The 57,671-nt window shown below is 47.4% G+C and carries 53 protein-coding genes, 2 pseudogenes and 1 other annotated feature (1 of these 56 running past the window's edge); of the genes and pseudogenes, 47 read left to right on the forward strand and 8 right to left on the reverse strand.

Annotated features, from left to right (window positions below):
* Nucleotides 1-488: 488 nt before the first annotated feature.
* The 23 genes from H583_RS0121705 to H583_RS0121820 all read left to right on the forward strand — a co-directional run bounded on the left by H583_RS0121705 (nt 489) and on the right by H583_RS0121820 (nt 22,559).
* The gene (locus tag H583_RS0121705) at nt 489-887 is read left to right on the forward strand and encodes a hypothetical protein (protein ID WP_028562307.1); all 399 of its coding nucleotides are present in this window, start codon (nt 489-491) and stop codon (nt 885-887) included.
* Between the two features lie 89 nt (nt 888-976).
* Nucleotides 977-1,186, forward strand: coding sequence for a hypothetical protein (locus H583_RS0121710; protein WP_028562308.1), 210 nt, complete (start codon nt 977-979; stop codon nt 1,184-1,186).
* Nucleotides 1,187-1,455: 269 nt separating this feature from the next.
* Entirely contained in the window at nt 1,456-1,971 is a 516-nt protein-coding gene (locus H583_RS0121720) for a hypothetical protein (protein ID WP_028562309.1), read from the forward strand.
* Nucleotides 1,972-2,081: 110 nt separating this feature from the next.
* On the forward strand, nt 2,082-2,687 hold the full coding sequence (locus H583_RS33860; RefSeq protein ID WP_051236817.1) for a sigma-70 family RNA polymerase sigma factor: 606 nt from the start codon (nt 2,082-2,084) through the stop codon (nt 2,685-2,687).
* Nucleotides 2,684-2,947, forward strand: a complete 264-nt coding sequence (locus tag H583_RS0121730) for a hypothetical protein (protein WP_028562310.1) — start codon at nt 2,684-2,686, stop codon at nt 2,945-2,947. Before H583_RS33860 ends, H583_RS0121730 begins: the two co-directional genes overlap by 4 nt.
* 565 nt (nt 2,948-3,512) lie before the next feature.
* Nucleotides 3,513-4,550 carry an ABC transporter substrate-binding protein gene (locus H583_RS0121735; RefSeq protein WP_028562311.1) on the forward strand — a complete coding sequence of 346 codons (1,038 nt, stop codon included), beginning with the start codon at nt 3,513-3,515 and terminating at the stop codon, nt 4,548-4,550.
* 45 nt (nt 4,551-4,595) lie between these two features.
* Complete coding sequence (locus tag H583_RS0121740; RefSeq protein WP_028562312.1) at nt 4,596-5,702, forward strand: ABC transporter ATP-binding protein; 1,107 nt, start codon at nt 4,596-4,598, stop codon at nt 5,700-5,702.
* Nucleotides 5,699-7,354, forward strand: coding sequence for an ABC transporter permease (locus H583_RS0121745; protein WP_028562313.1), 1,656 nt, complete (start codon nt 5,699-5,701; stop codon nt 7,352-7,354). Before H583_RS0121740 ends, H583_RS0121745 begins: the two co-directional genes overlap by 4 nt.
* Before the next feature lie 115 nt (nt 7,355-7,469).
* A complete protein-coding gene (locus H583_RS0121750; protein WP_028562314.1) occupies nt 7,470-9,164 on the forward strand; it encodes a sensor histidine kinase in 1,695 nt (564 codons plus the stop codon).
* Nucleotides 9,157-9,951, forward strand: coding sequence for a response regulator transcription factor (locus tag H583_RS0121755; RefSeq protein WP_028562315.1), 795 nt, complete (start codon nt 9,157-9,159; stop codon nt 9,949-9,951). The genes H583_RS0121750 and H583_RS0121755 overlap by 8 nt, the downstream gene beginning before the upstream one ends.
* Nucleotides 9,952-10,162: 211 nt before the next feature.
* The gene (locus tag H583_RS0121760) at nt 10,163-10,597 is read left to right on the forward strand and encodes a hypothetical protein (RefSeq protein ID WP_028562316.1); all 435 of its coding nucleotides are present in this window, start codon (nt 10,163-10,165) and stop codon (nt 10,595-10,597) included.
* Nucleotides 10,598-10,897: 300 nt separating this feature from the next.
* Nucleotides 10,898-12,841, forward strand: coding sequence for a 3'-5' exonuclease (locus H583_RS33865; RefSeq protein ID WP_051236819.1), 1,944 nt, complete (start codon nt 10,898-10,900; stop codon nt 12,839-12,841).
* Between the two features lie 137 nt (nt 12,842-12,978).
* Entirely contained in the window at nt 12,979-14,010 is a 1,032-nt protein-coding gene (locus H583_RS0121770) for an ATP-binding cassette domain-containing protein (protein ID WP_028562317.1), read from the forward strand.
* A complete protein-coding gene (locus tag H583_RS0121775; RefSeq protein WP_028562318.1) occupies nt 14,007-14,816 on the forward strand; it encodes an ABC transporter permease in 810 nt (269 codons plus the stop codon). The genes H583_RS0121770 and H583_RS0121775 overlap by 4 nt, the downstream gene beginning before the upstream one ends.
* 157 nt (nt 14,817-14,973) lie before the next feature.
* Nucleotides 14,974-15,648, forward strand: a complete 675-nt coding sequence (locus H583_RS0121780; RefSeq protein WP_028562319.1) for a response regulator transcription factor — start codon at nt 14,974-14,976, stop codon at nt 15,646-15,648.
* Nucleotides 15,645-16,718: a sensor histidine kinase gene (locus tag H583_RS0121785; protein ID WP_051236821.1), complete on the forward strand. Its 1,074-nt coding sequence runs from the start codon at nt 15,645-15,647 to the stop codon at nt 16,716-16,718. Before H583_RS0121780 ends, H583_RS0121785 begins: the two co-directional genes overlap by 4 nt.
* A 48-nt stretch (nt 16,719-16,766) precedes the next feature.
* Nucleotides 16,767-17,894, forward strand: a complete 1,128-nt coding sequence (locus tag H583_RS0121790) for an NAD(P)/FAD-dependent oxidoreductase (RefSeq protein WP_028562321.1) — start codon at nt 16,767-16,769, stop codon at nt 17,892-17,894.
* A gap of 210 nt (nt 17,895-18,104) precedes the next feature.
* Nucleotides 18,105-18,476: a hypothetical protein gene (locus H583_RS0121795; RefSeq protein ID WP_028562322.1), complete on the forward strand. Its 372-nt coding sequence runs from the start codon at nt 18,105-18,107 to the stop codon at nt 18,474-18,476.
* Nucleotides 18,473-19,801, forward strand: a complete 1,329-nt coding sequence (locus H583_RS0121800; RefSeq protein ID WP_081667429.1) for a right-handed parallel beta-helix repeat-containing protein — start codon at nt 18,473-18,475, stop codon at nt 19,799-19,801. The genes H583_RS0121795 and H583_RS0121800 overlap by 4 nt, the downstream gene beginning before the upstream one ends.
* Nucleotides 19,798-20,415 carry a nitrous oxide reductase accessory protein NosL gene (locus tag H583_RS33870; RefSeq protein ID WP_051236823.1) on the forward strand — a complete coding sequence of 206 codons (618 nt, stop codon included), beginning with the start codon at nt 19,798-19,800 and terminating at the stop codon, nt 20,413-20,415. Before H583_RS0121800 ends, H583_RS33870 begins: the two co-directional genes overlap by 4 nt.
* 29 nt (nt 20,416-20,444) lie before the next feature.
* Complete coding sequence (locus H583_RS0121810; protein ID WP_036710739.1) at nt 20,445-21,233, forward strand: ABC transporter permease; 789 nt, start codon at nt 20,445-20,447, stop codon at nt 21,231-21,233.
* A complete protein-coding gene (locus H583_RS0121815; protein ID WP_028562325.1) occupies nt 21,226-21,966 on the forward strand; it encodes an ABC transporter ATP-binding protein in 741 nt (246 codons plus the stop codon). Before H583_RS0121810 ends, H583_RS0121815 begins: the two co-directional genes overlap by 8 nt.
* 68 nt (nt 21,967-22,034) lie before the next feature.
* The gene (locus tag H583_RS0121820) at nt 22,035-22,559 is read left to right on the forward strand and encodes a redoxin domain-containing protein (protein WP_028562326.1); all 525 of its coding nucleotides are present in this window, start codon (nt 22,035-22,037) and stop codon (nt 22,557-22,559) included.
* Between the two features lie 33 nt (nt 22,560-22,592).
* Here H583_RS0121820 and H583_RS0121825 read toward each other — a convergent pair whose 3' ends face one another.
* Nucleotides 22,593-23,555, reverse strand: a complete 963-nt coding sequence (locus H583_RS0121825) for an SDR family NAD(P)-dependent oxidoreductase (RefSeq protein ID WP_028562327.1) — start codon at nt 23,553-23,555, stop codon at nt 22,593-22,595.
* Between the two features lie 263 nt (nt 23,556-23,818).
* On the opposite strand from H583_RS0121825, the gene H583_RS33875 reads away from it, so the two are divergent.
* From H583_RS33875 to H583_RS0121850, 4 genes are all read left to right on the forward strand, one after another.
* Nucleotides 23,819-24,637: an RNA polymerase sigma factor gene (locus H583_RS33875; protein ID WP_051236825.1), complete on the forward strand. Its 819-nt coding sequence runs from the start codon at nt 23,819-23,821 to the stop codon at nt 24,635-24,637.
* Between the two features lie 70 nt (nt 24,638-24,707).
* Entirely contained in the window at nt 24,708-25,709 is a 1,002-nt protein-coding gene (locus H583_RS0121835) for a hypothetical protein (RefSeq protein WP_028562328.1), read from the forward strand.
* A 266-nt stretch (nt 25,710-25,975) separates the two neighbouring features.
* Nucleotides 25,976-27,616, forward strand: coding sequence for a helix-turn-helix domain-containing protein (locus tag H583_RS0121845; RefSeq protein WP_028562329.1), 1,641 nt, complete (start codon nt 25,976-25,978; stop codon nt 27,614-27,616).
* 161 nt (nt 27,617-27,777) lie between these two features.
* Nucleotides 27,778-28,782 carry an ABC transporter substrate-binding protein gene (locus tag H583_RS0121850; protein WP_028562330.1) on the forward strand — a complete coding sequence of 335 codons (1,005 nt, stop codon included), beginning with the start codon at nt 27,778-27,780 and terminating at the stop codon, nt 28,780-28,782.
* Nucleotides 28,783-28,859: 77 nt separating this feature from the next.
* On the opposite strand, the gene H583_RS0121855 is transcribed toward H583_RS0121850, so the two are convergent.
* Nucleotides 28,860-29,747, reverse strand: a complete 888-nt coding sequence (locus H583_RS0121855; RefSeq protein WP_028562331.1) for a fructose bisphosphate aldolase — start codon at nt 29,745-29,747, stop codon at nt 28,860-28,862.
* Between the two features lie 303 nt (nt 29,748-30,050).
* On the opposite strand from H583_RS0121855, the gene H583_RS0121860 reads away from it, so the two are divergent.
* From H583_RS0121860 to H583_RS0121905, 9 genes are all read left to right on the forward strand, one after another.
* Complete coding sequence (locus H583_RS0121860; protein WP_028562332.1) at nt 30,051-30,608, forward strand: DEAD/DEAH box helicase family protein; 558 nt, start codon at nt 30,051-30,053, stop codon at nt 30,606-30,608.
* A 60-nt stretch (nt 30,609-30,668) separates the two neighbouring features.
* Nucleotides 30,669-30,899, forward strand: a binding site (T-box leader).
* Nucleotides 30,900-30,985: 86 nt separating this feature from the next.
* Nucleotides 30,986-32,245 carry a tyrosine--tRNA ligase gene (tyrS, locus tag H583_RS0121865; RefSeq protein ID WP_028562333.1) on the forward strand — a complete coding sequence of 420 codons (1,260 nt, stop codon included), beginning with the start codon at nt 30,986-30,988 and terminating at the stop codon, nt 32,243-32,245.
* Between the two features lie 117 nt (nt 32,246-32,362).
* A complete protein-coding gene (locus tag H583_RS0121870) occupies nt 32,363-32,701 on the forward strand; it encodes a winged helix-turn-helix transcriptional regulator (RefSeq protein WP_245585964.1) in 339 nt (112 codons plus the stop codon).
* A 200-nt stretch (nt 32,702-32,901) separates the two neighbouring features.
* Nucleotides 32,902-33,861: a M15 family metallopeptidase gene (locus tag H583_RS33880; protein WP_081667430.1), complete on the forward strand. Its 960-nt coding sequence runs from the start codon at nt 32,902-32,904 to the stop codon at nt 33,859-33,861.
* A complete protein-coding gene (locus tag H583_RS0121880; RefSeq protein ID WP_028562335.1) occupies nt 33,858-34,373 on the forward strand; it encodes a VanZ family protein in 516 nt (171 codons plus the stop codon). The genes H583_RS33880 and H583_RS0121880 overlap by 4 nt, the downstream gene beginning before the upstream one ends.
* Before the next feature lie 105 nt (nt 34,374-34,478).
* Nucleotides 34,479-35,174, forward strand: coding sequence for a response regulator transcription factor (locus H583_RS0121885; protein ID WP_028562336.1), 696 nt, complete (start codon nt 34,479-34,481; stop codon nt 35,172-35,174).
* Nucleotides 35,167-36,276, forward strand: coding sequence for a sensor histidine kinase (locus tag H583_RS0121890; protein WP_028562337.1), 1,110 nt, complete (start codon nt 35,167-35,169; stop codon nt 36,274-36,276). Before H583_RS0121885 ends, H583_RS0121890 begins: the two co-directional genes overlap by 8 nt.
* A 255-nt stretch (nt 36,277-36,531) precedes the next feature.
* Nucleotides 36,532-37,875, forward strand: a complete 1,344-nt coding sequence (locus tag H583_RS0121900; RefSeq protein WP_028562338.1) for an ABC transporter substrate-binding protein — start codon at nt 36,532-36,534, stop codon at nt 37,873-37,875.
* A gap of 88 nt (nt 37,876-37,963) precedes the next feature.
* On the forward strand, nt 37,964-38,683 hold the full coding sequence (locus tag H583_RS0121905) for an SDR family NAD(P)-dependent oxidoreductase (RefSeq protein ID WP_028562339.1): 720 nt from the start codon (nt 37,964-37,966) through the stop codon (nt 38,681-38,683).
* 258 nt (nt 38,684-38,941) lie between these two features.
* On the opposite strand, the gene H583_RS36225 is transcribed toward H583_RS0121905, so the two are convergent.
* A complete protein-coding gene (locus H583_RS36225; protein ID WP_081667480.1) occupies nt 38,942-39,070 on the reverse strand; it encodes an IS3 family transposase in 129 nt (42 codons plus the stop codon).
* A 236-nt stretch (nt 39,071-39,306) separates the two neighbouring features.
* Between H583_RS36225 and H583_RS0121910 the strand changes: the two genes are divergently transcribed.
* Nucleotides 39,307-40,389, forward strand: a complete 1,083-nt coding sequence (locus H583_RS0121910) for a hypothetical protein (RefSeq protein WP_154665958.1) — start codon at nt 39,307-39,309, stop codon at nt 40,387-40,389.
* A 24-nt stretch (nt 40,390-40,413) separates the two neighbouring features.
* Entirely contained in the window at nt 40,414-40,854 is a 441-nt protein-coding gene (locus H583_RS35555; RefSeq protein ID WP_051236826.1) for a hypothetical protein, read from the forward strand.
* Nucleotides 40,855-40,869: 15 nt separating this feature from the next.
* Here the strand turns inward: H583_RS35555 and H583_RS36230 are convergent.
* Both H583_RS36230 and H583_RS0121930 read right to left on the reverse strand, forming a co-directional pair.
* A pseudogene (locus H583_RS36230) lies at nt 40,870-41,411 on the reverse strand (transposase); the annotation flags it as partial.
* Nucleotides 41,412-41,625: 214 nt separating this feature from the next.
* Nucleotides 41,626-42,054, reverse strand: a complete 429-nt coding sequence (locus tag H583_RS0121930) for an SRPBCC family protein (RefSeq protein ID WP_028562342.1) — start codon at nt 42,052-42,054, stop codon at nt 41,626-41,628.
* Nucleotides 42,055-42,332: 278 nt separating this feature from the next.
* Here H583_RS0121930 and H583_RS38175 point away from each other — a divergent pair.
* The 7 genes and pseudogenes from H583_RS38175 to H583_RS0121960 all read left to right on the forward strand — a co-directional run.
* A pseudogene (locus H583_RS38175) lies at nt 42,333-42,443 on the forward strand (S-layer homology domain-containing protein); the annotation flags it as partial.
* Between the two features lie 15 nt (nt 42,444-42,458).
* Entirely contained in the window at nt 42,459-42,674 is a 216-nt protein-coding gene (locus H583_RS0121935; protein WP_028562343.1) for an S-layer homology domain-containing protein, read from the forward strand.
* 603 nt (nt 42,675-43,277) lie between these two features.
* The gene (locus H583_RS35570) at nt 43,278-51,584 is read left to right on the forward strand and encodes an immunoglobulin-like domain-containing protein (protein WP_051236830.1); all 8,307 of its coding nucleotides are present in this window, start codon (nt 43,278-43,280) and stop codon (nt 51,582-51,584) included.
* Nucleotides 51,585-52,317: 733 nt separating this feature from the next.
* Nucleotides 52,318-52,755 (forward strand): helix-turn-helix domain-containing protein, encoded by a 438-nt coding sequence (locus H583_RS0121945; RefSeq protein ID WP_036710466.1) that lies wholly within the window; start codon nt 52,318-52,320, stop codon nt 52,753-52,755.
* Nucleotides 52,752-53,483 carry an ABC transporter ATP-binding protein gene (locus H583_RS0121950; RefSeq protein WP_028562345.1) on the forward strand — a complete coding sequence of 244 codons (732 nt, stop codon included), beginning with the start codon at nt 52,752-52,754 and terminating at the stop codon, nt 53,481-53,483. Before H583_RS0121945 ends, H583_RS0121950 begins: the two co-directional genes overlap by 4 nt.
* Nucleotides 53,483-54,220, forward strand: a complete 738-nt coding sequence (locus H583_RS0121955; protein ID WP_028562346.1) for an ABC transporter permease — start codon at nt 53,483-53,485, stop codon at nt 54,218-54,220. The genes H583_RS0121950 and H583_RS0121955 overlap by 1 nt, the downstream gene beginning before the upstream one ends.
* Before the next feature lie 24 nt (nt 54,221-54,244).
* Nucleotides 54,245-54,463 carry an ATP/GTP-binding protein gene (locus H583_RS0121960; protein ID WP_028562347.1) on the forward strand — a complete coding sequence of 73 codons (219 nt, stop codon included), beginning with the start codon at nt 54,245-54,247 and terminating at the stop codon, nt 54,461-54,463.
* Between the two features lie 193 nt (nt 54,464-54,656).
* Here the strand turns inward: H583_RS0121960 and H583_RS0121965 are convergent, their stop codons facing one another.
* Both H583_RS0121965 and H583_RS0121970 read right to left on the reverse strand, forming a co-directional pair.
* Nucleotides 54,657-55,109, reverse strand: a complete 453-nt coding sequence (locus H583_RS0121965) for a VOC family protein (protein ID WP_028562348.1) — start codon at nt 55,107-55,109, stop codon at nt 54,657-54,659.
* A 221-nt stretch (nt 55,110-55,330) separates the two neighbouring features.
* Nucleotides 55,331-55,744 (reverse strand): MerR family transcriptional regulator, encoded by a 414-nt coding sequence (locus H583_RS0121970; protein WP_028562349.1) that lies wholly within the window; start codon nt 55,742-55,744, stop codon nt 55,331-55,333.
* 150 nt (nt 55,745-55,894) lie between these two features.
* Here H583_RS0121970 and H583_RS0121975 point away from each other — a divergent pair, with 150 nt between their 5' ends.
* The gene (locus tag H583_RS0121975; protein WP_028562350.1) at nt 55,895-56,728 is read left to right on the forward strand and encodes an oxidoreductase; all 834 of its coding nucleotides are present in this window, start codon (nt 55,895-55,897) and stop codon (nt 56,726-56,728) included.
* Between the two features lie 278 nt (nt 56,729-57,006).
* Here the strand turns inward: H583_RS0121975 and H583_RS0121980 are convergent, their stop codons facing one another.
* Nucleotides 57,007-57,474: a winged helix-turn-helix transcriptional regulator gene (locus tag H583_RS0121980; RefSeq protein ID WP_028562351.1), complete on the reverse strand. Its 468-nt coding sequence runs from the start codon at nt 57,472-57,474 to the stop codon at nt 57,007-57,009.
* Nucleotides 57,475-57,558: 84 nt separating this feature from the next.
* Here H583_RS0121980 and H583_RS33900 point away from each other — a divergent pair, with 84 nt between their 5' ends.
* Nucleotides 57,559-57,671, forward strand: the 5' end (the start) of a protein-coding gene (locus H583_RS33900) for a YciI family protein (protein ID WP_036710469.1). It continues 187 nt past the right edge of the window; 113 of the gene's 300 nt are visible here — the first part of the coding sequence; the start codon lies at nt 57,559-57,561; its stop codon lies beyond the right edge, outside the window.

A 57,671-nucleotide genomic window follows, 5' to 3' on the forward strand; every position in this document is an offset into this window, starting at 1 on the left:
CAAAAATCGAATGGTAAAAAGCGAGGTCATGACCCCAGATCCAGACTTCATCCTATGCGGGGGTAGCGGAGAGTTCGGTATTCGGGAGACTTATGATTGCTATTGCATAGAGGAGGTAACCAATGAATAACAAACCAGATGAGACTGCCGAGAGTGACTTCGAGCGAGTCTTCCGGCAAATCATTGAAACGCAGGACCCTTCGTGGGATGGAAACTGCGAATGCAAGGAGTGCTACTGGAACATGTGGCATCCGACCAGGCGCAGCGACAGCAAGCAATGTACATCAGAAACTCTTGGCGAGGTTAGGATGACGCCGAACACTGCGGCATGCCCCTCATACTGGTCATATGCTGTCGCATGTGGGGTTGAGAAGGGTTCCACCGAAGCGACCGAATAGGCTTAGCGCATAGAAAAAAATATCTTCCAAGTGTGCGAAGTGGAAATTTCCAACGGTTAAATAAATGAACACATTACAAGGAGGGGCACTATGGGAAAATTCAAACCTGTAAGTAAGCGTAATGGAAGAGATAAGGGCATCAGCGTAACCATAGGCGTAGATGGAAGGATGTACTTATCCAGCGGGTTCAAAAAGATTCTCAACCACGATGGAAAGAAGAATTACTATTTGTTCTACGATGATTCCGAACGCCGGATAGGGATATCAAAAGAAACGCCTGATTCTAACGTCGAGGCCTTCTCGTTCAGCGCAACAGGAGAATGTAAGGTAGTCAGCTTCATAGAGGATTGCGAGATTCACATGCCGGGAAAACCTGTTTTATGGCTCTATGAAGGGAATGAAAAAGGTATCTATGCTTTCTACCAGCAGGGCCGCAGCCATATTGCTTTGAGACAAGAGAAGAACGGGAATTTGGAGCGATTAAAGTAGAAATTCTTGACAGAAGAATTCAACAGAATTTTTGCTGTCCGTGTGATTCTATCCAACTTTTAGATAATTATATATAGGGGTGAAAACACATGAAGTTCGTAGTGATAAAAGACATCCCTGACGGGTGGGAGACAGATGCTAAGTCTGGAGACATCCTCCATGTGGCAACTTGGGAAGGTTTCCCCACTCTTATGAAAGGGAAAAAGGCCATTTGTGACAACGGAAGCAAGTACCATCTCGAGCATTGCAAGCCATTAGATTTGGTTTCGGCTGATCGAAAAGTGAAGGAGGTCAAATAGATGACTTTATTTCTATCAATAATCGCGGCAATATCCTTGATCGGTCTAATTGCCGAAAGCGATAAGAATCCAACACTAACTAAGAATCTAACAGCAGTATGTTGTATCTCAATCATTGCTATCGTAATCCTAAATGTCCTGTAAGTAGCCGCTTCAAATAATCCAAAAAAACAGACGTCGCTGGCGATCTGGCGGACAGCTGCACCCATTTGACCAAACGAGTGTTCTTATACTATAAAAATTATCCAATTCGAGAGGGGCAATATTCAATGTCTATTACTATCAAAGCTCATTTTAATAAACAGGTTCGCGACTCCAAGAAGGAACTTGTTCAGTTCTATGTAAAGGGCGAGGATGAGAATTCACAAGCGCTTAATAACCTAGTCCGGGAGATTGTAGAGGTAAGTGTAAACGGTCTTGATTCACTCACAGCTCACTTTATAAAGAAGTCCCAAGATGCCAAGAAAACAGTTCTGGATTTTGTCATAAATGGTGGTGCATCGAACAAACATTCATATGAGTTTTACAAGCTGGCGGGCACTGACATTGAATTGTCAATTGAACTGTCAGATGTAGAACCAGAAGAATTCGAGGAACGCCAAGAAAAGTACCGAGAAGGCCTGAAAGGGAAAATAAATCAGGACGGTACCGTGGATGTCGACGAAAACCAAATGACCTTAGACGAGGTTGACGGCGATCCAATGGCTGGAGTGGAGGAAGAGTTGCCGTTCGAAGATGACGGTAGCGAAGGAGAGGGCATACATGAAGACGAACTTCCGTTTTAATTGGCCGCGGATACTGGTCGTGGGATTCTGCATTACATTCTGGTCTGGACTGATCTGGTTGTTAAGATAATCGACTCCCTTCGGGGAGTCTCCCGGAAGGGGGATATAGAGTGGAATATACAGTGGACGAGAAAGGATTCTTAACGGACCTGCGACAGCTTAAAAAGGCGTACCGAGAGACGTTAAAGGGGCTCCAGGCATATAGGAAGCAACTGGAGCAGAAGGTCGAAGCGGCGGCGGCAATGTCCATGGAGGAATTAAAGGAAAAACCGAACAGGCCCAGATATAAGGATTTACAGGTGGAACACGCTGAGATATTTGACGAGATCGACGTCATCAAAGGAATGATATCGGACGTCAACTATGCAATCGAATGGCTCCATACAGGCCGTCAGCCGGGAACGCGGCGAGGGATTGATCGGCGGGCCGTTTATCAAAACACAATTCTAATGGACCCAAGCATAATGGCTAACTTCAGCAATCAGTACAATTCCCGGAGCAGCACGACATTGACCGAACATGAGCGGGACCGGCTAAGGGACGTTCTCCAGATTCTGAGCGAACAAGAACGGAAATGTTATGTGCTCTCATACGGACATGGATATAGTCATTCAGAAATAGCTCGGATGTTGGTGTTGCAAAAAGGGACGGTTGACAAGTACGTGCAGCGGGCTCATGAAAAGGTTAGTAAGGGATGGCAGGGGACTATGTTTTGATTATAGCGAATAATGGGGTGCAAGAGGTGGGCGCTAAAGAGAATGTAACAAACACAAACACAATCGAAATAGAAATCAACGGGAGACTTTATAGCTGCACGGTTGATGAATCAGGAGAAGTAACATCAATGAGGAGATTTAATGATAAGCACAAAACTTGGGTGACGCTGAATTTCGGACTTGATAAAGATAAAGGAAACATTATTGACAAAAAGATTATTCAAACTCTTACAGCAGAGTATTTAGACTCATTTAAATAAGAAAAGCCCATCAGTTGATGGGCTTTGTTTCTTTTATAGGAAACTTTTTGTTGAGGCTCACAACCAACACTTTATATGGTAGTGTTTTTGACTTATCCCGACTCCCAGCTGAGCTATGGCCCCGAGTATTAAATTCAACGGTAAAGGAATCCACTCACCAAGGAGTATCTCGTTTCCTCACAAGAAAGATCATATCATAAATAAGAAAATAGTGTCAACAATTTTATCGAATTTTTTTAAAAAATACGAAATGTGTACATAACCGCTCTGTAATACCATCCATTCAGGGATTTTAAAGGATGAAGCAGGTTATCCTGTGAAGGCACGCAAATCTATAATTCACACGAATCAATTACCGTGGATCAGGCAGTCATCATTAAATCAATGCGAAAAATGCTCGACACATTAAAAGAGGAAGAACAGAAAACGCTTTCCAAATGTTATATATAATAACATTTCAAAGATTTTTGTTTTGAATTTTAGATGATTCTGTCGAATAATAGGATTTTAAAGCGGATACATTCTAGCTAAAATGAAATTACATTCAATCAAGGGGTGAAGAGAAATGAAGAAGTGGTCGGTTGTGTTAATTATTCTAACAATAATGACAGCAATCCTTGGAGCGTGTGGGGGAGGCAATTCGAAAGGCAGCGAAGCAGGCGGTGAATCCAAAAAGCTGGTGGTATACACGCCTAACAGTGAAGAGATGCTGAATGCGCTTGTCCCGGCATTTGAGAAACAGACAGGCATCTCCGTTGAGCTGGTATCCGCAGGAAGCGGCGAATTGATCAAGCGTATCCAGTCCGAAAAAGCGAATCCATATGCAGATGTGATGTTCGGGGGCGCATTCGCGCTGTTCCATGACAATGCGGATCTGTTCGAGAAATATGTATCCTCCAACGACAAAGACATGCTTGAAGGGCACCGCAATACAACAGGCATCATGACACCTTACGTATCGGACGGCAGCGTGCTGCTCGTCAATACAAATCTGGCTGGCAATATCGAGATCAACGGTTATGAGGACCTGCTTAAGCCGGAACTGAAAGGCAAAATCGCGATGGCTGACCCGGCCAACTCCAGCTCTGCCTTTGCCCAATTGACCAATATGCTTAAAGCGATGGGCGGAGACTATTCTTCCGAGAAGGGCTGGGACTATGTAGGGAAGCTGCTTGAGAATCTGGATGGTAAAATTGCCGGCGGCTCCAGCAAAGCGCATAAAAGTGTAGCGGATGGCGAATATGTGGTGGCCTTGACTTATGAAGATCCGGCTGTCAGCTATGTGAAGGACGGCGCGCCGGTTAAGGTTGTGTATCCGAAGGAGGGTGCTGTATTCCTCGATGCGGTTGCCGGAGTCGTTAAAGGCTCCAAAAACCAGGAAAACGCGAAAAAGTTCATCGATTTCCTCACTTCCAAAGAGGGACAAGACGCACTTGGACGTGAAACGACGAACCGTCCGCTGCGCGCAGATGCTGTAATCGGGGACAACATGACACCAATCGATAAGATTAAAGTCATTGATGAGGACGTTGTATACGTAGCCCAGAACAAGGCAGCCATTGTTACGAAATACACAGATTTGTTTACGAAAATTGCAAAGTAACTTAAAAAGCATGACGAGAAATTAATCGAAAGCGGGTTCAATAACATGAGCGTAGCGATATCCTTCAAGGACATTGTGAAAAAATATGGCGATACGACGGTTATTCCCGAGCTGTCTCTGGACATCAAGAAGGGTGAGTTTTTCACCCTTCTTGGCCCTTCGGGCTGCGGGAAAACGACGCTGCTGCGGATGGTTGCAGGCTTTAACAGCATTGAGGGCGGGGCTCTCACGTTTAATGAGAAAGTAATGAATAATGTCCCTCCGGGGAAACGGAATATCGGGATGGTGTTTCAAAACTATGCGATATTCCCGCATATGAACGTAAGCGAAAACGTTGCGTTCGGATTGCAAAACCGCCAGGTAAGCAAGGCGGAACAGCAGCGCAGAGTCAGTGAAATGCTCGATACGGTACAGATCAGCGTATATAAAGACAGAATGCCCAAGAACCTGTCAGGCGGACAGCAGCAGCGTGTAGCCTTGGCAAGAGCGATCGTTATCAATCCGGACGTGTTGCTGATGGATGAGCCGCTCTCCAACCTGGACGCGAAGCTGCGCGTGGATATGCGCAATGCGATCAAGTCCATTCAGCGCGAAGTTGGCATTACGACAGTTTATGTCACGCATGACCAGGAAGAGGCCATGGCTGTATCCGACCGGATTGCGGTTATGAAATCCGGGGTGATTCAGCAGATTGGAACGCCAAGAGATATTTATCAGCGCCCTGCCAATCTGTTTGTTGCGACCTTCATCGGGCGGACAAACGTGATAGAAGCAGAACTTGCAGCAGGAGCAAACGGAGAGGCCGAGATTTGCCTCACCAAAGACTATTCACTTCCAATCCCGAAGCTGCAGCCGCTCATGGGTTCCAAGCAACCGATGAAGGTCAAGCTGTCCATCCGTCCGGAAGAATTTGTGCTGTCGGAGGATGGCAAGGGAATTGCAGGCAAGGTGATGAATTACGTCTTCCTTGGCTTGAATACCCATGTGATCATCAAGCTGGAAAATGGAGAAGAGGTTGAAATGATCCAGCAGTCGGCTTCAAATGGAGTTGTAGAAATCGGACAGAACGTTCGTCTGGCTGTAGTCAGAGAAACGATTAATGTATATGACGCATCCGGGGAGCGCAACTTGAACCGGGGGAGTGGCTTATGATTGGCGGCAAGAGACGGTGGGACATTTGGTCGCTGATTACGTTTTTAATTTTTGCCGGGTATTTGATTTTCCTTGCACTGCCTTTGTTCATGCTGCTTATCAAAAGCTTTTTTGATGGGACGACCGGGGATTTTTCACTGGCCTACTTTTATAAATTTTTCAGCAAAGCCTATTATATGAACGCAGTCTGGAACAGTATAAAGGTAACCGTATCCGTCACCCTGTTGTCCATTGTAGTAGCGGGGCCGCTGGCTTATATTATGACGATAGCCAAAATAAAAGGCAGCGCGACGGTGCGCATTCTGATTTTGATCTCGTCGATGTCCGCCCCGTTTATCGGAGCGTATGCGTGGATACTACTGCTGGGCAGAAGCGGTGTCATTACCAAATTCGTCTCGAACGTGTTCGGCGTACAAATGCCGGATATTTACGGGTTCACCGGCATTTTGCTTGTGCTGACATTGCAATTGTCGCCGCTGATCTTCATGTATGTATCGGGAGCACTGAAAAATGTCGACAACTCCTTAATGGAAGCTGCGGAGAGCATGAACTGCACGGGACTGAAGAAAATGTGGAAAATACTCGTCCCGCTTATTATGCCGACGATTCTGGCAGGAGGCTTGCTGGTTTTTATGCGGGCATTCGCGGACTTCGGTACACCGATGCTGATTGGCGAGGGCTTCCGTACCGTTCCTGTTCTGATCTTTAACGAGTTTATTAGTGAAGTTGGCGGAGATAACGGCTTTGCTGCCGCGATAAGCGTTATTGTCGTTCTGTTCGCCACCGCCGTATTCCTGCTGCAAAAATTCGTTGCGAACCGCAAGTCATACAGCATGAGCGCGCTCAATCCGATTGAGCCGAAGAAGCTGAAAGGTATCGCCAATGTTGCAGCCCACGCCTATGTCTATCTGTTCACCATTTTAGCGATGATGCCGCAAGTCTATGTGGCATATACGTCCTTCCAGAAGACATCAGGCAAGATCTTCGTTGACGGCTATTCTTTGGACAGCTACCGGGCCGCCTTCTCCAAGGTAGGCGATGCGATCTTCAATACGTTTATGATGGCTGGCATTACTATTATCATCATTACGCTGGCAGCCGTGCTGATTGCTTATGTGACGGTAAAGCGCAAGGGAGCAGTGGCCAATCTGCTGGATACCTTCACGATGCTGCCTTATATCGTGCCAGGCTCCATTCTGGGTATCGCCCTGCTGGTGACGTTTAATAAGCCGCCACTGGTGATGAGCGGGACGGCCGTCATTCTGATTGCGGCATTTGTAATCCGGCGCCTGCCGTATACGATCCGCTCCAGTGCCGCCGTGCTCCATCAGGTGAACGACAGCATTGAGGAAGCGGCGATCAGTCTGGGAACCTCCACTATGCGGACGTTCTTCAAGATTACGGTTCCGATGATGATATCCGGCGTATTTGCCGGTGCAATTATTAGCTGGATCAGCATCATAACGGAATTGAGCACCTCGATTATTCTGTATACCGGCAATACCCGTACGATGACCGTTGCCGTATATACAGAGGTCGTGCGCGGCAATTACGGCGTAGCAGCAGCGTTGTCCACACTGTTGACGGTCATTACTGTCATCTCGCTATTGCTGTTCTTCAAGCTTTCAGGTAAAAAAGAAGTAACGATGTAAGTCCGGACCGGACCCGCTTTTGGCGGGCTCCGGCCTTTTGTCCATTTGGAGCAGGAAAGGGCTATCGCAATTGCGATTTACAGGGCATAATAGGACGGATGGGAGGGAGGGCGGAATGGCGAAAAGGAGTTTCAAAGATTCGTTGCGGCGGTTGTTCTTGCTTCACACCCTGGTGCCCATATCGATTTTGTTTGTTTTATTTCTGGTCTTTATGATGGTCAATTCGCGGCTGATCCTGGTCAGCCAGACAGCAGATGCGGGCAGCAAGATCAAAATGGCCATGGAGGAGGTATATACCTCTTATCTCAGGGAGGTACGCGAAGCAGCGTCGTCGGATGCCGTTATTTCGTATGCGGGATCAAGGCAGGGCGGTCCCGAAATGTTTGAACGGTTTTATGATTTTAACAACCGTCAGCGGGTGAAGAGCATTATGCACATCCTGGGCACGGACGGAACGATGCTGGCTTCTTCCGCCAACTACAGCTCGGATGAATCAGACCTGGCGATGCAGGCTATTGTCCGGAGAATGACCAGACAAGGCTTGCCTGAGCTTGCGGAAACGAATCATATCCGTTTTTCCCACGACCGTTATACGGCCTATACATTTGCTGCAGAAATCCGCAGCGGGAGCGGAGTCATCGGCTATCTAACCTATCAGCTGTATGAGGAGGATCTCCAGAAGCTGATTTTTGTGCAAAATAACGAAATTGCTGTCGTCACGGACCCTTATCATACGATTATCGCCACGACGAGCAATCTGGCGCGGGGGCTGATGAACAAATACAGCCTGGCTGCCGATTCGAAGGGCTATGTCACCATTGATAAAGGAAAGTATTACAGCAAGGAAACGTTTGCCCCAACATCGAAATGGTACATCTATACGTTAAGCGCTGCGCAGTGGAATTATGATGCTTATGCGTCGCTGGCTGTATTTTTCCTCCTTGCAAGTGTGCTGCTGTGGCTTCTCATTCAATACTCTGCCCGTATTATCTCTACCAGGCAGTCTCGGGCTATTGACAAGCTGACCTATGCAGTGAGGGAACTGCAGTCCGGAAATATGGATTCTTACGTCTTTATTGGCACCGGGGATGAATTTGAGACGCTTGCCAATCAGTACAATTTGATGCTGCGGCGGCTCAATGAGCTGGTAGCAAAAAACGAGGAGCTTTCCGACCTGCGGCGGGTTATCGAGGTGAAGCATTTGCAGTCCCAGTTTCACCCGCATTTTATTTTTAACGTGCTGGAAACGCTTAGATATGCGATCGTTGTAGACGACAAGCTCGCCCAGGATATTGTGCTGACCTTATCCAGACATTTGCGCTACAGCATAAGCAACGACAGGGACCAGGTTCTGCTTGGCACCGATCTGGAATATATCGCAGGCTATATGAAGCTGCAGCAGGTGAGATTCAAGGACAGGCTTCATTATCTGGAAAATGTCGGAGAAACGGCCAAGGCTGCGCTTGTTCCAAGGCTGATGCTGCAGCCGGTCATTGAAAATGCCATTAAGTACGGATACCGTCAGCGCCAATCCGTTGCCATTACGGTGGTGGGCTACGTGAAAGATGAGGATCTGATTATTGAGGTCCAGGATGACGGCGGCGGAATGAGTAAGGAGCGGCTGGAGGAAGTAAGGGCCATCATGCAATCACAGGATAATCGTGCCCCGCATATTGGCCTGCATAACCTGCATCGAAGGCTCGTGCTGATGTACGGAGAGCGTTACGGAATCGGAATTGACAGCATTGAGGGAGAGGGCACGACAGTAACCTTTGTGCTGCCTTACCGGAAGGAGGAAGCGGATGTTTAAGGTGCTGCTGGTGGAAGATGAAGAAATGATACGCAGAGGGCTTCGCTTTACCTTTGACTGGGTGGGGGCCGGCTGTGTCGTTGTGGGAGAGGCCGAGAATGGAGAGGAGGGGCTGAAGCAGATTCATGCTCTCGCTCCGGATATCGTCATTGTGGACGTCAATATGCCGCTAATGGACGGGATCACCATGATTGAGCGCAGCGTGGGTGAGGCGGCTTGCAGCTATATTATCTTATCGGGCTACGATGAATTCAGGCTTGCGAAGGATGCGATCCGGCTTGGAGTTACCGAATATTTGCTGAAGCCGCTGGAGCAGGATCAGCTACTTGCCGCCTTGAATCGTGCCAAAAGCCAGGTGGAGATGAAGCGCCACTATGCGGCGATGCTGACGACAGGAGCCGGGAGCGGAGAATCGCTGAAAGTGTCAGTTGTAAGGCTGCCCGGCAAGTCATCCCGCTATGTGGCGAAGATGATTCAATATGTGCAAGAGCATTACCCGGAGAAAATCAGCATCAAGGATCTGGTGGACAAGCTTGGGGTCAGCGCCACTTATTTGAATCAGAAGTTTAAAAGTGAAACGACGTACACGTTTAATGACTTTTTGAACCGTTACCGCATTCAGAAGGCGATGGAGCTGTTGCAGCATGGCGAGGAGAAGGTGTATGCCATTGCCGCCGATGTGGGGTTTAAGGACTATAAATATTTTATTTCCATCTTTAAAAAATACGCAGGTTGCACGCCCAGCTATTATCAGGAGACGTTCGGGCGGGGTGCGGACGGGACATAAGCGGACGAGATATGCAATTGGGATAGGCGCCCGCTTGAATCAGGAGAGGACGGAAGGGATGAGAGGCCTTTTGTTTCTGCTGATTCGGGCGGGCTGATTGTGTTAACCGCATATTTTAATTATTTTTACAGGCAAGGGCTGATAAGAACGGAAAATGGATGGTAGAATAGAGAGATAGCGTGGAGAGTTTACATAGAGAGGAAGTATACAGATGACCATACAAGAAAAAGTCCGCTTGTCCCAATGGGATGCGCTGCTGATTGAAGGGCTTCGGGCTACAGGCCTTAGTAATGAAGAAATGCTGAACAACATCAAGTCAGGCGAACTCCCGCAGGATGAATCCGAATTTCATTTTGATTATCAGATCCTTGCGCAATTGGCTGCAAATGAACCGGAGCTTGTAGAGCGTGCGATTCTGGAAGGCTACCAGATCAAGTACAATACGGTAGGCGGCATCAATTCATGGATTCGGATAACGCTGGGCAAGCAAGCCGAATTTTCCCGCGAGGAAGGCGATTCGGGCGTGAAGGCTTCGCTTACTGAAGAAGAGCGCAACCGTCTGGAGTCGGTTCTGTCTTACGGCTGGAAAATCGTTGAGCTGGGCGAGGGAAGTTATCGGGTTGTTCCGGTGTCTCAGGAGAAATAAAACAAAGATGTGCAAACTCTGAAACGGCAGAAATGCCGTTTTTTTATTTGTCATTTTTGAGTTTCAAACATTCCTGAATTCAAAATTTTGTCGATTTTGCTCATATTATGATGAAAAAACGGAAAATTTTCTCAGCTTAATATTCCTATATTTCCCTATAGGTAGTACAATGGTAGAAAGTGAGGAGTAGATCTTAAGACATAGGTCTATATACATTGTTTTCCTCGCATACATTATCCGGATTCCGGAAGCACCGGATCGAAGCAACGGAACCGTAGTTCACGGAGTGATTAAATTTCTATGGCATATATGATCCCTGAAACACTTCCCAAAAAATGTACTGCTGGTGAGCGGCTATTTTTTAATACGCTTAAAGACCATTTGCCTGATGATTATATTGTCTACTATGAGCCGGAAATCGGTGGTCGCAAGCCGGATTATGTCGTGATTGGCCCAGACATGGGGATGCTCGTACTTGAAATAAAGGATTATACCGAAAGCACACTGTATGAGCTGTATCCAAATGAATGGCGCATATATAATACAAAGGGTGAATTAAATACGGTCAAGAACCCGCTGCATCAAGCTCGGGACAACGCTTTTCGTATTTCAGATAAACTGAAAAAAGATAAAAACTTGCTGCAGACAGGTGCCTATCATGGTCATCTCAAATTCCGCTTTGGTTATGGGGTTGTATTTACTCGCTTAAAGGAGATGCATATCGTCAAGCATGAATTGCATCGTGTCATCGAGCCGCAGTTCATGTTAACGCGTGACGACATTGATGCAGACAATGATACTTTTTCTAATAATGTGCTGATTGAACGCCTGCTTGGAATGTTTACAGTGCCTTTCTATAACAATCAGCTTCTCTCGGATTCAGATATTAAGGCGATTCGTTATCATTTATTTCCGGAAGTACGTATAAGCGCAGAATTCAAGGAACCTGTCTATTACAATGATCAATTGCTGTTGTCCTTACATAATTTACAAGCCATGGACCTGCATCAAGAGGCACTTGCCCGCCAGCTTGGCGACAAAAACCGGCTCATCCGTGGTGTAGCAGGAAGTGGAAAAACACTTATTTTATCTGCCCGTGCCCGTATGCTTGCCAAAGATCATCCGGATTGGAAAATCCTTGTTCTCTGTTATGGCATATCTTTATCTTGTGTGCTGCGGAGCATGATTGACAAAATGATGGAGGAGCCCGAGGACCTGTTTGATTTTGTTCAAATCCACGGTGAGCAGGAGGACGCTGATAGGCTTAAAAAGCACAATATCGAAACGGCTACGTTTCATGAGTGGCTTTGGCATACGATGCGAGTTAAAGATGATGCGATTGATGCATTACTGCAGAAGATTGATCAAAAAGAAGCCATCCTGCCGAAGTACGATGCCATTCTGATTGATGAAGGTCAGGATTTTGAGCCGAATTGGTTGGAGTTATTGAGCAAAGTGCTAAATCCGGATACCCAGTCCCTGTTACTGGTTGAGGATAAAGCACAGAACATTTTCAAACGAAAAACGAGCCTGGCAGCTAGCACCGGACTTGATTTTCGCGGGCGCTCCAAAATTTTAAGCATTAACTATCGCAATACTGCACAAATTGTGAACTTTGCCTGGGATTTTTACCGCACCCATTCAAATTTGCGTGACCGGGTCAAAGAAGGAACAACGGTGGAGGGGGTAGAAATCATCCCGCCCCAAAGTACCAAACGCAAAGGGCCAGAGCCTGTCATTCAAGTTTGTAGGGGGTTTGAAGAGGAAGCGGCCTGGGTATCGGAAAATATCCTCAAATTGAATCAAGAGCATAAGGTGGCTTTTTCTGATATCGCGATATTGTATCGGGTTAAAAACCGTTATTCTTATTCCTATATTGATCAGCTAAAAAAAGAGTTGAACAAAAACGGAATTCCATTCAACTGGTTCGCTGAAAGCAATGCTACCAAACGATCCTATGACAGGGATCAGGCAACTGTGAAAATATCCACTGTTGACAGTTCCAAGGGTTTGGATTTTAAGGCTGTATTTATTGTCAATGTTGAGAGTATGCCTTTTTCATTGGAAGAAAACGTAGAGCAGGAAGTCTCCCGCTTTTATATCGCAATGACCCGTGCCATGTACTGGCTATTCTTAAGCTACAGCAAACCGCAAGGATTTGCAGTATGGTTGCAGGAAAAGTCAGATACAGTAATTGAAGCAGAACAGGGGCATGACAAAAGAGAAGCAAGCCGAGGTTCATAAGTTACTCACCATCCATCGCCATCCCCCAAGGGAAGGCGATTTTTTTATTCCCGACCCTCCACTACAAAATCGCAATTCATATTCAGTTCACATAACGGCCTTAACATTCCCTTATCAACGTTATGGGAGGCACGACAATGACGAACATTAGCAAAAGCGGAACCTCAAAAGGAAGTGGCGAATGGGCGGTAGAAGCTCATGGACTAGTCAAAATATTCGGCAGTCACAGGGCTGTGGATGGCGTAGATTTACAGGTCAAAGCAGGTACGATCTATGGGGTGCTCGGACCGAATGGCGCCGGGAAAACGACAACGATCCGGATGCTGGCGACGCTGCTTGGGGCAGATGCGGGATCAGCAAAAATCTTCGGTCACGACGTTAACAAGGAAGCGCATGTGGTACGCCAGTTAATTGGGGTGACTGGTCAGTATGCTTCAGTAGACGAATCGCTTAGCGCAACAGAGAATCTGGTTATCTTCTCCCGGCTGCTCGGCCTTGGACGCGTCGAGGCCAAACGCAAGGCGGCAGAGCTGCTGGAGGAATTCGGCCTGACAGAGGCGGCGAAGCGTCCGCTGAAAAACTTCTCCGGCGGAATGCGCCGCCGTCTGGACCTGGCTGCAAGCTTAATCGCACAGCCGCCGCTCATTTTCCTGGATGAGCCGACTACCGGGCTGGACCCGCGGACGCGTGCACAAATGTGGGACACAATCCGAAGACTCGTCAAAACGGGATCGACGGTGTTGTTAACAACGCAGTATCTGGATGAAGCCGACCAGCTTGCAGACCGGATCGCCGTTATTGATCACGGCAGAGTTGTAGCTGAAGGTACAGTAGATGAGCTAAAAGCATCTGTCGGCAACACGTCACTGCAATTAAAGATTCAGCACCCGAAAGCGATGGAGGATGCCCGAAAAATTGTGGAGCAGGTGTTGAAGACAAAATCAGCAGTGTCGGCAGAGTCGGCGAAAATTACCGTGCCGCTGGCAAGTGCTGATCGTGTAACGGATCTGCTGACAGCTCTCCGTGCGAACGGAATCGGGCTGGCAGAAATCAACATGCAGAAGCCGACGCTTGACGAGGTGTTTTTGAACATTACCGGACATGGTGTGAAAGAAAGCAAGTCAACGGCATTTTCACAATCTGAGCCATCCAAGGGGGCAGCAATATGAACAGCAACACGATAAATCCGGGACATGCCCGCCAGCAAAAAAAATCTTTTGCCCAGGCAATCCGCAACTCATTAACGATGGCTTACCGGGGATTGCTGAAGATCCGGCGCACTCCGGAGCAATTATTTGACGTTACGCTTCAGCCGATTGTCTTTACCTTGATGTTCGCTTATATTTTTGGCGGCGCCATCTCGGGAAATGTAGAAAATTATTTGCCCGTCATCATTCCGGGCATTCTCGTCCAGACCGTCATTACGAGCTCCATTGTCACCGGAGTCCAGCTCCGTGAAGATATGGATAAAGGGGTGTTTGACCGCTTCAAATCACTTCCGATCGCACGGATTGCGCCTCTGGCTGGCGCATTGCTTGCCGATACGATCCGATATACAATTGCAACAGTACTGACGTTTACAATGGGATATATTCTCGGATACCGTCCTGAAGCCGGAATTGGGTATGTCGCTATTGCTGCGGTTCTGGTCATAGCGTGTGCATGGGCCATCAGCTGGATTTTCGCTTTCTTCGGTGTGATCGCAAGGACGGCTTCAAGCGTACAGGGGATTTCGATGATCATCCTTTTCCCGCTGACCTTCGTCTCCAATGCATTTGTTCCGGTGGATACGATGCCAGGCTGGCTGCAATGGTTCTCCGGCATTAACCCGGTTTCGCATCTGGTCACGGCCGTCCGCAATCTGACGAATACCGGAACAGCTGGCACAGACTTGATTATTACGCTGATCGGGGCTGCTGTTATCGTAGCCATATTTGCGCCGCTGACGGTAAGGGCGTATATGCGGCGGACTTAGTTTTAATCTTTAATATTCAGCCATTATGGAAAAAATAAGGCTCATTTTAAGAATCAGCGATTGACCCCTATAAGTAGCTTTCTCGCAGCGTTGCTTCAGCGTTTCATGTCAACTATCGATTTTGAGCCAAAATAAACTTGAAAAGGCGGTGACCAGAATGACTCGAATATTAGTTGTCGATGACGATCCGCATATTCGTGAATTGATCGGCCACTTTATGCGGCAGGAAGGCCTCGATATCGTAGAGGCTGTAGACGGCCTGGATGCGCTGCGGATCATGGCTGATACGAAGGTCGATCTGGTCATCCTCGATATTATGATGCCCGGCATGGACGGCTGGGAGCTGTGTCGTGAGCTGCGCGAGCAGGGCGATCTCCCGCTGCTCATGCTTACGGCCAAAGGCGATTCGTCCCAAATTGTGAAGGGCTTCTCGCTGGGAACGGATGATTACCTTGTAAAGCCGTTTGACCCCCTGGTGCTGGTGGCCCGTGTCAAAGCATTATTGAAGCGGTACCGGATCATGACCTCCCAGACGGTACAGATCGGAGATGTGACGCTGCGCCGGGATACGTTTGAATGTGAGATTGGCCCACAGGAAATTACATTGCCGCTGAAAGAATTCGAACTACTGTTCAAGCTTGCCAGTTATCCCGGCAAAACCTTTACACGCGATCATTTGATTGAGCATATTTGGGGCTTTGATTACGAAGGCGATGAGAGGACCGTAGATGTCCATATCAAGCGGCTGCGGGAGCGGTTCCCTGAAGAAAAGCATGGCTTTCGGATCAGTACGATCAGGGGGCTCGGTTACCGGCTGGAGCTGCGCTCATGAGAGGGAAGCCAAGTTTTAGCCATATTGTCTGGAACCTGATTTTCATATTTGGAGGACTTCTGCTGTGCTGGGTGGCGGCTTATTATTTGATGGGGTCTGTATATGTATGGATAAAATGGGAGCCGCATGAATTGCTCTCTTTTCTCATCTATGCCGTGCTCGGCTTTATTATTTTCGGAATCTGCATTTTCATAGTCGGCCTTTTTATTAAGCGAAAGGAGCATCAGTTTTGGGCTGAACTGATCGAAGCGCTGCGGCGTATTTCGCAAGGGGACTTTCTCATCCGCATTGACCCGGGTTTTGGAGACAGGCGCGGGAGACATCGTGAGAATCCCCTTTTTCAATTGGTCGACAGCATCAATGATATGGCGGCAAATCTGAAGGAGATGGAAGAGCTGCGACAGGAATTTATATCGAATGTATCGCATGAGATTGGCTCGCCGCTGACGTCAATCAGCGGATTTGCCAAGGCGCTTAAGGACGACCATCTCGACCGGGAGCAACGGAACCGGTATTTAACGATTATTGAAACGGAATGTGTCCGTTTGTCCAAGCTCAGCGATAATCTGCTCAAGCTGGCGATCCTGGATTCGGATCGTAATCCGGTCCATCCCGCCTCTTACCGTCTGGATAAGCAGTTGGTATCGCTTATTCTGGCTTGTGAGCCACAGTGGGAGGGAAAGCAAATCGAGATGGAAGCCGACCTGAAAGAAGTGGAGGTTGTTGCGGATGAGGATATGATGAGCCAGGTCTGGATTAATCTCATTCACAACAGCATCAAGTTCACCCCTGAGGGCGGAACTATACGCATTTCACTCGCCCGCACGCACGATCAGGCAATTGTCCGTGTCGCAGATACAGGTCCGGGGATTGCTGAGCAGGATCTCTTGCGGATTTTTGAACGCTTTTACAAAGCGGATAAATCCCGCAACCGTACAGCCTCTGGCAGCGGACTGGGACTATCTATTGCCTGCAAAATTACCGAGATGCATAGCGGTTCAATTACAGTAAGCAGCAAACCCGGGGAAGGAGCAGAGTTTACGGTTTCGCTTCCGCTGCAAAGAAGCTAAAATGGACAGTAGGAAGTTCAAACGCGGTAAACAGGAAGGAAGCAGTAAATGAAGAAAGTCATTGTAATTGGGGCAGGAATTCTAGGTGCCTCGACAGCTTACCAGTTGGCGAAAATGGGGGCACAAGTCACGATTATAGACCGCAGGGATCAAGGGCAGGCTACAGATGCGGCTGCGGGCATACTCTGTCCCTGGCTGTCCCAGCGGCGGAACCAATCGTGGTACCGGCTTGCGAAGGCTGGCGCGCGTTTTTACCCGGAGCTGATTAGCGGGCTTCAGAGCGAGGGAGAGACAAATACCGGCTATGCCAGGGTTGGTGCGCTAAGCATTCATGAGGATGCGGGCAAAATCGAAAATATGGAAAAGAGGGCACAGCTGCGCCATGCGGATGCGCCTGAGATCGGTGAAATTACCCGGCTTGATCAGCAGGAGACACGTCAACGTTTCCCGTTGCTGGCAGAGGGCTACGAAGCTGTTCATATTAGCGGTGCCGCCCGTGTCGACGGCCGTGCGCTGCGGGATGCGTTGATCCGGTCTGCGCAAAGGCACGGTGCTGTTCTTATTCAGGGTGAAGCCAGAATTGAATACGAGGGAAATCAGGTAACGGGGGCGCTGGTTGGAGCAGAATTCATCCCGGCTGATGAGGTCGTTGTTTGTGCTGGCGCGTGGGCCAGGCAGCTGCTGGAGCATTTGGGCATTCATTTTCAGGTATCCTATCAGAAAGCGCAAATTATTCATTTGCAAGTTCCGGGCAGCGGGGATACAGGCAACTGGCCTGTTGTGATGCCGCCTTCGGATCAATATATGATTGCCTTTGACGAGCAGAGGATCGTGATCGGGGCGACGCATGAAAATGATGTTGAAGGCTATGATACGAGAGCGACAGCAGGCGGAATTCAGGAAGTGCTGAATAAAGGGATGCATTTTGCACCTGAGCTGGCAGAGGGTACTTTTCAGGAAGTGAGAGTCGGTTTCCGTCCGTTTACCCCGGGCTTTTTGCCTGTAATTGGCGCGATTCCCGGCTGGAGCGGCCTTCTGGCTGCGAACGGGCTTGGGGCATCAGGCTTGACGACAGGCCCGTTCATCGGGTATCAGCTTGCAAAGCTGGCACTCGGCATGGAGCCGGATATTGAGATTAACGATTATGATATCCGCAATGCATTAGGGGCAGAATAAACGAATACTTGATTATCATTTAGAAAGTGGACATCCGTTCAAAACGGTTCATGTCCGCTTTTTTTTATTTTCTGTTCTCAATTTTATCCCAAGTCTGACACAAATCTGTCGATGTTCAGCGCCATAATGACTCCAAAGAGTTATAGGACGGGCCGGAGCAGATTGCTACAATTTGAGGTGTCTAAAAATAGACGCAGGGTGGTGAGCGATATGAAACGGAAAATGGTAGCGCTAATCGCGTTGTTCGCGCTTGTGACGATGCTGGCAGCATGCACAAGCCAAAAGCCGGTGGACCTGGACGATGTAGAGGTTAATCTGACCACAGAGCCTGGGACTGTAACAGCCGGAAATCCGGTTCACTTAAAAGCTGCATTCACAGGAATGACGGTACCCGATGAGGCAACGGTTACCTTTGATACGCGGATTGATAATAAGCCGGTCTTGTTTGATGCAACCAATGAAGGAAACGGCGTGTTCACAGCTTCGTTTACATTCCCGGAGAAGGGAATTCAAACCGTCTATGTCCACTTCTATGTGGATGACATTCATCTGACGAAACAGAAATGGGTGGAGGTAAAATGATTACCCGCAGGGTCAAGGTTTGCCTTGGCATCATGTTGCTGTGCCTGTTCATCGCGCACACAGGGACAGTCCATGCGGAACATAAGAAAGCCGATTTGCAAAGGTTGCTGGACCAGGCAAGCCCGGGCGAAACCGTTATTCTGAAGTCCGGGACCTACGATGGCCCCCTTCTCATTAACAAGCCGCTTCACCTGAAAGCGGAGGATGGGGCCGAAGTCATTTTGCTGAACAGTACCGCCCAGCCTGCCTTGACGATTGAGGCTGATCAGGTTACGGTAACCGGCTTGCGCATTGTGGATGTATCTGTGAAAGAGGAGCCATCCATTTTGCTAAAGGGAAATCAGGCTATGCTGGATCGCTTGCATATTCAAACCGGCGCAGCCGGCATTATGGTGCGTGACGCCAATGACGGCAAAATAATGCGTACAACAATCGAGTGGGCGGCGGATGGCGTGAGGATGGCGGATAAAGGCAATGGCATCGACCTGTACAATTCACACCGCATGCACTTGCAAGATAATGCGATCTATGATGTTCACGATGGCATTTATATGGAAAACAGCGATGCGGCCCTCGTTACCGGCAATCGATTTGAACGTTCCCGTTACGGCGTGCACTGCATGTACACCAAAGGGACGGTCATTCAGAATAATACCGGCAATTTGAATATTACTGGCGCCATGATCATGAACGTTCAGCAGGTTACGATGGAGGGCAATACCTTTGCGAAGCAAAGTGAAAATGTGAACTCCCAGGGGATTTTTCTGTATAATGCGAGCGGGTCCGTCATCACAGACAATAGGGTCGAAGGCAACCGGGTCGGGCTGTATGTGGAGCAATCCGCGGATAACCGGCTGGACCGGAATGAGGTGAGCTCCAATTTTATCGGGCTTCAACTGATTAATGCGGCAAGCAACACGGTTGAGGGAAATCTGTTCCTCGGCAACGTAGTGGATGCGCAGGCACGAGGCAGCGAGAGCAATGATTTGTCCGGCAACTACTGGGACAGTTTCTCCGGAATCGATACAGACGGGGACGGGAGGAGCGATATTGCCTATACGATCAACCCGTTTTTTCAGGGCTTGACACAAAAGCGTCCGCCGTTCCAATTGTTTTTTCAGTCGCCGGGCATGGTGTTTCTGGAAGGACTCTATCAGACAGAGAGAGATAAATGGGCCACAGACCGATCTCCCTTAATGGCTCCCCCGAAAGACAGCCTGTCTGAGGACAGGAAACAAGCCGGGTCGGGGACCGGAGTGGCAGGAATTATTTTATTGGCAGGTACGGGTTCATTATTTTACGGGATGAGGAGACGAAAGACATGAGGAAATCAATGGGCATATTGCTGGTCTTGGCGGGTATGATGGTCCTTCTGGCAGCTTGTGGCGGAGAAAAGTACGAGCCGCATGCGATTAACGAAGCGACGGATGTATGTGCAATCTGCAAGATGGCGATCAAGGATGACCAGTATGCGACGCAAATTGTGACCAAGGACGGTCAATCACTCAAGTTCGATGATATCGGCTGTCTGAATACGTGGAAAAAGGAGAACGGAACAGATAATATCGGCGCTGCCTTTGTTCGCGACTATAACAGCAAGCAGTGGCTTCGCTACGAAAAAGCCTATTATGCCTATGATGCTTCCTATAAAACACCGATGGCTTATGGAATCGTATCCTTTGAGAAGGAGGCGGATGCGAAAGCCTTCATCGACGGGCAGGGCAAGGGAACGCTCATGACGGCAGACGAGCTGGCCTCCCATTCCTGGGCGGTAAACCGGGACATGATGGATATGGGCGGCATGGACGGCCATGGACACTCTCATTCGGAAGAAGACGGGCATGGAGGTGGCAAGTCCGGCCATTCAGGCCAGGAAGAAGGACATTCTTCAGGGGATGATCATGGGCAAGCAGAAAATGCCGGAGGCCACGCATCGTGAATTCTTTGCTGCATGTAGCGGCAAGAGAGATGAAAATCGGATTTCGAAATCCGTGGGCCTACTCGTTTATGGCTCTGTTCACACTCTTTATGCTAAGCCTGCTGCTCATTAATGCTCAAGGATATGTGAAAGGATATTCCGGTGTTAGTGGTACGATGCTGAATCTCGTGCTCTATTTATTGCCGCTGATGACGCTAATGCTCGGCTCCTTTTCCTTGACCAGTGAAAAGGAGGAGGGCAACTGGGAGCTGTTGTCGACTTATCCGCTGGGCACAGGCGCATTTCTGACCGGCAAATATATCGGACTGGCTGTCGTGCTTCTGGCGATTGTAGCTCTTGGCTTCGGGGTGTCCGGCACAGCCGGCTGGTTGCTCGGAGAAGGCTTTGAATTTTTAACCTATATACGTCTGTTGATCTTCTCCGTCTGTCTGTCGTTGTTATTTCTGGGCATTGCCATGCTGGTCGGAACGGCGGCCCGCAACCGCTGGCAGGCGCTGACGATGGCGGTGTCGCTCTGGTTTTTTGCTATTATTGCCTGGCCTCCAATTCTGATTGCAACGCTTGGCATGCTGCCTTACGGGTGGATTAAGCCTGCTGTTACCGCTTTGACATTTTTGAATCCGGCGGAGCTGACACGGTTGTTCACTGTGGTCAAGCTCGGCGGAGGGTCTACGCTTGGACCGGAATATTACGATTGGATCATCTGGATACGCGGTCCATGGGGAACACCTGTATTTTTGGCTATCGCCCTGGTATGGGTTGGCATTGCTTTGGCAATTGCTTATCTGATGTGGGAACGGGGGAGAGGACGTGACTGACCCGTTGGTTCGTTTTGAAGCTGTCCATAAGGTCTTTAAAGGAAAAACCGTCATTGGCGAGGTGCATTTGCAAGCGGGGCGGGGCGAGGTTGTGGCTTTATGCGGCGGGAATGGCGCGGGCAAAAGCACCCTGATCCGCATGCTTGCGGGCATCTTGCGCCCGACCCGGGGAACGATCACCGTAGACGGATTGCGGTGGGAGGATGACCGGAAGCGCTATGCTCAGCAAATTGGCTATATGCCGGATGATTACCGCTTTAGCGCGGGGCTTACAGCGTTGGAGACGATGCTGTTCTGGGCCAGACTGCGCGGGCTGGGCAAGAAAGAGGCGCGGGAACTGCTGGCCCGTGTCGGGCTTGAAGATACCGGAACGAAGCCTGTAGCTTCCTTCTCCAAAGGCATGCGGCAGCGGGTATTATTTGCCCAGGTGCTGCTGGCAAAGCCGCCGCTGATTGTAATGGATGAGCCGACGAACGGCCTTGATCCGTTTTGGATGGAAAGCTTTGTACAACATGTCAGGCAGGCTGCTGCCAGCGGTCAAACGGTGTTGTTCTCAACCCATCAGCTTGAGATTGCCGAAGCGCTGGCTGACCGTCTGGTGTTTCTGCGCGATGGGCATGTCGTGCTCAACAGCACCCGGGACGAGCTGTGTGATCAGCAGGGCACTGCCAGCCTGCGCGGCCAATTTGGTGACCTGTTCGGGATTCCCGGAATGATGAACAGTAAGGTGTAGCGGTGCGTTTGCATTAGCAGCGCTTAAAAAGGAGCAGGCGAACAAGCTTGTAAAGCGGGAGGGCGATGATGAAAATGTTCGTTCGGATGAGGTGGTTGCAGGTTGTATTACTGCTTGCATTGGCGGCAGGAGTCGTCTACGCAGTGGCACAAACCGGATTTGAGCCGCGCTCCCGTGCGCTGCCTGGAGATGCGGCTCCACCTTTTGAGCTGACGGATTTATCCGGAGACAAGTTGAAGTTATCGGATCTCAAGGGGCAGGGCGTGCTCCTGAACTTTTGGGCATCCTGGTGCAATCCTTGCGTCAATGAATTGCCTTTGCTGAACGAAGCGTATAAGCTGACAGGTGTGCCAGTACTCGCTATTAATGTAGGTGAGAAGGAAGAAGCAGTCCGTAAATTTGCCGAACGGTATGAGCTGGCGTTCCCGGTACTGCTGGATCGGGAGATGAAGATCAAGCAGCAGTACCGGGTTGCCGGAATGCCGCTCACGCTGCTTGTCGATGCGCAGGGCAAGCTGGTCGCGAGGCATGAGGGCGAATTGACGGAAATGTCCGAGATCATCGGGATGATGGAGCAGATTAAACAGAAATAACAGGTATTATACACTTGAGAGGGCAGGCCTCTTCTATATGATGGAACGGTTCTGAATCTCCCGTATTGTAGCCGCAATTCCTTTCTCAAAGGGAGTTGCAACAATAGGGCCGATCTGGCTGGTGTACTTTTCTCGGCTCAGCGTCAGCGGCTCCTCGGTCAGATACAGCATTTCCACGATTTCTTTTATGACAGGCACGGCTATTCCCAGCAGGGACAGCCCTGTTTTTTTCAACGGAATGACAGGTTTGGATTTGCCGCTGGCGGCTTGGGCAATACGTACGATTTCACGGCCGGAAATTTGTCCCGCCCCTGGAATATTCCAGTTTTGGCCGTATGCAAAGTCTGCCTGGGCGAGTTTGACGATCATGGCGGCAGCGTCCGGCAAGTAGACATATTCACGCGGCACTTTCATGTTGCCGACAAAGAAAGTCATTTTCCCGGCTGCAATCGCTTCAAGCGTGGAACCCAGATAGGACGCTTCATTGGCTGTAGGGCCGTAATAGTCCGGAAGACGGACAATCATCACCTCTGTATTGCTCCAGCGGCTGCTGAAGAGCATATGTTCAAAGGCAAGCCGGACTTTGCCTTTTCTCGTATGCGGCTGCTTGGGATGCTCCTCGGTTACCAGATCCGCTTGTCTTCTGCCGTACGGATAGATGCCGTCCACAGCGACTACCTTGACTGCCAGACGATTTGCCGCTTCCATGATAGACTCGCCCAGTGGAATCAGCTTCGCTTCCATCTCATAATAGGGTACATTTGCACAGTGGAAGAGCACATCCGCTCCGCCAGCTTGGGCAATAATTTGCTCCGGCTTCCAGGCATCCCCGACAGCCAGTGTCAAATGATCAGGATTGCCGAGCTTGCGGGCGATCCGCTCCAGCTTCTCACGAGAACGTCCAAATGCAATTACTGGTTTCCCCTGTCTGACCAGTTCTTCGGTGATGGCTGCACCTGTGCCGCCTGTCGCTCCAACAACCATTGCTTTTTTCATGGAAATCATCCCTCGCTTATAATTTGTTATTGATCAATTACTAATATTATTTTTATCTTAGCAATTAGATAGTGATTAGTCAATAACAAGCTTAAAAAAGAAGAGGAGAACGTTACACGGCTCCTCAGCATTTTCTCAGCTCAAGCATAGATGGTATGATTTTACTGTTGAAAATTAAATTAAATTAAATTTGGGACCTCATTTATGATAGATATATATGAAACATGGCATCAAGTTAATTAACGGGGGAAGGAGGGAAAGATTTGAATACGGATTCACAAGTTATAAAGTATGCTCCCTATAACACAAACGAAAGGTTGCCGAACGGCAACAAATCTGCTTCAGTTAAGAGCTTTTCGTTGAACCCGCAAAAAGACGCTGACCGCGAACTGGTGGAGCGGGCACGCCAAGGAGACCGTGAAGCTTTCAATGAGCTTGTCCGTTCGCATCGGGCACAGGCCTATGGCTGGGCAAACCGGATTGCTAGAGATGCCCATTTGGCGGAGGATATTGTTCAGGATGCCTTGATCCGGGCCTTTTTGCACCTGGGGAGTCTGGTCGATACATCCCGTTTTCTGCCTTGGTTGCAGCGCATTATTCGCAATCAGGCGTACATGAAGCTGCGTCGCGGCGGCCAATTTGGCAAAGAGCAGCCGTTCGCAGGTATTGCTGCAAGTGCTGCTGAGAGGGGGCATCTCTGGCATGATAATGCCATGGATTGGGGGGACATCGACCGCGTTTTGTTCCGGTTGTCCCGTTCTGCTGCAGAAGAGGCCAGACAAGGAGCTGATCCTGCAAAAGGGCTTCTAAGGTATGAACTTCTGGACAACTTACGGATGCTCATGAACAGCTTGAGCAAGCGGGAGCGGCAAATTTTCGAAGCCCATTTCTTCGGGGAGTTGTCCCCTGTGGAAATTGCCGAGTTATTCCAGACAACGACTGCCAATGTATACAATCTGATCTCCCGGTCCCGCGCCAAGGTGCAAAAGGAGCGTATACGCGCCGGCATCCGCATCTATGTTCAGCACCGTAAGGAGTCAGGCAGTAAGCGGGTTCATATTTTGCGCGTTCCAGATTTGTAAAATGAGAGTGCAGAATTGAAGCATGCCCCACCCTTCCCTTAATACCATTCTAAATTCGGAGGCCAGGTATATGAGCGAAAGAGAACAGAAAGACTGGACCAAGACATGGACGTCAGCTGCCGCAGCCGTTCATGGTGCAGTCAGCTATACGGACAAGAAGCACCTTTCACTGGTAGATGTCATGGGAATTACGGGACATGCGTTCCGCATTAATATTGATCCCGAACATATTGATATAGCAGGGCCTACAATGTTCCCCGGCGGTTATTTGTTGAGGCGAAATTTCTGTAATCTGGGGTTTATCAGTAATCTGTCGGATACGGAAAAGCCGTTTACGCCAGATAAGGTCCAAAAGGTGATGGCGCTCATTCAGAATTCAATCGATAAAGGAATTCCTGCTCTCACATTTGATTTATTTACCCCTGAATTTGGACTAATATACGGATACGATGATGATCAGCAAATTTTTTATGCCAAGGATGTCTCCCGTGACGGCACAGTTCCGTATACAGAATTCGTGGAGAAACGGGACATGCTCTGGGTAACTACGATTAGCGAGAGTTTGCCGCATTCTAAATATGAAACACTCCGCATGGCGCTCGATATGATTGTTGAACATTCCAGAGGGAGAGAATGGCAACATGTTTTTGAAGGGAAATATAGCATCGGATTGGCGGGCTATGACGCCTGGAGATCCTGCATGGAGAGGAGGGGGGCTGATCCTTTCGGCAATGCGTATAACATCGCTGTTGTCAGTGATGCACGGGAGTATGCGGAGCGGTTTTTGCAAGAGCTTGCGATTCATTGGAATGGAGAAAATATCGTAGAAAGGACCGTGCGCAAGCTGTCTTCGGAGGCTGCTGTACATTATGGAAAAGCGGCAGCCGCATTGGTTGAGATGCGAGAGATGTTTCCGTTTCCCCAGGGCGGACAGCCGGACGACCCGAATATAGCTGATCGTGCCGCAGAGCTATTGCGCAATGCGAAGGATGCTGAAGTGAAGGGCATTGAAGTTTTGGAAAGACTCCTTGATTTTATGAAGGCGTATTGGTCGGAACAATGGATTAACTGAATCAATTGCAAGCAGAGGACGAATCATCTGGGTTGTTTTCCCCGCCCATCAGCTCTTTTGTAATGAAGGAGACGCAGGCCGTCTCCTTATGACCCTTTCATTCAAACCGTTTGCTGCTTATGATACCGGAATCCGCTGGCCGGTTCTTCATAGACCGATTTCTCTTGAATCGTCCGGGAAGGGTGACAGCCATGAAAGTTTGGAAGAGCATTCTCAAACCAGAAGTCCGGCAAAACATGATACAATTCATTAAGAGGTGATGAGCGGTGGAAGACCGGTATCATGAAAAAGAACATGCGCGTGAAGCACCGGGCATCATTGTCTGCAGGAGAGCAGAGTGCTACGACCCGTTCCAGCGGAAGGGCAAGCGGATGCTGTTCACCAGCCATACGATACTGGCTGTTAGCGCAGGGGCAGGGGTTATCCGTGTAGGCATGAACAGACTGGAAGTAACTGTCGGCTGGTTCCTGCTGCTTCCTCCCGGAAGCGGCTTGGAGCTGGAGCAGGTTGGAACGGGGATGAAGCTGGAATGGTATGTGTTTTCCTTTGATCTGCAGGCTGTACAAGGCGAAAATGAAGCTCAGCTATACTGGCCAGCCTGCGCCTTCCGCAGTACGGAGGAATTCCTTCAGCGCCCGGTATCCGAACTGTGCATGCAGTGGCCGCGCCGGCATGAGGGTCTTGCCGGGGAGCTGAGATTTCAGGGAACCTTTAACCTGTGGCTTGCTGATCTATGGACATATATGAACAACGATGAGTTCAAGCAGATAGAATGGATACAGCTTGAATCGGATCTGGATCGCGTAACAGCGTATATCCATAAGCATTATGAGCAAAAAATTACCCGTCAGGATGGCGTACACCTGTCCGGATTGAGTGCACGAACCTTTACAAGCAAATTCAAACAGCGCAATCATGTCACCTTCAATGAATACGTCAACCGTGTGCGGATGAACAAGGCGATTGAAAAGCTGCTGCTAACCTCCTCCCCGTTAAGCGAGATCGCCAGGCAGGTGGGGTATGCAGATGAATTTTATTTAAGCCGGAAGTTTAAGCAGGCGACAGGCTTATCTCCTACTGCCTATGTCAGGAAGCCAAAGCGTTATGCTTCGCTGGATCATGCTTATACGATTGATTTGCTGACACTGGGGGTAATGCCTTGTGCAGCTGTGACAAACGAATGGGTCAGCACCCGTTTTAATCTGCCGCGCCGCGCAGATGTGTGCGAGCAGTTGTCTTGGTCCATCAAGCACGAACATCAGCTTAATGTGCTGCGAACCGTCCAGCCGGATGTCATTATTGCCCCGGCAATGGGAATTATGGAACGGGATGATTTACAGCGCATTGCCCCTGTGATTGAGCTGCCCTGGCAAGGGATCGGGTGGCGGCAGCATTTTGCCATGGTAGCGGAGATCACCGGAAGGACAAAACTGGCAAGAGAGTGGATCGATGCTTTCGATGATAAAGTGGGCAAGGTCCGTTTGGAGCTGGCCAGTCGAATGGGACGACAGGAGACAGTCGCGCTTCTTAATGTGCGTGCGGATTACCTGCTTGTGTATGCATCCGGATATATGGGCTCTGATCTATTGTATGATTCGCTCGGCTTTGCGCCGCCGCCGTTTGTGGCGGATATGCGCCGAAAGCGGGTGGAAAATCTGTTTATTACGGAAGAGCAGCTTTCATTCATTGATGCGGACTACATTTTTATTGTGGTGGAAGAGAATACCCAGGCACGATTAAGGTCTGTTGAGATTGATCAGCTGGTACAAAGAAATGCTGCCCGAAATAAACAAATCTATAAGTTGAATATGGGTAAATGGTATGGTTACGCACCAGCTGCACTGGAAGCTCAGCTGGATGAGGTCATCCTGCATATGCTGGATAGCCGCACGTTAAGAACGGAATGAAGAGGTTGGACCGCCGCCGTGTGACTGGTATCGCGCGCCGGGAGTTGCGTAAGATCTGCCCAAAAATCCAAATCTCCGGTACCATTATGACATGTGCAAGCAGGAGCAACCCTGCTAAAATGACAAATGATAATGATAATCAACTGAGATGAGGTAGAAGGATGAAGGGGAAATGGCAGGGAGCGACTACAGTGTTCCTGGTATTGGCTATTATGCTGATAGTAGGTGCTTGCGCGAATTCGAAACAACAAGAAGGTCAGCAGGGCAACGGAGCTGAGGGTACAGCCGGACAAACAGAGACGACGGCACAGGCTTCAGAAGATGAAACGGCAACGACGAGGGAATATACACATATGGCAGGTACATCGGTTATCCCTGTCAAGCCGCAGCGGGTTGTAACGGACTGGTATTACGGACAGTTGGTTGCACTGGGATTGAAGCCGGTCGGCACGGATGATTACGTATGGAAGAACCATCCTTTCATTGAGCAGGCTGGGACCGAGAGTATCGGAGGTTCTATGGAAAAAATCATCGAGTTGAAGCCGGACCTGATTATTTCATGGGGTGCGGATAAATATGAGCAATATTCAAAGATTGCACCTGCTGTTCCGCTGGAGCTTAGCGAGGGACCTGTTGAGAGTGTGCGCACGTTTGGAGATCTTTTGGGCAGACAGAAGGAAGCAGAGGATTGGATCAAAGCCTTTGAAGCTACCGGAGAAGCAGCGCGCCAACGGCTTGCGGACAAGATCAGCCCGGATGAAACATTTACAATTTTCACTGTATTTAAAAAAGAATTGAAAGTATACGGCTTTGTTAATATGGGCGGGTATCCTTTATATGAAGTACTGAAAGTAAAAGCTGCGCCGAAGGTCGAAGAAATATTCCGAAACTCAAAAGAGTGGAACAAAACGATATCTTTCGAAGCGGTGCCGGAATTTGCCGGAGATCATATTATTCTGACGGTATATGATCCGAATGATGAGGGAGGCGAAACCCTCAAGCAGCTGCAGCAGAGCGAAGTTTGGAAAAGTCTGGATGCTGTTAAAAATGAACGTGTACATGTGGTCAAATTCAACGATTTGTATAATGATGACCCGGTTGCCGTTCAGCATCAGGTCGATCTGCTGGCAGACCTTATTTTAAAGGAAAATAACCAACAAAAATAGTTGTAGTTCAATAATAAGATGCATAGCAAAAACTCCCCGGCAAAGGGGAGTTTTTGCTATGATTCCATGACATTCTTTTATGTGATCGATGCTTTATAAATATCTTCAATTGACTTCGTGAGCATCGCGTTAAAGGCTTCGTCTGTTTGTTCTGCGCTTAAGTTCTCGGCCAAAGCGCGCGAGAAGCTGGCGATCAGGCCGTTATTGCGGGCCAGCCTTTCATTGGCTTCCGTTTGCGAGTATCCGCCCGACAGGGCTACAACCCGCAGCACCTGCGGATGGTCCATCAAGTCCCGGTAGAAATTGTCTTCGGTTGGTATGGCGAGCTTCAGCATAATGCTGATGCCCGGATCCAAGGCGGACAGCTGTTCCAAAATTTCATCCTTCAATAATTTCTCCGACGCCACTTTATCCTTGCTATGGATATCGACTTCCGGTTCAATAATCGGCACAAGTCCTGCCGCTGCAATCTGTTTGCCGATCGCAAACTGCTGCTCGACAACTTTCCTGATGCCTGCCGGAGTCGCTTCTTTAATCACGGAACGCATCTTCGTGCCGAAGATGTTGCGCTCAACCGCCCGCTTCAGCAAGTCATCCAGGTCCGGAATCGGCTTCAAAATCTGCACGCCGCCTTCTTCCTCTGCAAGTCCCTGATCCGCCTTCAGGAAGGTCACAATGCCCTTTTGCTCCCACAAATAATCGGCTGTAAATTGCCCGTCAATGGTCCGGTCCATCGTATTCTCAAACAAAATGGCCCCCAATATGAATTTGGAATCAAACGCAGGACTTTTAATAATCCGGGTTCTCATCTCATGAACAAGCTTGTACATCTCCTCTTCAGTCGAATAGCGGTTTTCAGGAATTCCATATTGCTGCAATGCTTTCGGTGTGCTTCCGCCGCTCTGGTCGAGTGCTGCTATAAAGCCCTTGCCTGTACGGATTCGTTCAAGTTGTGCGGTGTTCATGATGCTCTTCCTCCCTTGGATGGATGTTCATAGCAATCTTGAATGCCTTTAGTATAGCACTTTTCATCTGGTACATGCATATCTGGTGCGGGAGCGCTTAGGTCCGTAATTGCTGTTCAAGCCCCGTTTTGCTCATAAAATCTCTGTCTCCAGAGCACTTTTATATATATTCGTCCGCGAGTCCTTTTCCAAATCCCAAAAATGTATTAATATAGCACAAATACGATTCAGCATTTTGCATCTGATTGCATTTGTGCAAATGCTTATCTAAAAAGGTTATACATACGAAGGGGGATTGGGAGGATGAAATTTGTTCTGGTTTTCGGGCCGCAGGCGGTTGGCAAAATGACGGTAGGACATGAACTGGAAAACATAACGGAACTCAAGCTGTTTCATAATCATGTGACGATAGAAATGCTGCATCCTTATTTCGGCTTCAGTCCTGAAACCTGGCGTTTGTCCGATTTGTTCCGTACGGAAATATTTGAAGCTGCAGCCAAGAGTGACTTGTATGGAATGATTTTCACTTATGTATGGGCATTTAATCTGCAATCTGACTGGGATTTTGTAAATAAAATATGCCATATCTTCGAGTCTAAGGGCGGGGAAGTTTATTTTGTGGAACTGGAAGCCGATCTCGATACAAGGCTCATACGCAACCATACGCCTCACAGACTTGAGCATAAGCCCACCAAACGAAACACCGAACAGTCGGAGCATGATTTGAAGTCGTCCATGGATACGTATAGATTGAATTCACAAGAGAATGAAGTTACGAGGCAAAATTACATCCGAATCAACAACACGAATCTGACGGCAGCGGAAGTTGCCGAGATGATTAAAGAGCAGTTCAACTTGTAGCTGAAACGATAAGTTGACATTCGAATTTTATTTTCCTATACTGTCTATAACTTGATAAGCATTTATACGTTGAAAGAGCCCAGTAGCAAGCCTGGTCCCTGTTCTTAGAAAGCCGGGGGTTGATGAAACCCGGTACACACCATGCATGTGAATTACACTCTCGAGTATCCCGGGTAATGCCGGGCGTCATGGCGAACGATACATCGCCAAGAGTGGCATGACTGTCGTGTGGAGTGATCCTGCGCTGTTATGCAAACTGGGTGGTAACACGGTTATCCAATCGTCCCTGTGTCTGTATAGACAAGGGGCGATTTTTTTTCGCGCATAATGCTTCCCGAAATAACAAGAGATGATAAATATGAAGGAGAGACATGACAGTGAACATTATCGACGAACTTGAATGGCGCGACGCCATTAACCAGCAGACGGATGCCGAAGGACTCCGGGAATTAACGAATGAAAAGTCCGTCTCCCTCTACTGTGGCGTAGACCCGACCGGCGACAGCATGCATATCGGCCACCTGATTCCGTTCATGGTGCTCAAGCGGTTCCAGCTTGCCGGACACCGGCCGGTCATTCTGATCGGTGGCGCAACCGGAACGATCGGTGATCCAAGCGGCCGCCAGTCCGAGCGTTCGCTGCAGACGCTAGAGCAGGTGCAGGCTAACGTTGAGGCGCTGACTGCCCAGATGAAGAAGCTGTTCGTTACCGAAGGCGACAACCAGATCCGCATGGTGAACAACTACGACTGGACGCACAAAATCAACGTCATCGAGTTCTTGCGTGATTTCGGTAAAAACTTCAGTATCAATTCAATGCTGGCGAAAGATGTGGTTGCGAGCAGGCTGGACAGCGGCATCTCCTACACCGAGTTCTCGTACCAGATTTTGCAGTCGCTGGACTTCCACCATCTGTACCAGCATGAGGATGTGCAGCTGCAAATCGGCGGCTCCGACCAATGGGGCAACATTACGAGCGGCCTGGATTTGATCCGCCGCAAAGAAGGTTCCGAGGCCAAGGCATTCGGCTTGACCATTCCGTTGATGCTCAAAGCCGACGGTACTAAATTCGGAAAAACAGCCGGGGGCGCGATCTGGCTTGATCCGGAGAAAACAACGCCATATGAATTTTACCAATTCTGGGCCAATACCGATGACCGCGACGTCATCAAATACTTGAAATACTTTACATTCCTGTCCAAGGAGCAGATCGGCGAGCTGGCACAGAAGGTGGAAACTGAGCCGCACAAACGTGAGGCACAAAAAGCGCTGGCTGAAGAAATGACCCGTTTCGTCCACAGCGAGGAACTGCTGGAACAGGCGAAACGGATTACAGCTGCTCTGTTCAGCGGGGATATCAAATCGCTCACAGCCGATGAGATTGAGCAGGGCTTCAAGGAAATGCCGACATTCGAAGCGTCCTCAGAGCCTAAAAATATCGTCGACTGGCTGGTGGATTTGGGCATTGAGCCATCCAAGCGCCAGGCCCGTGAAGATATTACAAAAGGCGCCATCTCCATGAATGGGGAGAAGGTTACGGAGCTGGACTTCGAAGTATCGGCTGAGCATGCCATCGGCGGACGCTTCATCATTATCCGCAAAGGCAAGAAAAGCTACAGCCTGGTGAAATTCAGCTAAGAAGCAACAAGCCGGACACCATGCTCCAGCCTTACTGAAAGCACTGGTTGTGATATGGAGCTTCTAAAATCGCAAAAACAAGCCTTCCGCAGTGAGATGTGGAAGGCTTGTTTTATTGTGGTTACAGAAAAAGAAATATGCTACGTGACATATCCGCAGTACGTAATTGGCGGCCGGTGGAAGATCGTAATCTTATGGCATTTGAGTTTGGGCACCAAAAGGTTCAATGAGCTGCAACGATTGCTGCCCGGCGTCTCCAAAGGAATGCTGACTAACCAGCTGCGTGAGCTGGAAAAGGACAATCTTGCCCACAGGGAAGTATATAAAGAGGTTCCTCCAAAGGTTGAATACTCCCTGACACCGACCGGTCAGACGCTGATCCCGATTTTGAAAAGCATGGCAGAATGGGGAGAGCAGCACTACAACGCCAGCAGAAATGTAAATCAACCTTTATAACGGATATAATGAGCAGATTCGTCCTTTTCCCGCCAGCCGGAAAAAGGGCGGATTTTTGTTTGAGGAGAGCCATAAAGCATTTGAAATCCAAAAAAACCGCTTCCATACAGGCAAATTTAAAAAAACTTAATATTTTCCCTTTATTCTTTTTAATGAGTCCCCGGTATCCTTAGTGAAGGAAAGGGAAGGAGAAGCAGCTTATGAAAAAACTTATACTTGGAATTGCAGTTTTATTTTTGATTGTTTATGGCATATTCGAATTCATAGAGCGTCTTGACGCTGTTGAAAATAATGAATCAGGTGTTAAGTATGACCAGCAATTGAATCAGGATCAACCGGATCAACCAGGTCAACCGGACGAGCCGAAAAAGCCGGAAATGCTGACCATTACACCGGATCAGGCATTTAAAGGCAATCTGCTGCTCATTAACCGCAAGTATCCGGTTCCCGATAACGCTGAATTGCCGGAGATTGTGAATTTATTCAAGCGCAAAGATCTGTTGAAGGGCTTCGGTATTTTGGATAACAGCATCGAGCTGCCGCTTGACATGGTAGACAAATTTTCAAACATGGTACAAGCAGCCAAAAAGGACGGGGTCACGCATTTTCTGATCAGCAGCGGTTATCGTGATAATGAAAAGCAGCAGGAGCTGTATGAGACATTGGAGAAGGGGGTTGCCAATCCGCCTGGCCACAGCGAGCATAATCTCGGCTTGTCCATGGATATCGGGTCGTCGCTCGGGATGATGAAGGATGCCCCCGAAGGCAAATGGCTGGAGCAAAATGCCTGGAAATACGGCTTTATCCTGCGTTTTCCTGAAGACAAGAAGGACATAACGGGCGTTATGTATGAGCCTTGGCATTTCCGCTACGTGGGGCTGCCCCATAGCGCGATTATGCAAAAGCATGACTTTGTATTGGAACAATATTTGGACTATTTAAAGGAAAAGAAAGAGATTACGGAGACGATTGACGGGCAGACGTATTCGATTGCTTACTACCGGGTATCAGATCAAAATATTGAGGTTCCTTTGCATCAAAAGTATGAGCTGTCGGGCGATAATGTAGACGGTGTAATCATGACGAGCTGGGATACGGAGCTTAAAGATGCGCCGGTTGATGGTACGAAAACGGGTACAAAGGAGGGGGATGCACAATGAAACAGCATCGTGTAAACACCATTCGTATCCTCCTGTTCCTGTACTTGTGTATGCTGGTCAAAGTCATTCTGTTCAAATTTCATCCTGTCGATCTCCCCTATATGCTGCAACAGTTCAAAATAAGCTGGGACAATCCGATGCACATTATCGGACGTATGCAGAGGGGCAATCTTGTGCCCTTTGATGAAATTACACGAACATTGGACAATAGCACCAAGCATGGCCTGATCAACCTGTTTGGGAATATTGCAATCTTTGTTCCCTTTGGCATCCTGCAAGGGATACTGGGGGCGAGGAAGGGCATAACCGCGATGGAAGTTGTGATGCTGGCTTTTGCAGTAAGCCTTTGTCTGGAAAGCTCACAGGCAATTTTCTCGATGGGAACCTTTGATGTGGATGATCTCATTCTGAATACAAGCGGGGGTCTGACCGGATTTGTTATGTATACGTTGTATACCAAGCTTGCTGCGGCTCTCAGCTACCCGATCCGGACAAGGGACAACCCAATTTAACGGGGGTGAGAGGCATGAAAAAGCTGACAACTTGCCAAGTAACGCGCTCCCGTGCAAATCTGATACAATAAGAGTGATGTGAATGTCAGGCAGGGAGTGTAGATGATGAAACAAATTACAGTATTAATCGCAGACGATGATGCAGAAATTGCAGATTTGGTTGAGCTGCATTTGAACAGGGAAAGCTACCGCTGCATAAAAGCAACAGACGGACAGGCAGCGATGGATGCCATTGAGAAGTACCCGATTGACCTTGCGATTCTTGATATCATGATGCCGAAGCTGGACGGTTATGAAGTGACCAGACAAATCAGGGACAAGCATCATATTCCGATTATTTTTCTGAGTGCAAAAAGCTCGGATCTCGATAAAATTACCGGTCTCGTACGCGGAGCCGATGACTATATGACCAAGCCTTTTAATCCGATGGAGCTTGTAGCGCGGGTTAATGCCCAACTGCGGCGTTCCTTGCAATTCAGCCAGCCGGCCTCAACCGGCAAGCCTGTTGTCGAGGTGGGAGGTGTTGTCATCAATTCCGAAGAACGGACAGTTGTGGTAAACGGGAATCCGGTGGAGCTGACACCCAAGGAATTTGATATTCTGCACCTGCTAGCCAGCCATCCGAAGAAAGTATACAGCTCGGAGCATATTTTTCAGCAGGTATGGGGCGAAGACTACTATGAGGGAAATAATACCGTTATGGTCCATATTCGTACGCTGCGGAAGAAGCTTGGTGATGATATGAACAAAAACAAGCTGATTAAAACCGTGTGGGGAGTGGGATATTCATTCCATGGCTAATATGATCCGGAGTTTCCGGTCCAAAATGATTTTGCTGTTCGGGTTGAGCATGCTTTTTGCCGGAGCCATCACCTTTGTTATTTATAAGGTAGCCCAGCTGTATTATTACACGACCAAGGTTGAAGACCCCTCGACCCAAATTCGTTATTTCATCCGACAGGTCGGGGATGTCAATTTTTTCCTGATCATCTTTATTCCGCTCTCCATCTGGTTTTTCTTCCTGCTTACCAAGCGGTATGCCCTCTATTTCCGGGATATTTCCGGCGGGATTAATCAGCTTGCTTCCGGCAACTTCGACACCAAGATTCATATTGACTCCACAGATGAGTTCGGCGACATCGCCAGAGATATCAATCTGGCCGGAGAGAAGCTCCGCCAGGCGCTGGAGCGCGGAGACTTTGCCGAGAACAGCAAGGAACAGCTGGTGTTGAATCTGGCGCATGATCTGCGCACGCCGCTAACGTCTGTCATCGGTTATTTGGATTTTATTTTAAAGGACCCTAACCTGACCGTGGAGCAGGTTAGGCATTACACCTCAATTGCGTTTACGAAGTCGCGGCGCCTGGAGGGGCTGATCGATGAGCTGTTCGAAGTCACCCGCATGAACTACGGCAAGCTGAATATTGAGCGTCAGTCCGTCGATCTCAGTGAGCTGCTGCTGCAATTGAACGAGGAGCTGTACCCGGTGCTGGATAAGCACGGATTAACCTCGCGACTGTCTGTGACGCCCGGCTTGACGATCCGTGGAGACGGCGAGCTGCTGGCCCGCGTCTTTGAAAATTTGCTGAGCAATGCCTCCCATTACGGCAGGGAAGGCCAATTTATTGATATTTCCTGCGCTGTTGAAGGAGAGGAGGCTGTCGTCCAAATTACCAACTACGGCGACAGCATTTCACCGGAGGATCTGCCGCATATCTTTGATATGTTCTATACCGGAGACAAAGCGCGTACCTACCATGAGGGGAGCACGGGCCTGGGACTCTTCATTGCAAAAAATATTGTCGAGCAGCATCAGGGCAGGATTTCGGCAGAGAGCAGCCTGATCTGCACACAATTTGAGGTCCGCTTGCCGCTGGAACAACCGGATGCCAAACACAGTTAGTCTATAGCAGCCAAAAAAGACCGGTTTCTGCCCCATGGACATATTGGGGCAGAAACCGGTCTTTTTTGGCTGCCGGAACATTGATTTTCCTCGCCAGCTCCGGCTGGGGGAGTGAAGTATGCATCATTTAAATTGACCCTGATCTTGCAGGGATTCATTTAATGAAATTTTTAATTCTACCCTACGAATTGTTTTAACTGTCTCCTTTATTCTGAATACAAGAAAGACAACGAACAAACAAGGAGTGGGACATTGATGTGGACAAAAAAGCTATGGGTATTGGGGATCATCGGTGCGATTCTGACGACGACTGCATGCAGCTCCGGCTCCGGCAACGCTGCGGATGGAAATAAATCAGACAAGCCTCTTTCGGCAGACGGGAAAACGATTGTTACACTGACGATGCTGGATTCGAGCCCGTTTTATGAAGCGCTGGAAAAAAAGTTTGAGGCGAAATATCCCGATATTGATTTGCGAATCAACAGCTATCTGAAGGCCGGAGAAAACATGGACGGGGCAGCATATGAAAAGTTTAAAAAAATGACGAATACAGCTGTACTGGCAGGAAAAGGGGGGGATATTATTGAGGCAAGCGCTCTCCCGGTTAATGATTATATTGATAAAAAACTGCTTCTGGATATGGATGATTACATAAGCAAGGACAACGGGCTGGACAAGAATGATTTTCAGATGAATGTGCTGGAGTCCTTAAAGCTCAAAGGCGGGCTGTACACGATCCCTGAAGGGTATTCGATGAGAGTCTTTATCGGAGACGGGGACGTCATTGGGGATCAGAAGTTGAATGATAAGGAATGGAACTGGAAAGAATTCGCAGATGCATCGAAAGAGCTGTTGGCAAAAGTCGGACAAAGCGGCAGCAGTGCCCGTTACGCTCTGGCAAATGACCCGCCGGAGGTCGTCCTGCAATGGATCGTGATGGACAGCTATGGGGCATGGGTAGATGCCGCCGGAAAAAAAGCATCCTTCGATTCACCCGAATTCATCAATCTGATGGAAGAAATCAAAAAGATGTACAACGAGGGCATCATTACCTCCAAGCCGGCTGAGATGGGCCAGCAATTGTTTTATACAACGGTTTTGCGGTCACCGGGCGATTTTATCGAAGGGCTTCATGCTTATTTCAAAAACCCGAAGCTGCTGACCATGCCGCATAATGGCCCGGCAAGCGGAAATCGGATTATTCCGAACTCCCAGTTCGTCATTCAGGCGAAGTCCCCGGTGAAGGAGGAGGCGCTGAAATTTATCAGTTTCCTGCTGTCAGAGGAAGGCCAGTCCATTGAAGGCCGCAGCGGCTTATCATTCCTGCAATCGGTCAATTACAACAAGCTGGATGGAATTCAAGAGCAAGTAAAAAGCGGCGGCTACAAGCTGCCTGACGGCCAGTCTGTCCAGGTTGGGGATGACGATTTCGACCAGTTCAAGGATGTTTTGAAGCAAGGCGGCTCATTTGATGATCTGGATGTTCAGGTCATCAAGAGCGTATGGGAAGAGAGTACGCAATATTTTAACGGGCAGAAACCTGCCGCAGATGTCGCCAAGCTGATCCAGAACCGGACAAGTTTATATTTGAACGAATAGGGCGTCAGGATGATTTTTCCATTCTTCTGTACTGTGCTACAATAGACTTTTAATCTACTATACAGGCATGCACATAGAAGGAGAGCGAATGAAAAACTATCTGATCGTCGGAGCAAGCAAAGGTCTTGGAGATGCATTTGTGAAAGGGCTGCCTGAGCAGGGAGACCATGTATGGGTTGTCTCCAGAAGCAGGCCGGACAGCCTGGATCTTCAGGATGGTGTCAACCGGACATGGATTGGCGCAGATTTGGCGCTTCCGGGTGCTGCAAGCAGCATTGCTGAGTGTCTGCAGGGAGAGAAGATCGATGTCCTGATCTATAATGTAGGCATATGGGAGAAAGAGGGCTTTGAGGATCATTATAATTTTGATCATGATGTGCCATCGGAGATTGCTGGTATTATAAATGTAAATATAACATCTACGATCACCTGCATTCAGGCACTGTTGCCAAATGTGCGCAAGTCGGATGCAGGTAAAATTATACTGATCGGCTCCACCGCCGGGTTGGATCATACGAATAATGCCCAGGTATCATTTGTCACCTCCAAGTTCGGGCTGCGCGGCATTACGAATGCGCTGCGGGAGCATGTCCGCAAGGACGGCATTGCGGTCACTTGTGTGAATCCGGGGGAGTTGGCAGCTGAGATCCCGTATGAAGAAGGGCCGGACAAAGCGCTTGCCGAGTATGGCGGCACACGAATTCCCGTACAGGATATTGTCTCGATTGTAAAATGTATTATCAGCCTGTCCAAGGCGGCCTGCGTGAAGGAAATTCATATCCCGGCGATGACGGATTTGAATGCTTGATGGGAATTGAGGGCTTAACTGAATAGAAAAATGAGATGTTGTAAAACCGGACATGGACAGCAATAGGGATGCTGAAAATGTCCGGTTTTTTTTGGGCTCAAAATCGAAATCAGTGGTTGAAACGGAACGTCGAAGCAACGCTGCGAGAAAGAGGGGATTTCCGATCGCTGTTGTTCCCAGATTTCCTGTATTCCTCCCTGTACGTGGTTGAAATCCGCGAACAAAGGGTGAGTTTATAATCGAGATTAATACATCCCCCTAGGCTCTACCATATGAAAATAAAAGACCGTGCACTGTGAACTGAACTGCACCCACCTTGATCCTGAATTCCATCGGACTGAGGCCGTTTAGTTTTCTCTGTAATCGTTTGTAATTATAGAACTGGATGTATTCCTAAATGTCACTCTGCTGATTTTGTATGGTGAATTTTTTTAATTCCAATATCAAAAAGGAAGCAAAGTAAACTGAAAATGACCTAACTGCTACAACAGTTGTAAATCCGAACTCTTGGTTTTGGAAGTTCGGATTTTATTTAATTACCCCTACGATAAAAAAATATCCAAAAAAAAGTCTTTTTGTCGTAATATAATAAAAAAGGGTTAATTAGGGGAGAGAATATGATATTGTTTAATACTAATCATTTAAAGGTTTATAACTATATTATTCATCATTTTTTAGAAGTAGAGATTTTCAATGGAGATAAAGACATAGATATTGGAGATAAACTTGAAATAATTTTACCTAAATATTTGTTCAGAGAACAATATCAAAAGTGTGAAAAAATCTTTGAGGAATTATTTAGATGGACAGAAGACGAGTTTTACCACAGCATGAGCGCTTTTCACGAGTTAGCTTTGTATAATTTCCTTGATTATCTGGCAGATATGAGAGAAGATATGGAAGAATTTGATGATATATATTTTGATGATAAATGTCATTCATTAATTAATGAGGCTAGTCGATTAGTCTTTAACGAATATAAAGAATATGACGAATTTAACGATATGTCATTGGAAGAATGCCAGGATAGTTATTATGATATTTTTAATTATTCTGATGATTTATTCGAGGAGACAGATTTTTTATTAATTGATAAATTAATTAATAGCCGTAAGCTTGGTAATACCAATTTAGAAGAATATCTAGGCATTAATATAGACTTTTATTATGACATTTTACCGTTAGATATTCAGAATGAGTATAAATCCAGCCATATCACACTTTCAGGTGAAGTTTCTGGAATGCTTAATTATATTGAACATAGAATTAAATTTGGGAGTTTATATAAATTATTTTGGGAAAACGATACTCCCATTTTAGAAGAACGTATACAATTAATTTTAGAAAATATTATGGATGCATATTTTTATAATCAAGAAATTGATATTACTAGAGAAGCTTTATTGGGTAATGGTAAAGTAGACTTTAAACTGTATAGAAATAAAAAAGAAGATGAAAAAGTATTAATTGAAATTAAAAGAGCAAGCAGTTCATATTTAAAAAAAGGATATGAAAAACAATTGACAGATTATATGTTGTCTACAAATTATAAAAACGCATTTTATTTAATTGCATGTTTTACTGATAGCGAGTTTCGAAAAGCAGAGCAATTTATTAGAAATCATGTCTACACCGATACAATACAATTGTATATAAATATATCCATATTAGATTTACGTAAGCGCAAGACTGCTTCTGCTTCATAAATTTTGTTGGAAAAATAAATTCAGATGAAAGTTATGAAATTGCGGCAAATCTATAACTTGCAGGAGTCGTGTCTGGAAAGTGAACCAAAGTCACGAATAAAGAACATCGGTGCTTTCATAGGAATTTTCCCAAGACACGCCCCAGAAGAGTTTCAATTGGAAGTAACAAAGTGGAATTTTTTAATAGTATATTTCGGAGGGGTGTTATTGATGAGGAGCGCTAAAGAAGCTGGTAACTTCCCATATGGCATGAGTACAGTTTGTTATTTTGAGGTAGATAAGAATGGGAATGTGTCGCGGGTTTATCATAAAAATAAGTCGGATAGGCCGAAGGTTCTGGAGGCATATCAAAGGGTTATGAATAAAACCACAACATTGTATGCTGTGTGGCCAGGAAATTGGAAAAGTGATTTATTTATCATTGATGATCTTGACGCTTTTGCAAAGGAATTTAACTTTATTTGATCGATTACCATCCTACTTCACCTTGAAGTGAATCGCGTTCAGAAATTCAACCGCATAAACGCTCTGCAGCGGGCGATTCTGCTATTCTTTGATGAGCGGCACGATCTTATTCGTCACATTGGAGATCATCGTCGGTGAGACGTCGAGGCCGTACAGCTGTTGCAGGTGGTCTTGAATCTCTCGCGTGCTGACACCTTTGGCGTAAAGGGCAATGATTTGATCTTCAATGCCGGTTACGTTAGATTGATGCTTCTTGACAACGACAGGTTCAAAATCGCCTTGACGGTCCCGTGGCACCACGATTTCCTGCTCGCCGTATTCGCTCGCGATCGTTTTCTTGCTTTTTCCGTTACGGCTGTTCGTTGTCTGTTTGTTTTTCACGTTGTGTTTCTCACGTCGTGTTTCTCGTAACCCAGATGGGTGTCCAGTTCCGCCTCAAGCATCTCTTGGATCGTCTCCACAAAGAGGTCTTTGAGCGCGTTTTGTGCGTCCTGGGCGGTAACCAGTTTATTCTCCTTGATAAATGCCCGAAGTTGTTCTTTTGACCACAATCCCATTTGTGCCCCTTCAACCTTTCTATTGCCTTCCATTTTAATAGGTTTTGGAGTTTACGCAATTTAGTTTACAGACTCCAGCCATTCAATCAAGATTCGGACATCCCATGAAGAAAGAGGCTGATCTTTGGATCAGCCTCTTTCTTCATTCTTGTTGTAATTTTTAACAACCTACTGTTCGGTTTTATTTTGTTATTTGAACTTATTAGCCACGTCCTCAGAACTTCCGATCCTGATACGGGAGTCCGGCACCGTCTTCACAGTAGGTTTTTAGACTATATAAGAACATAGCCCAATTATAGTTGCAGGAACGATAGAAGTTGGTGATTTCCCTCCAATTTGAATGCCGCAGAATGACGTCGGTTTTGCCGTTTTTCTCGTTCAATTCAAAGGATACTGTAGTACCAACCCATTCCGGATCTGATTCCGTACATAACCATTCAATTCGTTTTGAAGGGGTTAGCTCCACAATCTGCATCTTCGTCAAATCGTCGTCACCGAAGTGAAATTCATTGAACGCTCCGACCTGCCTATAGACCGTTAGCTTACGGGTCCACACTTCAGATAACCCTTGGCTTGAAATTAAAGCTTTGTATATTTCTGTGGCGGGTACATGAATCGTTTGCAATTGCTCGATATTTGCCATGAATTACGACTCCTTCTTTTTGAATTTATCTAAATTATATCAATAGGGGTAACAAAGGTTTCTTATAGATTGCGATAAAAACAGATTTAAAAAATAACGGATATATGCTGTAGCGCATATCCCCTTTAGCTTCGCTTGATCGTACAATAAACCTGGAGCTGATTTGCTCCTTTCATCGGTATATTCTACTGCCACTAATATGTTATACTAGCAAAAATCACTAGAAAAAGTAGCATTTATTGCAAAGAAGTGGGCAATCATGATGAACCTTTACGGATGAAGATCAGATCGCCGAATGGTCGAGGACAGCCGTAGTCGAAGCTGTACACGCGGGAATCGTCATTGGATACGAGGACGGCAGTTTCCGGCCAAATAGCAAGATTACGCGTGCCGAGATGGCTTTGATGATCGCACGGGCTCTCAAGCTTCAGCTTGATGCCGGGGCCTCAACGCCATTCATCGATGATGAAGCGATTCCGGGATGGTCTATCGGAGCGGTGGAAGCCATTCGCCAGCTGGGCATTGCAGGTGGCCGCGGCGGAAACCGGTTTGCACCCAACGAAACGGTCACACGTGCGGAAGGCACAGTGATGCTGCTTCGGATGTTGGAACATAATTAACAGGGATTAGCTTTTGTGAATTAGTCCGCTTGATCCCAGCCGAATATTTAAGCCAGGGAGTTGTCCGCCCCATTGCCACAATTAGGGGACAGCTTCTTTGGCCTGTTTTGCCGCTGCATGCCCTGTACAGACCCGCCCAGGGCGAACGATTAAGTGCCATGCTCCGTATTGATCGTCGTACTCGATAAGCTAACTGCCAGTATGCGAGGTAATTCAATTAATATTGTCCCCGTAAAGGATAAGACTGCCTCATTGGAACTCTAGTGCAACACTCGTATGATAAGATAAGTCCACAATATAGAGATTGTGTTCGGTAAATAATTACAGGGTTAAAGAAGTAGTGAGATTACGTTATTTGCACGTACGCTTATCGCTCTTTGAATCCTGTTATTTTTTTGAACGCATGAAAACGCTAACATTGAGTCGGTTGTGGACGGATGCGCTTTTACATGATTGGACATATGGAATCGTAGAGGTGATGCGGCGGCGAGCAAAAAAGCGGGAATGTGTTGTCAGGCCACACATGAGGGGTTCATTTTAACCCCACTTCTGCCTTCCATTCCATTGGAGCCTAAAAATAATAGATATGGAGGAAATTTTAAAATGATAAAAAGACGGTTATTAGCATTATTACTTGTAACGTCGATGCTATTTACTTTGGCTTCTCCGCCTATGACAGTCAGCGCGGCATGGGGAGATGCCGTAAATCTTTTGACCGTAAATGCGGGTGCAGACGGCAATACGGCGACATTCGCTGATACGCCGGACGGACAGAAAGCGTGGAGTTTAAACACCGGAACCTCAAAGGGCGGCGGTCCCTGGGATAACCTCTTCACGCCGAGCGTAGCGCCTCTAAAAGATGTATCCGCTTACAAAGACGGCTACTTCGTTTTTGAGATGTATATTCCTAATGCGGGCTTTAAAAATATGCAAGGCAATAACTGGCTCGTCATCGTAAGCGACAGTAATCCCGCTGAGGACAAGTTTAACAGCGATTCCCGTCTCCAACTTGATTTGAGCGGGGTCACAAATGCAGCCGCAGGCACATGGGCGACGGTCTATACGAAGCTGTCTACGTCAAGTGCCGTAGCCGGAAATTTCAATGACGCCTGGCTGGACAAAGTAACCAGACTGGCCATGCATCTGCAATGGGATACGAGTGTCCCCGGCACCGACGTTTTCATCAAAAACCCGCGTTTCCAAAAAAGTACGTTGGGCGCTCCGGTTTCACCGTCAACGGCTCCCGTACTTGATGCAGCAACAAAAATCGTAACTGCGAACGCACCGGCTAGCGGGCAAGCTGTGGAATTCGCAATAAGCGAAGATGGTACCGCCCCCGCATCCGGTTGGGTGGATGGAAGTAAAAACGGTAATGTTTATACGTATCAATTTGCCACATTACCTTCAGCAGACATCTACTATGTATTCGCGCGTGCGAAAGCAGACGGCAATTACAATTTCATTGGTGCGTCTACAAGAACGACTGTAACGTCTATTGACGAACAAATATTGGTCAATGATGCGGCGGCGTCTCTGACATGGGATACGATTAAAGGCAGTAATGCTTCGAATAACGATGTGAAATCGCCACTCAGTCTTCCGACAGCAATAGGAACAACTAACGTGGCATGGTCTTCGGACAATGCGGCAATAAGCAACACCGGAAGCGTAAATCGTTTATTGAACAGAGAAGCAGACAAAACCGTAGTACTCACGGCGACAATAACCAAAGGGAATGCAAGTGCTACGCGGACTTTTACTGTGACGGTGAAAGCTGTGCCGGCGGCAGTAAATGCCCGGGCCGCGACGTATTTTCCCAATATAGAAGAGGGGACGAATAACGCTGTTGCACCGGACGGAAATAACGCGGTTAAGTTGGGTCCCGGCAAAATAGGCGCAGGTGCTGAACGGCTTTGGGATGCCCGCTTTATTAGTAGCAGCGGCAATCAGGATTTGTTAGGTTTCGCGAATCAATATTTTGTGTTTGATATGTATGTTACGCATGCGGACCTTTTAAAGTTAAGTGGCAATAACTGGATCGCCATAGCATCTGGCGGTAATAATATTGATACGAATTCTCGTCTTCACCTTAATGTTAACGAAATCAAAAATGGAAAGGTGAATGAATGGATTACGGTTTATACGCAATTATCAGCAGCAAATTCTCCGAACGGTTTCAATCCCGTTCATTTGGACACGGTACAGGGAGCGAGATTGCAAATGCAATGGTCATCTGTGCCCCAAGGCGACATCTATATCAAGAACCCGCGTTTCCAGAATAGCGTGGATTCGCCGAAACCTGTTCCCTCATCTGTTGAAACTGCCGGCAGCGTTACGTTATCGTCAGCAGCGCCGGCAAACGGCCAGACTGTGCAGTTCGCCATAAACACCACCGGTAACGCTCCTGCAGACAGTGATTGGAAGACGGGTACTTTGAACACAGGCGTTTATACTGCCGCATTTACAAAACCGGCAGGAAGCACCTATTATACATTCGCACGCACGGCTCAAAATACGCAATATCCTTTCGCAGGAACACATACAAGAGTTAAAGTGGAGCATCTTGACGATAATCAGGCTATAGCAGACGCGAAAACGAAGCTGACATGGGACACGATCAGAAATTCGAATGCTATTGAATCCGAAGTAAAGACGGCGCTCACTCTTCCGGCAACGGGAGCGAATGGTACGGCTATCGCATGGTCGGCTGCGCCAGCAGGTATTATAAATACCGCAACCGGCAGTGTAACCCGCGACCCTGGCGAAGATAAAGCCGTAACCCTTACGGCGACAATAACCAAAGGCAATGCTACACCTGTTAACAAAACTTTTAATTTGACAGTAGCCAGCACGAATAACGAACTTGCTGAAGTGTTCATTGACTTCAACAACCCTGGATCATTTCATACAGTGAATGCAATTGGAAGCGGATTAGGCGACGGTGGAGATCCGTTGGGACCTTTTCCGGGACTTCAAGGCAACGGCATAGGCATCAGCCTCACCGGAGATGGCGGCAGCGCAGTGGATGTAGTCACTCAAAGCGGTGCAGGCGCTGTGAAGGTTGGCAACTTTATGTACGTGATTGTAGACGCCCTTAAACTCAAGCAGGCCAACAAGGTTGAATTGGCGGTCACATACTGGAGACCGAGCGCAGCGGAAGGTATTTCGTTGCAGTATAACACCATATATCCCGGCAATTTCTCCGGGTTTGAAGCGTATAGATCAGCGAGCATTCCGGCAACAGGAAGCGGAAACTCTTGGGTAACTTCAAAAGTTGTGCTTAACGGAGCCAATTTTGCGATAGGAGCACAAAATCAAGGCGCACACTTCCGTATCGGCACAGCCGGAGCAATCATTCAGAGCATACGAGTAACCGTAATTCCGCCAACGGATGAAGAAGCGGTAAAACTTGTATCGGACGCGCTGACATGGGACGCTATCAAGGGCACGAATACGAGACAGGATCTGGTTGAAACAAATTTGACGCTTGCCAAGGCAGGTTCGGCGGGTACGAACATTGTGTGGACATCTACCCATAACACGGTAATAAACAGCAACACCGGCGCAGTAAATCGTCAAGGAGCCAATACGGCTGTAACCCTCACGGCGACAGTAAGCAAAGGTACGGCAACACCGGTTGTTAAAACATTCAATATAGTCGTTCGCGGAACAGGTTCCGGAACCGACGAGGATGCGGTAAACAACACGTTGAACAAACTGACATGGGATTCAATCAAAGGCGTGAATCGTTCTGAGGCTGACGGCGGCATGAATAATGTGACGACGAACTTGGTTCTTCCGTCAATGGGTGAGCATATGACGGATATTACATGGACGACATCTGCTGCTGCCCACATAACCGCTGCAGGCGTGATACCGGCAAACCGTCCGGACAGCGGCGCTGATGTAACGCTCACGGCGACAGTAAAAAGAGGTCCGGCAGCCGCTCCTGTAACCAAGACTAAAACATTTGTGTTGAAAGTTCCGGCTAGATATGATTACGCAAAACACATGAGAACGGCAATCGCTCAGGAACACGACGCGAAAGATTGGGCGATCTCAGACTTTAACGTACTCGCTTTCGGTGCGAAAACAGTATCGACGGCAGACGCGGAAGGCTTAGTTAATTTCGATAACAGAGAGGCTTTCCAGGCGGCGATTGACGCGGCTTATAATGACGGCGGCGGTGTCGTATATATTCCTGCGGGAACCTATGCGTTCTATACGGAAACTACCGGCACAGTAAGCGTTAAAAGCACGACCGGCAATACAACCTACGAATATAAACAAGTATTAAATTTGCGGGCAGGCGTACAGCTTCGCGGCGAATGGGATAATCCGGATGCGGATGAATACGACGGTAAAATCGACGGAACCATTCTCGCCGTATATGCCGGACATAATAGCTCCAATTATGACACGTATGTTGATTCTGACGAGAGAGAAAATCAGACAGGCGGCAAAAAAGTGGCTAACGTGTCCGACAGATTTATAGACATGGAACAAGGCACAGGTGTATCGAACCTTTCCGTATGGTATCCGAATCAGGATATTAATGCTGAAACCGTTGTTGAAAAGAGGGGGGAAGACGGTCAGAAGACAGGGGAATTTGAGACAATTAATGGAATTCCGTATCCGTGGACGTTCTTCCAGAGAAGCGGAAACAGCGCGACGCTTGATAACGTTACCCTCGTAAACGCCTGGGGCGGATTCATTTCCCTGCCGAGCGAAATGCATTATGTTGTGAACAGCAATATGACGGCTCTCTATAAGGGCATCGTCGTTCACACCTGTACAGACATCGGGCGTATCGAGAACGTTAACATCGACCCGAAATACTGGGCGAATTCAGGACTTGACGACGCACCGGCCCTTTCGGAGGTAAAAGCGTATACTAGAGCGAACGCTACCGGATTCATGATGCACCGTTCTGACTGGGAGTATGTTGCAGGTCTGTACGTTTCGGGGTATAAAACGGGGATGTGGATCGGAAGAGAACCTGGCGGCGACGAAGCTCCGAACGCACAGTTCTATGGATTGAAAATAGAAGATTCTGAAACAGGCATATATGTCGACAACGTTAACGGTTTCGGTCTGCTGTTCTCGGGTTCGGAATTCGGAGGCGACACGGCCGTATATTTCAACGAACGTTTCAACACTTCTGTTCAATTCAACGGCGTTAAATTCGCGGGCCCGATTGTAAGCAACGCCAGAGGCGGAGTGATATCATTCGAGGATTGCACGTTCGACCAATATGACAATTTCGCACTGAACTTTCTGGGCCGGGGCAACGCATTAGTCAGCCAGAGCAACTTCAAGCAGGCAGACAAACATGTAACTCTCGGAGCCAACTTCGGAACGTTTAAATCGGTAAATTCCGGTTATAACCTGAACATCGAGAGCGCCAATCTTGCCGCTCACATCGATAACCTTAAACTTGACGTTAAGGGTGGCGGCACGAACACCACTGTGCAGGTCGTTAATGACGTGGACTATCTGTTTGAACCGATTCCGAAAGACGTAAAAACAGATATTGACGTACATCCGAGACCGGCATCAAACGCTGTGCTCAGACTTGACTTCCCGCGCTCGCTAACAGGCAACGCACCGACCGTCGATATATCTGCAAAATTGCAGGAAGCTCTTGACTATATTAAAGCCAATCACGGCGGCGGAACGATCTATTTACCGGGTGGAAGATATAGACTGAATAGTCCTGTCATCGTTCCCGAAGGTGTTGAGCTCAGAGGAACATGGGACGTACAGCACCATACACAAGGCGGCGGTACGGCGATATTTACAGCTTACACCGGCGGCGCTCAGGGAGAAAACGGAAGTTCTCTCATACAGCTTAAAGCAAACGCAGGTCTTAGAGGACTTACCATTACGCAAGCGAATATAACCAGCGTCAACCTCGACAACCCCAACCAAACGCTAAAAACTCCGTTTTTGGTACAGGGGCAAGGTGCAGGCGTATATGCAATCAACTTAACGATCCCGATAGGGGACAAAGGAATAGATCTGGCTTCCTATAAGACCGATGGCCACTATGTAGATTATTTAGGCGGTACGCTCTTGAGAGCAGGCATCTGGGTCGGAGGAGGCGCGGAAGGCGGATTTATCAGAAATATGCAATTCAATCCGCATTACGCTTTGAGACTTCCGGGAGGTCAAGGATATACGGCACCTAGCGGAGATTTGTACGGATTCGTACAAAGATACAGCAGTGCGCTCAAATTCTCCGATGTGGAAGACCAGACGATTTTCAACAATTTCGTTTTCGGTTCGGTATACGGCATACATTTCCTGAAAAGAGACTTGGGGAACGGCCAATTCGCATATCCCGGAAAAATGACGATGATCGGTCACGGCTCGGACGGATGCGCGTACGCTTTGTATGTGGAAGACGCGGACGAACACACCAAAATAATCGCGATCAACTCGGAATTGGTGAATACGAACATCGCGACGGAGCCGGACAGAGCGTATGTTAAAATGGGCGATACAGCTAATACCGCAAAAATCCATCCCGACGCTGAACTTGTCCTGTACAACAGCGCGTTCTGGGGAAGCCCGAGTGTAGCAGGAGCGGTCGTATATAACGGTAACGTTCGTTTCCAGCAAGCAAACTTCACTCAGCTGCCAGGAAACAATCCGGGTATAGACGTTCAAGGCGGAAAAGCGCATGTATATTCCTCTTACTTCCAGCCGACGAAGAACGGTCAGAATAATAATGTGTATGCCATGCTGCGCGAGGGCGGCACATCAATTGAACTTAGCAACAATTATTACGCATCCGGTTTGAGAAACAGCACCCCGGCGAGCAATCCGTACGGAATTTACGGCTCGGATTTATTGGCAGAACCATTTGTATTTAACCTGACCAAAAACGGAGATAAACAACAATTCAGCGTCAAGTATAATGTGGGAGGCAGAACCTCAACACCCGGGACGTTGAAAATGGTTTCCCCGGCAGCTTATGCTAAAGATCTCACTCCCATCAAAGTTAACGCGCTTGCGGCAGGCCAATCCGTAACCGTAGATTTACCGTATTACGTTGCAGGCCTGGTCACATTCGAGCTTCAGCTCGAAGACGGAAAAGCATACACCTATACGGCAAAATTTGACACGGCATATGCTGAAAAGGCAAGCTCTGCCGGCACGGAAAATCCGGCAAAGAATGCTGCAACTCCGGCATATGTAATGGATACCAAAGATTATGTAACTTCGGGAACGTGGGATGGTCCGCAAGACCTCAGCGCAGAATCTCGTTTCGCATGGGATGACAGCAATTTATATGCGTACATTGTCGTTACAGACGACGTGCACTACAATAGTCAGACCGGGGGAAATATATGGAGAGAGGATAATTTGCAGTTAGGCATTGATTTACGCAATCCTGCAACCAACAGTACGACGCGGAATGAATTGGGATTCGCGCTCACCAATAACAACCAAGTTATAAAGTGGGCATGGACCCGTCCTACAGGGGCCAATGCGCCGACTGCTCCGATTACGGATATAGCGGCAGACATTACGAGAGATGAAAATACGAAAAAGACCATTTACAATTTAAAAATTCCGTTTAATACCGTTCTTAATAATCCTGCATCGGAGCTCGCGAACGGAAGAATCGGCATCTCAATCATGCTTAATGAATCTGACGGTCCGCAGGAATCTGACGGCAGCAGGACCACATTTGAAGTTGAAAGTGGACAATTAAAAAATTCAAGTTTATTTACAGATTTATATCTGTTAAGCGCAGGCAAATATAATGAAATGCTTGAAGCATCGGCAAGGGCTGCCGTTACAAAGGCTCTCGCGTCTGAATCAGCTGCCGATATCGCTATGGGTCGCAACTTTATCACGATTATGGCAGACGGCGAAGTGAAGACGGACCTTCTGAACCAAATCAAAGCTATCGATAAGGAAAGCGAAATTAGCCCAACTTCTGCCCAATTCGATCTGAACCCTGGCAAGCAGCAAGCAGCTGTAATCAAGCTGGAGCTTAAAGGGAATACACTGACAGCCATTAAGAACGGCAGTACTCTGCTTCAGGCTGGAACAGATTATGTTGTAAACAGCGATCAGATCACGATTACGAAGGCTTACTTGGCGAAATTACAAAAAGGTACTGCACAGCTAACGTTTGAGTTTAGCGCAGGCCAGCCGCAGGTGCTGACGATTCAAGTCGTTAATACAACGCCAGCGCCTGGCAACAACGGCGGCGTTAATGGCGGCAATAACGGTGGCACTAACGGTGGTAACAACAGCGGTAATAACGGCGGCAGCAACGGCGGCAATAACGGTGGCAGCAACGGAGGTAACAATAGCGGTAACAACGTCGGAAATCAAGAGAACCAGATTGAATTGAAGGATATTGCCGGACACTGGGCAGAAACTGCAATTCGCAAGGCAGCGGCAAAAGGCTTGGTGAATGGCTATAATGATCATACCTTCAAGCCGAATGCGGCGGTAACCCGTGCGGAATTTGCAGTGATGTTAACCCGCGCATCGACTGTAAAAGGCGATGGAAAACAGCATGTCTTTAAAGATGAAGCTGACATTGCTTCATGGGCAAAAGAAGCGCTTGAGCAGGCAGTAGGAGCGGGAGTTTTAAGCGGCTATAAGGATGGGACGCTGCGTCCAAATAGCGGTGTGACGCGCGCTGAGCTTGCGGTTATGATTGCTCGTGCTTTCAAGCTGGAAGATCAAAAGGACAAAGCAGCAACCTTCACTGACCACGATAAACTGCCAGAATGGGCAAAGGGAGCAATTGGCGCAGTAGCCGCAAAAGGGATTATGCAGGGCAAGGGCAAGGATGGCGGCAAGTTTGACTTCAATGCAGTGGCAACCAGAGCGGAAGTCACGACAATTCTGCTCCGTGTTTTGGAGTTGAATGAGAAATAAGCAGGGCTATATATCAGTCAGCAGAAATGTAGCTTAGAGTCTTAATCAGGAAGGATGTCAGCGGCGATAAGCCAAGGCTGGCATCCTTTTTATTAGCTTTTGAATGGTTAGTCATTGACGCGCCATTGCAATGGGCGCGTACTTGTCCTAAACACTTAGTCACCGCAAAACGCGGCGAATAAGTTTTTTTATTGTGAATTATGTTTAAATTTAGAAATTTAATTGTTTAATGCATTCATTGTTTCATGGTAGACTTTGTGTCGGATGGAGAGGAATCTCCGGATTTTCTCTTATTTGCTTTGACTTTATTGAAAACGATCCAGGCCAATTCTGAATATATAGTTATCTAAAGTGTTTTTGCTGTGTCAAAATGATAAGTCATCACCGTCAATACTTCAGAAATGTTTGTGGACTCTCTAATTGAACTCTAGTTCTTCTATGGAATGGAGTTGAGCGGATTCTATGTCATGGTTTTTTTCTCAATGGTTCCTGTTCATGAATGGGGAGTGAAACAGGTGCAGGTGGGAGAGTGATTCGTTTAAATATCAATTTTCAACATTAAATGCTCCTTAATGAACAATTTTCTTTCGAGTATGAAAAGCTCTTTAAATTGTACTCTACCATGCTCTATTGAGCTAAACAATGTAAACCAAAAACAACAACGAATGTTATCTTCAATTGGTGGTGTATCCTGGGAATGACTTTATAATGGATTATGAAAGGTGTGAGAAATATGATTGGCATGAATTTGAGGCAATTGAGAAAAAACCACAAGTATACACAAGAAGATATTGCCGAAAAGATAGGCGTTTCCAGGCAGGCGGTTGCGAAATGGGAAAATGGGGAGACGGTTCCGGATATCAATAATTGTACCGCTCTGGCAGAGTTATATGGCGTGATGCTGGATGATCTGGTGCATCATTCCGATGATAAGGAACAGATGGGCGTCCGACCGAAAGGGAAGCACATTTTTGGCCTGGTTAAGGTTGGAGAGCGCGGACAAATCGTTATTCCCAAAAAAGCCAGAGAAATTTTCAGCATCAGTCCCGGGGACAAATTGCTGCTGCTGGGCGACGAAGCGGAGGGAATTGCGATTGTCAAAAACGAGGTGCTCATGCAATTTGCACAGGATATATTTCAGACGCAGGAGTGCGGGGAGGAAGATGAATGATTGCGATCCAAATCAGGAGCTTAACAAAGAAATTTCAAGGCAAAACGGTTGTGGACGCTCTCAACCTTACGATACAAAAAGGCGAGCTTTTTTCATTGCTCGGGGTGAACGGGGCAGGCAAAACAACTACGATCAGGATGCTGACATGTCTTAGCAATCCTACCAGCGGTGATGCAACCCTGCTTGGCAACAGTATCGTATCGAATCCCTGCGCAGTCAAAGAAAAGATCAATGTCTCTCCACAGGAAACTGCTGTTGCACGCAACTTGACGGTCAAAGAGAACCTTGAGTTCATTGCCCGGATTTACGGGCTGAATAAGCAAGCTGTAGAGCAGAAAGTTGAGGAGATGCTGACAACTTTTCGTCTTAAGGAAGCAGCTGGCGCTAAAGCAAAGACTTTATCCGGCGGCATGCAAAGGCGGCTCAGTATTGCAATGGCTCTGATCTCTGAACCGCAAATTCTATTTTTGGATGAACCTACATTAGGGCTGGACGTACTCGCAAGACGGGAGCTGTGGAAGGCTATCGAGAGATTAAAAGGGCAAATTACAATTATTTTAACAACCCATTATATGGAGGAGGCAGAATCGCTTTCTGACCGGATCGGCGTTATGGCAGATGGAACTTTAAAAGCAATTGGATCAGCGGCAGAATTAATGGCACAAAAGAACGCCGGAACATTGGAAGAGGCATTTGTTTTACTGGCTGCAGAAGGGGAGGCTGGGTGATGAAATCCATGGCATTTGCCGAACGGACCCGCAAAGAGATTGTTCGAGATCCGCTGAATATCGTATTTGGCTTAGGCTTTCCATTGGTTCTTTTATTCCTGCTAACCGCATTGCAGGCGAACATTCCGGCTGAAATATTTGTCATCGATCATCTTGCTCCGGGAATAGCAGTATTTGGTCTTTCTTTTATTTCGCTATTCTCCGGGATGCTGATCTCCAAAGATAGAAGCACCTCATTTTTGACGAGATTGTTCACAGCGCCCCTATCTGCTTCAAATTACATTCTGGGATATACATTGCCGCTCATATTCATGGCGTTTTTGCAAATCTTAATCTGTTTTCTGGCCGCACTCTTCTTGGGATTGCCGCTTAATTTGAATATGATTTTCGCTATTCTTGCGCTCACGCCTACAATTATTCTATTTATAGGGATCGGGCTGCTATCGGGGAGCGTACTTAATGATAAGCAGGTAGGCGGCATCTGTGGTGCAATATTGACGAATGTAAGCGCATGGTTAAGCGGCATCTGGTTTGATTTGAATCTGATCGGCGGCTGGTTTAAGGAAATTGCTTATATCCTCCCTTTTGCTCATGCTGTAGAAGCGGGCAGATCCGCCATTGCCGGAAATTATGCTTCGGTCCTCTCTCATCTGTGGTGGGTAATCGGATATGCAGTTGGTATTATGGTGTTGGCCATTTACATGTTTAGAAAGAAAATGAGTGGTGATGCTGCTTGATATAGTTAAGAAGAAGATCAGAAAATGATAGATAATCATATAATCCAAAAAAATTTTATCGTAATTACCGGAGGCCCTGGTTGTGGTAAAACAACGTTGTTGAATGAACTTCAGAAAAATGGCTATAACTATGTTCCGGAAGTGGCAAGAAAAATCATTCAAACACAAGTTTCTTCCGGAGGTGATGCCTTGCCTTGGAAAAATACAACAAATATCGTGATCTCATGCTGGACCAATCCATAGAAAGTTATAATTCAAGCATGACGAACATTCCGTTAAAGTTCATGCATCATGGTGACCCACAGAGTTAAGGCAGTTTGCTGCTGGCCAAGATGCGGTTAGCCGGTGCGGATGTGTTCCGGCAATTACTGCCTCGTTCCTTGTTTCCGGGACCGGGGGTCGCCCAGACCCGGTTAAGTCTTCTTTTAAACATCACTTATTTATTACCGAGTTGTTCCGCCAAACCGACCAGAATTCCTTCATTTCCACGTATGTAGCAGAGCCGATACGAGTCCCCGTACTGAACCACTTCGCCAACGAGCTGAGCACCATACTTAGTGAGTCTGGATACCATTTCGTCAATGTCTTCAACGGTGAACATGACGCGTAGGTAACCGAGGGCATTTACAGGAGCAGTCCGGTGATCTGATATAGCAGGCGGGGTGAGAAATCGCGAAAGTTCAATTCGGCTGTGGCCATCCGGGGTAACCATCATGGCAATCTCTACACACTGTGAACCCAGCCCGGTTACGCGACCAGCCCATTCACCTTCGACAGTAGCCCGCCCTTCGAGCTTCAAGCCAATCTCCTCGAAGAAAGAGATTGCGTCATCAAGAGATTCTACAACGATGCCAACATTGTCCATTCTTAGTAATTGGTTTTTTGCCATAGTTTTATCTCCTTATGTGTATAAATTTATTGCCTGATCATGTTCATATTTATTCTATCAAGAATCACAAATTTATTCCGAATTATTAATAAATCTCCTGTTAGTTTAATAACTATTCCGCCGCGTTTACGTGGCTTACGATCGGAAAGATCTCGTTTGCCGATACACTGAGGCTCAAGCCCAGGATTGAGATGTCATAACTTTTAGCTTCCCGTTTAACATTACTCCAAATCCTCAAATCCGCAGTCTGCTTGTGCATGCACCGCTTCTGTCCCATGCTCAATAGCGGTTTTGTAATACAAAATTTTAAAATCTATTTTCCTCATATATTTTTCTAATTCAGCGATTTTCTCCATCACAACTTTTTTGTGTGTTTCAAACACTTCAAGACGCTCATTTAATGTAGCGTCTCCTTCCATAGCCGAATCCAGATATTCTCTGATTTTTTTCACGGGCATCCCGCTTTTTTTAAGGCATGTGATGATGGCGAGCCAATTAAAATCACTCTCTTTAAAATCCCGGTTGCCTGCATGGTCACGATTCACAAAGGGCAATAAGCCGAGCTTGTCATAATAGCGCAATGTATATGCAGATAATCCCGATCTAGCGGCAGCCTGGCTAATTGTATATCCCAAGGGGTAAACCACCTTTTATAAAAATAATATTTATTTTACAGGTTAGAGTGTGCTCTAAGTCAATATTTATTCAGGCGCTTGACTTAGACCTGACTCTAAGGTTTAGAGTTTGTTTGCACCCAAAACTTCAAGCTAAAGGGAGAGATATAGATGAGTAAAAATAAAGTGTGGGTTATTACCGGATGTTCCACTGGCTTCGGAAGAGAGCTTGCAAAAGCAACCATTCAAGCAGGCTATAATGTTGTGGTTACAGCCAGAAATCTGAATGCAATTGCTGATCTTGTCAGCGGGAATACGGACAACGTTCTGGCGATGGAACTCGATGTGACCAGGCCCGAACAAATCGAAAAAACGGTAAAGGCTGCTATAGAGAAATTCGGCCAAATTGATGTGCTTGTCAATAACGCCGGAATCGGTTATTTTAGCTCCATTGAGGAAGCTGTTGAAGAAGAAGTCCGCAAAATGTTTGAAATCAACTTCTGGGGTCTGGCGAACATGACCAGCGCTGTCCTGCCTTACATGAGAAACAAGCGCTCAGGGCATATTATCAATATATCGTCAATTGGAGGATTAGTTTCATTCCCTGGCGTGGGGTACTATAACGGTACCAAATATGCGGTTGAGGGGATATCAGAGAGCCTGTCCAAGGAAGTGGCCTCATTCAATATTCATGTCACAGTGATTGAGCCAAGCAATTTCCGTACGGACTGGTCCGGACGCTCAGCTGCAAGAACCCAATCAGCGTTTAAGGAATATAACGAGCTCATCTCCCCATTTGTAAATGGGGAAACTCATGGAAACGAACCGGGAGATCCGAAGAAAGCTGCGGAAGCTATCATAAACGTCGTAGAGACTGCAGAGCCGCCGCTTCGGTTGCTGCTTGGAGCAGATGCTTATCACATTTCGGTGAACAAATATACGGAGACACTCAAAAACTTCGAGAAATATAAAGAAGTATCGTTTAATGCTGATTTTCAGGATTGAAATGAGATGAAGATTCTAAGGGTTAACCCCAAAAGAGATCGCTGGTAGTGAGCGGGAATTATGGGTAGAACACCTCCAAAACCGTGATCTTGGCGGGGATGGAGGTGTTTTTGCTTCGTTAATTACGTGCTGGCCCTTTAGGGCTATAGCGTAGCTGGGAGAGCGATTCGCTGGCAGCGATGCGGCTTAGAAATTCATCCCTTATACTACAACAAATATTAAACACCAACGAAATCTGATAAAGGTTTCGCGAAATACATACATGTTCACTGGAACTACTAACCCCGCTCCAATTGATCAACTACACTCCCTGGACCAGCGAATACAGATCCGCCATTTTGAACCGTCTTCCGTATAAGTTGAATCAAACTGTCCTTGTTCATCTGGATATCGGCCAGCCAAGCTAAAGTATCTGCAGTTTCGGGTTCATGCTTCGCTCCCCAGGCTGATAATTCCCAAAGGACCGGTAATAAATCCAACCCGGCCTCCGTTAATTCGTACAGGTCTTTTCTTCTGTCAGTGGGATGGGGACTCTTGGTAATCAAACCCATCATCTCAAGACGGGACAAGCGATTCGTTAGTATATTTCTAGCAATCCGTTCATCCGAGGCAAGAAATTCCCCGAACGTTCTCTTTCCTGCAAATATGATATCCCTGATGATAAGTAATGACCAAGAGTCACCTAACAGATCAAGAGAAAATGAGATTGGACAATTGGATCTTCTATGTGGTTTAGAATTTTGCATAGGAACCTCCCTTGACTTCATGGATTGATTATTATTATAATTAAGTCAGTTTCAAAATGCAACTGAAATTGAGGAGGGATTGAATTGAAATTTTTGTTGGTTTATAGAGGTGGCGTCGTTCCGGACGATCAACTTGATCGGAATGTTAATGAACTATGGGGATGGCTTGACAATCTAAAGGAAAATGGGTACGAGAA

The organism is Paenibacillus pinihumi DSM 23905 = JCM 16419 (assembly GCF_000422505.1).
GTDB classification, from domain to species: domain Bacteria; phylum Bacillota; class Bacilli; order Paenibacillales; family Paenibacillaceae; genus Paenibacillus_D; species Paenibacillus_D pinihumi.

What these genes read in the sequence shown, in the direction of transcription:
- H583_RS0121705 (WP_028562307.1), top strand. Translation starts at nt 489, where the DNA reads ATGGGAAAATTCAAACCTGTAAGTAAGCGTAATGGAAGAGATAAGGGC.
- H583_RS0121710 (WP_028562308.1), top strand. Translation starts at nt 977, where the DNA reads ATGAAGTTCGTAGTGATAAAAGACATCCCTGACGGGTGGGAGACAGAT.
- H583_RS0121720 (WP_028562309.1), top strand. Translation starts at nt 1,456, where the DNA reads ATGTCTATTACTATCAAAGCTCATTTTAATAAACAGGTTCGCGACTCC.
- H583_RS0121735 (WP_028562311.1), top strand. Translation starts at nt 3,513, where the DNA reads ATGAAGAAGTGGTCGGTTGTGTTAATTATTCTAACAATAATGACAGCA.
- H583_RS0121740 (WP_028562312.1), top strand. Translation starts at nt 4,596, where the DNA reads ATGAGCGTAGCGATATCCTTCAAGGACATTGTGAAAAAATATGGCGAT.
- H583_RS0121745 (WP_028562313.1), top strand. Translation starts at nt 5,699, where the DNA reads ATGATTGGCGGCAAGAGACGGTGGGACATTTGGTCGCTGATTACGTTT.
- H583_RS0121750 (WP_028562314.1), top strand. Translation starts at nt 7,470, where the DNA reads ATGGCGAAAAGGAGTTTCAAAGATTCGTTGCGGCGGTTGTTCTTGCTT.
- H583_RS0121755 (WP_028562315.1), top strand. Translation starts at nt 9,157, where the DNA reads ATGTTTAAGGTGCTGCTGGTGGAAGATGAAGAAATGATACGCAGAGGG.
- H583_RS0121760 (WP_028562316.1), top strand. Translation starts at nt 10,163, where the DNA reads ATGACCATACAAGAAAAAGTCCGCTTGTCCCAATGGGATGCGCTGCTG.
- H583_RS33865 (WP_051236819.1), top strand. Translation starts at nt 10,898, where the DNA reads ATGGCATATATGATCCCTGAAACACTTCCCAAAAAATGTACTGCTGGT.
- H583_RS0121770 (WP_028562317.1), top strand. Translation starts at nt 12,979, where the DNA reads ATGACGAACATTAGCAAAAGCGGAACCTCAAAAGGAAGTGGCGAATGG.
- H583_RS0121775 (WP_028562318.1), top strand. Translation starts at nt 14,007, where the DNA reads ATGAACAGCAACACGATAAATCCGGGACATGCCCGCCAGCAAAAAAAA.
- H583_RS0121780 (WP_028562319.1), top strand. Translation starts at nt 14,974, where the DNA reads ATGACTCGAATATTAGTTGTCGATGACGATCCGCATATTCGTGAATTG.
- H583_RS0121785 (WP_051236821.1), top strand. Translation starts at nt 15,645, where the DNA reads ATGAGAGGGAAGCCAAGTTTTAGCCATATTGTCTGGAACCTGATTTTC.
- H583_RS0121790 (WP_028562321.1), top strand. Translation starts at nt 16,767, where the DNA reads ATGAAGAAAGTCATTGTAATTGGGGCAGGAATTCTAGGTGCCTCGACA.
- H583_RS0121795 (WP_028562322.1), top strand. Translation starts at nt 18,105, where the DNA reads ATGAAACGGAAAATGGTAGCGCTAATCGCGTTGTTCGCGCTTGTGACG.
- H583_RS0121800 (WP_081667429.1), top strand. Translation starts at nt 18,473, where the DNA reads ATGATTACCCGCAGGGTCAAGGTTTGCCTTGGCATCATGTTGCTGTGC.
- H583_RS33870 (WP_051236823.1), top strand. Translation starts at nt 19,798, where the DNA reads ATGAGGAAATCAATGGGCATATTGCTGGTCTTGGCGGGTATGATGGTC.
- H583_RS0121810 (WP_036710739.1), top strand. Translation starts at nt 20,445, where the DNA reads ATGAAAATCGGATTTCGAAATCCGTGGGCCTACTCGTTTATGGCTCTG.
- H583_RS0121820 (WP_028562326.1), top strand. Translation starts at nt 22,035, where the DNA reads ATGAAAATGTTCGTTCGGATGAGGTGGTTGCAGGTTGTATTACTGCTT.
- H583_RS0121825 (WP_028562327.1), bottom strand. Translation starts at nt 23,555, where the DNA reads ATGAAAAAAGCAATGGTTGTTGGAGCGACAGGCGGCACAGGTGCAGCC.
- H583_RS0121835 (WP_028562328.1), top strand. Translation starts at nt 24,708, where the DNA reads ATGAGCGAAAGAGAACAGAAAGACTGGACCAAGACATGGACGTCAGCT.
- H583_RS0121850 (WP_028562330.1), top strand. Translation starts at nt 27,778, where the DNA reads ATGAAGGGGAAATGGCAGGGAGCGACTACAGTGTTCCTGGTATTGGCT.
- H583_RS0121855 (WP_028562331.1), bottom strand. Translation starts at nt 29,747, where the DNA reads ATGAACACCGCACAACTTGAACGAATCCGTACAGGCAAGGGCTTTATA.
- H583_RS0121860 (WP_028562332.1), top strand. Translation starts at nt 30,051, where the DNA reads ATGAAATTTGTTCTGGTTTTCGGGCCGCAGGCGGTTGGCAAAATGACG.
- H583_RS33880 (WP_081667430.1), top strand. Translation starts at nt 32,902, where the DNA reads ATGAAAAAACTTATACTTGGAATTGCAGTTTTATTTTTGATTGTTTAT.
- H583_RS0121880 (WP_028562335.1), top strand. Translation starts at nt 33,858, where the DNA reads ATGAAACAGCATCGTGTAAACACCATTCGTATCCTCCTGTTCCTGTAC.
- H583_RS0121885 (WP_028562336.1), top strand. Translation starts at nt 34,479, where the DNA reads ATGAAACAAATTACAGTATTAATCGCAGACGATGATGCAGAAATTGCA.
- H583_RS0121890 (WP_028562337.1), top strand. Translation starts at nt 35,167, where the DNA reads ATGGCTAATATGATCCGGAGTTTCCGGTCCAAAATGATTTTGCTGTTC.
- H583_RS0121900 (WP_028562338.1), top strand. Translation starts at nt 36,532, where the DNA reads ATGTGGACAAAAAAGCTATGGGTATTGGGGATCATCGGTGCGATTCTG.
- H583_RS0121905 (WP_028562339.1), top strand. Translation starts at nt 37,964, where the DNA reads ATGAAAAACTATCTGATCGTCGGAGCAAGCAAAGGTCTTGGAGATGCA.
- H583_RS35555 (WP_051236826.1), top strand. Translation starts at nt 40,414, where the DNA reads ATGAAAGTTATGAAATTGCGGCAAATCTATAACTTGCAGGAGTCGTGT.
- H583_RS0121930 (WP_028562342.1), bottom strand. Translation starts at nt 42,054, where the DNA reads ATGGCAAATATCGAGCAATTGCAAACGATTCATGTACCCGCCACAGAA.
- H583_RS0121935 (WP_028562343.1), top strand. Translation starts at nt 42,459, where the DNA reads ATGATCGCACGGGCTCTCAAGCTTCAGCTTGATGCCGGGGCCTCAACG.
- H583_RS35570 (WP_051236830.1), top strand. Translation starts at nt 43,278, where the DNA reads ATGATAAAAAGACGGTTATTAGCATTATTACTTGTAACGTCGATGCTA.
- H583_RS0121945 (WP_036710466.1), top strand. Translation starts at nt 52,318, where the DNA reads ATGATTGGCATGAATTTGAGGCAATTGAGAAAAAACCACAAGTATACA.
- H583_RS0121950 (WP_028562345.1), top strand. Translation starts at nt 52,752, where the DNA reads ATGATTGCGATCCAAATCAGGAGCTTAACAAAGAAATTTCAAGGCAAA.
- H583_RS0121955 (WP_028562346.1), top strand. Translation starts at nt 53,483, where the DNA reads ATGAAATCCATGGCATTTGCCGAACGGACCCGCAAAGAGATTGTTCGA.
- H583_RS0121960 (WP_028562347.1), top strand. Translation starts at nt 54,245, where the DNA reads ATGATAGATAATCATATAATCCAAAAAAATTTTATCGTAATTACCGGA.
- H583_RS0121965 (WP_028562348.1), bottom strand. Translation starts at nt 55,109, where the DNA reads ATGGCAAAAAACCAATTACTAAGAATGGACAATGTTGGCATCGTTGTA.
- H583_RS0121975 (WP_028562350.1), top strand. Translation starts at nt 55,895, where the DNA reads ATGAGTAAAAATAAAGTGTGGGTTATTACCGGATGTTCCACTGGCTTC.
- H583_RS0121980 (WP_028562351.1), bottom strand. Translation starts at nt 57,474, where the DNA reads ATGCAAAATTCTAAACCACATAGAAGATCCAATTGTCCAATCTCATTT.